Source organism: Streptomyces sp. NPDC058000 (assembly GCF_042886435.1).
Taxonomy (GTDB): Bacteria; Actinomycetota; Actinomycetes; order Streptomycetales; family Streptomycetaceae; genus Streptomyces.
In genome coordinates this window covers 115,344-172,063 of the sequence record NZ_JBHVQS010000006.1, presented here as the reverse complement: position 1 = coordinate 172,063, position 56,720 = coordinate 115,344, and the positions used below count along the sequence as shown (strand labels likewise).

Here is a 56,720-nt window from a genome sequence, read left to right as displayed (position 1 = left end):
GCCACCATCGGCGCGGTCGTCACCACCGGCGCCGACCTCGCCGCCGTGGAGAAGACCACCGGCAGCCGCGACCCGCTGACGGCCACCCTCTACGTCCCGGCCGAGAGCGCCGCCACCCTCCCCGCCGGCGCCGCCGTCGACCTCACCGTCGCCTCCGCACCCACCCAGCGGTTCGGCGTGCTGCGCGGCCACGTCGCGGCCGTGGGCCGAACCACCGAGAGCCGCCAGCGGATCTCCGCGTTCCTCGGTAGCACCCAACTCGGCGAACAGTTCTCCCGCGCCGGCCAGCCGGTCGCCGTCCTGGTCCGGCTGGACACCGCACCCACCGCCTCCGGTTACGCCTGGTCCACCTCCGACGGCCCGCCGTTCGCCCTCGACTCGATGACCCAGGCCACCGCCGCCGTCCACCTGGCCGCGCAGCACCCGATCGATTGGCTGCTCTCGTGACCGCCCCCGACGCCGCCGCGGCGCCCCCGCAGCACCTGCCCCCCGCCGGCCGCGGCCGGCACCGCCCCGAGGGCGCCCCGCCCGCCCGCCGTCGCCGGCCGCCGGCCCCCGCCGCCAAGGCGAAGAAGTCCGTGCGCACCCCCACCGTGCTCCAGATGGAGGCGGTCGAGTGCGGTGCCGCCTCCCTGGCGATGGTGCTCGCCCACTACGGACGGCACGTCCCGCTGGAGGAACTGCGGATCGCCTGCGGCGTCTCCCGCGACGGCTCCCGCGCCAGCAACCTCCTCAAGGCCGCCCGCAGTTACGGCCTGGCGGCCAAGGGCATGCAGATGGAACCGGCCGCCCTCGCCGAGGTCCAGGCACCGGCCATCCTCTTCTGGGAGTTCAACCACTACGTCGTCTACGACGGCGCGGGCCGACGCCTCGGCCGTCGTGGCGTCCACGTCAACGACCCCGACAAGGGCCGCCGTTTCGTGCCCGTGGAGGACTTCGACACCAGCTTCACCGGCGTGGTCCTGGTCTTCGAACCGACCGAGTCGTTCCGCAAGGGCGGTCGCCGGCCCAGCGTGCTCAGCGCCCTGCCGGCCCGGCTGCGCGGCACCACCGGCACCCTGCTGGCCGCCCTGCTCGCCAGCCTGCTGCTGGTCGGCGTCGGCGCCGCGCTGCCCGCGCTCAGCCGCACCTACATCGACATGTTCCTGATCGGCAACCAGACCTCGCTGCTGGGGCCGCTGTTCGCCGCGATGGCCGCGATGGTGGCGCTCACCGTCGTCCTGACCGGCCTCCAGCAGGCCAACCTGCTCCGCGGCCGGATCATCTCCTCCACCCTCAGCAGCGCCCGCTTCCTGCGCCACCTGCTGCGGCTACCGGTCACCTTCTTCGCCCAGCGCGCGCCCGCCGACCTCGTCCAGCGCCTCCAGTCCAACGACGCGGTCGCCGAAACCCTCGCCCGCGACCTGGCCGCGGCCGCCGTGGACGGCGTGGTCGTCGTCCTCTACGCCGTGCTGCTGTGGACCTACGACCCCCAACTCACCGTCATCGGCGTCCTGATCGCCCTGCTCAACGTCGTCGCCATGCGGATCGTGGTCCGGCTGCGCGCCACCCACACCCAGAAGCTGCGCGCCGACACCGCCCGCCTCACCAACACCTCCTACACCGGCCTCCAGCTCATCGAGACCATGAAGGCCACCGGCGGCGAGAACGGCTACTTCCGCCGCTGGGCCGGGCAGCACGCCGCCACCCTGGAGGAGCAGCAGCGGCTCGGCGTCCCCAGCGCCTGGCTGGCGGTCGTCGCCCCCACCCTCGCCACCCTCAACAGCGCACTGATCCTCTGGATCGGCGGGCTGCGCGCCGTCGAAGGCCACCTCTCCATCGGCCTGCTGGTCGCCTTCCAGGCGCTGGTGACCCGCTTCACCGCGCCGGTCACCCGCCTCAACGGCGTCGCCGGCCGGATCCAGGACTTCGCCGCCGATGTCGCCCGCCTCAAGGACGTCGAGAGCTTCCCCGCCGACTCGCACTACTCCCGCCCGGACGCGGACGCCGGCACCCGCCGCCTCAAGGGCCACGTCACCCTCGACGACATCACCTTCGGCTACAGCCCGCTCGACGCCCCGCTGCTGACCGGCTTCTCCCTGGCCGTCGGCCCCGGCCAGCAGGTCGCCCTGGTCGGCGGCTCGGGCAGCGGCAAATCCACCGTCTCCCGACTGATCTCCGGCCTCTACACCCCGTGGGAGGGCGCCATCCGGATCGACGGGCAGCGCCTGGAGGAGATTCCGCGCAGCGCGCTGGCCGCCTCGGTCTCCTTCGTAGACCAGGACGTCTTCCTCTTCGAGGGCACCGTCCGGGACAACGTCGCGCTGTGGGACCCCTCCATCCCGGACGACGCGGTGATCGCCGCCCTCCAGGACGCCGCCCTCTACGACGACGTCATCGCCCGCCGCCCCGACGGCATCCACAGCCGCGTCGAGCAGGACGGCCGTAACTTCTCCGGAGGCCAGCGGCAGCGCCTGGAGATCGCCCGGGCGCTGGTCCGCCGCCCCAGCATCCTCGTCCTCGACGAGGTCACCAGCGCGCTGGACGCCGGGACCGAGGCGGTCATCATGGACAACCTGCGGCGCCGCGGCTGCGCCTGCGTCATCATCGCCCACCGGCTGAGCACCGTCCGCGACAGCGACGAGATCGTGGTCCTCGACCACGGTGCGGTCGTCGAACGCGGCCGGCACGCGGAACTGGTCGCCGCCGGCGGCGCCTACGCCGAGCTGGTCAAGGAGCACTGACGTGGCATCCGTACACCCGTCCCCGGAAGCGGGACCCGGCACGGAGCCGGCCACCGCACCGGTCACCGCACCAGCCACCGCACCGACCGCAGGACCCGGCGCGGCCGACGCGGTCACGCACGCCCTGGGCGGCCTCGGCGCCCCCGTCGACTGCGCCGGACAGCGCAACGTCCCCCTCGAAGGCCCGCACGTCCTGTGGCTGGTCACCGGCGGCACCCTCGACCTGTTCGCGGTCGACGCCACCCAGGAGGGCCACTGGCACTTCCTCGGCCGCCTCGAAGCCGGCACCCTGCTGCTCGGTCCCGTCCAAGGCCCCCAACACACCCTCGTCGGCCGCCCGTCCCAGCACTGCGGACTGCGCCGGATCGCGCTGCGCGAACTGCCCCGCCCCGAACACGGCGGCTACGGCGACCAGGGCGCGCACCCCGATGCCTACGGGTATGCCGATGCCCACGATGCCTACGGCGCACCGGCGGCCACCCCCCTGGAGCACGCCTTCGCGCTCGGCACCGCCCGCGGGCTGGGCGTGCTGTTCGAGGCGCCGCTGGACGGCCGGCCCACCGACGAGGCGGTCGCCGACGACGACGTCCTGTGGATGCCGGTGCCGCCCGGCAGCGTCCAGTACGGCGCCTCCTACAGTGCCGAGGCCGCCGCCGACCTGCTCGTCGACGGGGCGCTGTGGCAGCGGATGGTCAACCAGCAGTTCCGGCTGCTGTCCGCCGTGGACCGCTGGATCGAGCAGCTCGAACGCGCCCACGAGGACCGCACGGCGGCCGGCATCAAGGCCGGCGAAGCCGTCCGGGAACGCGCCGACCAGGCGCTGCTGGCCTCCATCGGCAAGGACCGCTCCGGGCGCGCGGGCGCGGGCCGCGACCGGGCCGGCGACGACCTCACCTTCGCGGTCTGCCAGAAGGTCGCCGAGGTCGCCGGGATCCCGCTCACCGAGCCCCCCAAGGGCGCCGCGGCCGGCGACCGGATCAGCCCGGTCGAACGGATAGCCCTCGCCTCCCGGATCCGCACCCGCGCGGTCCGCCTCGACGGCAGCTGGTGGCGCTCCGACGCCGGTCCCCTGGTGGGACACCGCGCCAAGTCCGGCGCCCCGGTGGCACTGCTGTGGCGGCGCGGCCGGTACGAGGCGGTCAACCCGACCTCCGGGCTGCGGATCCGGATCGGCAAGGACAACGCCGACGAGTTCGTACCTCAGGCGGTGATGTTCTACCGGCCGCTGCCGGACGGCCGGCTCACGCTGTGGCGGCTGATGCGCTTCAGCATCCGCGGCACCCGCACGGACCTGCGCAACCTCGCCCTCAGCGGACTGGTGACGGTCGCCCTCGGCGCCCTCGTCCCGCTCGCCACCGGCCGGGTCCTCGGCGTCTACGTACCGGCCGCCGAGCGGGGCCTGATCGTTCAGGTCGCGGTCGCCGTCATCATCTCCGGCGTCGTCGCGGCCGCCTTCACCCTCCTCCAGAACCTCACCGTGCTGCGCGTCGAGGGCCGGATCGAGAGCATCCTCCAACCCGCCGTCTGGGACCGGCTGCTGCGCCTGCCGACCAAGTTCTTCGCCGCCCGTTCCACCGGCGAACTGGCCAGTGCCGCCATGGGCATCAGCGCCATCCGGCGGGTGCTGGCCGGCGTCGGCCCGATCGCCGTGCAGGCCACCACGGTCGGTGCGGTCAACCTCGTACTGCTGCTCCTCTACAGCGTCCCCCTGGCCCTCGCCGCGGTCGCCATGCTGCTCGTCATCGGCGCGGTGTTCCTCGTCCTGGGACTGTGGGAACTGCGCTGGCAGCGCCGGCTGATCACACTCGGCAACAAGCTCAACAACCAGGCGTTCCAGACCCTGCGCGGGCTGCCCAAGCTGCGGGTCGCCGCGGCGGAGTCCTTCGCGTACGCGGCCTGGGCCCGGGAGTTCGCCCGTTCCCGGGAGCTCCAGCAGAAGGCCGGCCGGGTCAAGAACCTCACCACCGTCCTCAACGCCGTCTACCTCCCGCTCTGCTCCCTCGCGTTCTTCGTGCTGCTGGCCGGCCCGGCCCGCGGCACGCTGTCCGCCGGCGCCTTCCTGACCTTCAACACCTCGGTGACCATGCTGCTCACCTCGGTCACCCAGGTCACCGGCGCGCTCCTCTCGGCCGCCGCGGCGCTGCCGCTGTTCGAGCAGATCAAACCGGTCCTCGACGAGGCCCCGGAGGTCCGCGGCGGCAGCTCCCAGCCCGGTGTGCTCTCCGGTGCCATCGAGGCCCGCAAACTCTCCTTCCGCTACAGCGAGGACGGTCCGCTCGTCCTCGACGACGTCTCCCTCCAGGTGCGGCCCGGCGAGTTCGTGGCGATCGTCGGCCCGAGCGGCTGCGGCAAATCGACCCTGCTCCGCCTGCTCATCGGCTTCGACCGGCCGTCGTCCGGCAGCGTCCTCTACGACGGCCAGGACCTCGGCGCGCTCGACCAGGCGGCCGTCCGCCGCCAGTGCGGGGTGGTCCTCCAGAACGCCCAGCCGCTCACCGGCTCGATCCTCGACTGCATCTGCGGTGCCGAGGCGTTCACCCAGGAAGAGGTCTGGGCGGCGGCCGAGATGGCCGGGCTGGCCGAGGACATCAAGCGGATGCCGATGGGCCTGCACACCATGATCGCCGGCGGTGGCGCCATCTCCGGCGGTCAGCGGCAGCGGCTGATGATCGCCCAGGCGCTGGTCCGCCGCCCCCGCATCCTCTTCTTCGACGAGGCCACCAGCGCCCTGGACAACGAGACCCAGCGGATCGTCATCGACAGCACCCGCGCGCTCAGCGCCAGCCGGGTGGTCATCGCGCACCGCCTCACCACGGTGCTGGACGCCGACCGGGTCCTCGTCATGGCCGACGGCCGGATCGTCGAACAGGGCGCCCCGGCCGAACTCCTCGCCGACACCGGCGGCCGACTGCACGACCTGGTACGCCGGCAGATGGCCTGACCTCGCCCCGTCCACGGGCCGGCGGACCGTCCATTCCCGGAATCCCGGCAATCCGCCGCATATCGTGCGAGGCACCGGAGAGCGGTGGATGGAGGATGCCATGACCAAGGCCAAGCACCTGTTCGATGCGATGCCCCCCGACCGGCGCCGTCGACTGACCGAAGTCGCCCACGAGGTGGCGCTGCCCCGCGCCACCCGCCTCTTCGAGGAGGGCCGCCGGGCCGACCGGTTCTGGATCATCCGCTCCGGTCGGGTCGCGCTCGACCAGCGGGTCCCCGGCCGCCGGGCGGCGATCGTCGAAACCCTCGGCCGGGACGAACTCCTCGGCTGGTCCTGGCTGTTCCCGCCCTACATCTGGCACCTCGGCGCGGAGACCGTCGGCCCCGTAGAGGCCCACGAATTCGACGCCGTCGCCGTCCGCGCCCTGTGCGAGGAGGACCCCCTCCTGGGCCGCGCGGTCTACCGCTACGTCGCCGAAACCGTCGCCGAACGCCTGCACGGCACCCGCACCCGCCTCCTCGACCTCTACGGCCCCCAAGGGAGCGGCGAGGGACCCTGAGCGGCATCCGGCGGTGACCCGCGGGACGACCTGTGCGGATCCCGGGAACCGGATGCGCTGTCCGCCCGACTGGCTGTGCCGGGCCACGAGGGCGGCCCGCGAGCCCGGCCGACCGGCCGGAGCGGCACAGTGGCGGGGGAGAAGGCCCATGCGCCCAGGAAAATGGTGCGGACTCGCGATGCCCGACACCGCCACCGCCACCACGCTCATATCGAACATGGCCAGGAACGAGCGGATCCCGGCGACGGCCACCAGCCCCACCGCTCCTCCGGTGCTCCTGCCAGGTCCCGCGGCATCACCCCGTCCTCACCTCCATATACCGCAGACACACCGCACCGGTCCGGCACGGTGGTGTCCGAGAGGTCGGGCGGAAGGCGGCCCCAGTTCCCGGCGAAGCGGGGAATTTCCCGTGCGCGGGGGCCGCGGCACGTCGAAGTGGGCGGCGGGCAAACCCAGTTAGTCGGCCCGGAACGACGCCGAGTTCCGTCGGGCGGACAGGACAAACCTCACGCCCCGAACGGCCCCCGATCGTCCGTTGACCCCCGTGCCCACCTGCCACGATGACGCGATGACCACCCCCGTGATCTCCGCTTCGCCACCCGACCGCGCCCGGCGCCCCGGGCCTTCGGCTCCCCTCCGCCCGCTCCGGCTGCTGCTGCCGGCCCGCTCGGTCCTCGGCTTCGTCGCGCTCCTGGCGCTGCTGTTCGGCCTCTCGTACGCGGTGGGCGGCGCCGTCGGACCGGTCGCCCCCGGACTGCATCCCGCCGACCGCCCACGCACCGGGAACCCCGATGCGCCCGGCGGCGGAGACTCCGGCGGGATGCCCGGGATGGCGGGCATGAGCGCCCGGGGAGCCGCGCGGGCCGTGCCGGCGACCACGGTCAGCACGGCCGCGGCCCACCCCGCACCCGTCCTCGCGGCGCGGGGAGCACGGCGATGACGCGGCACCACCAGGCGCCCCGTCCCTGCACGGCCGATGGTCCCGCCCCGACGCCGGCCGCCGCCCCGACCCCGGCGGCGGACCCCGGCCGGACCACCACCCTCGCCGTCGGCGGCATGACCTGCGCCGCCTGCGTGGGTCGGGTAGAGCGGAAGCTCGGCCGACTGGACGGCGTCACCGCCTCGGTGAACCTGGCCACCGAACGGGCCCGGATCAGCCACCCCGCGTCGGTCTCCGTCGACGACCTCATCGCCACCGTCGAAGCCGCCGGATTCACCGCCCACCTCCCCGCCACCGCCCCGGTCGCACCCCACCCGGACGACCCCCACCAGCCCACCGCCGGCAACGGTCACGACGAAGGCCCCCACGGTGACGACCCCCACCATGACCGCGGGCGCGGCCACTCCGCCCGCGACGGCCGCGCCGCCACCGAGGACACCGAGGACGCCGGGAGCACCGGGGACGCCGAGGACGCCGACACCCGCGCCGAGCGCCGCCGGCTGCTGCTGACCGCCGCGCTCTCCCTCCCCGTGCTGGCCCTGTCGATGGTGCCCGGCTGGCAGTTCCGCAACTGGCAGTGGCTCTGCTTCGTGCTGGCCGCCCCCGTCGCCGTGTGGGGCGCGGCCCCCTTCCACGCCCGCGCGCTGCGCGGCCTCCGGCACGGCGCCGCGACCATGGACACCCTGGTGTCCCTCGGTGTCGCCGCGTCGTTCGGCTGGTCCACCTACGCACTGTTCTTCGGCGGCGCCGGCACGCCCGGCATGACGATGCCGTTCGGCCTGCTGCCCACGGCCGGCGACGGCACCGCCCACCTCTACCTGGAAGCCGCCGTCGGCGTCCCGCTGTTCGTGCTGGCCGGCCGACGGATGGAGGCCCGGGCCCGGCGCGGCACCGGTGCCGCGCTCCGCTCGCTGGCCGAACTCGCGGCCAAGGAGGTGTCGGTGCCCGAGCCGGACGGCACCGAACGCCGCATCCCCATCGGCCGGTTGCGGGTCGGCGACCGGTTCCTGGTCCGGCCCGGCGAACGGGTCGCCACCGACGGCACCGTCGTCACCGGCAGTTCGGCCCTGGACCTCTCCCTGATCAGTGGCGAGAGCCATCCCGTCGAGGTCGGTCCGGGCGCCGCGGTGGTCGGCGGTGCGGTCAACTCCGGTGGTCTGCTGGAGGTCCGGGCCGGCGCGGTGGGCGGCGACACCCAACTCGCCCGGATCACCCGGCTCGTCGAGGACGCGCAGACCGGCAAGACCCGGTCCCAGCGGCTCGCGGACGCGGTGGCCGCGGTCTTCGTCCCCGCCGTCCTGACCGTCGCGGTCACCGTCCTGGGGTTCTGGCTCGGTGCCGGCGCCGATCCGCAGGCCGCGGTCACCGCCGCGGTCGCCGTGCTCGTCGTAGCCTGCCCGTGCGCCCTGGGCCTGGCGACCCCGACCGCGCTGCTGGCCGCCACCGGCCGCGGCGCCCAGCTAGGGATCCTGGTCAGCGGCCCGCGGGCGCTGGAACGCCTGCGCCGCATCGACACCGTCGTCCTCGACAAGACCGGCACCCTCACCACGGGACGGATGGCCGTCAGCGACTTCACACCGCGTACGGACGGCCGCGACCCGGACGACGTGCTGCGGCTCGCCGCCACCGTGGAGCAGGGTTCCGAGCACCCCGTGGCCCGCGCCCTCCTCGCGTACGCCCGCGACCACCGGCCCGACGCACCGCTCGAACCGGCCGCCGCCGTCCGCGACTTCACCGCCACGCCCGGCTTCGGCGTCCGCGGCGTGACCGAGGGGCGGATGGTGACCGTCGTCCGGCCGCCCGACGACCTCACCGGACTCTCGGCGCCGTTGCCGGACGCGGTCCGCGCCGCCGAATCCGCCGGCCGCACAGCGGTCCTGGTGACCGTCGACGGCACTCCGGAAGCCGTCTTCGCCCTCGGCGACACCCTGCGCCCCGACGGCTACCGGGCCGTGGACCACCTGCGTCGCCTGGGCCTGCGGCCGGTGCTGGCCACCGGGGACCGCGCGGCCACCGCCCGGGCCGTCGCCGGGCAGCTCGCCATCACCGAGGTCCACGCCCAGGCCCGCCCGCACGACAAGGCCGCGCTGGTCACGACCCTTCAGGAACAGGGCGGTCGGGTCGCGGTCGTCGGCGACGGGGTCAACGACGCGGCGGCCCTGGCGCTCGCCGACCTCGGCATCGCCATGGGCAGCGGCACCGACGCGGCGATCGGCGCCGCCGACGTCACCCTCGTCCGCGAGGACCTCCAGGCGATCCCCGATGCGGTCCGGCTGGCCCGCCGCACGCTCGGCACCATCCGCGTCAACCTGCTCTGGGCCTTCGGCTACAACCTCGTCACCGTGCCGCTCGCCGCCGTCGGGCTGCTCAACCCGATGCTCGCGGCGGCCGCCATGTCCGCCAGTTCCCTCCTCGTCGTCGGCAACAGCCTGCGGCTCCGCGCCTGGCAGCCGCCGGCCGCCACCCGCACCGCCCGCCGCCCGGCCACAACACCCGCGACCGCACCAACCCGCCCCACCGCCAGGGCACTTGGGAATCCGCTTGACGCTCCCCTCCCCGAAGGGAGGGATTCTCACGGCTCGCGCCGTGATCCTTTCTGCTTCGTCGCCGACTGCCCGCCCGGAGAACTCCGTTGAGGTCTTACACCAGCTCCACAGACCGACACCGCCCGTCCGGCGGCCAGCAGGTTCTTCGCCGCGTTCACGTCCCGGTCGTGGGTCGTGCCACAGCCGTCACACGCCCAGGTGCGGACGCTGAGCGGCATCTTCTCCTGCAAGGTGCCACAGACGGAGCACAGCTTGGACGAGGGGAAGAAGCGGTCCACCGCGACCACGTTCCGCCCGTACCAGGCGGCCTTGTACTCCAACATGCTCCGGAACTCCGACCACGCGGCATCCGAGATGGCGCGGGCCAGGTTCCGGTTCTTGACCATGTTGCGCACGGTCAGGTCCTCGATCACGATCGTTTGGTTTTCACGAACGAGACGAGTGGTCAGCTTGTGCAGGTGGTCACGGCGACGGTCAGCGATCCGAGCGTGGATCTTGGCGACCTTGCGCCGGGCCTTGACCCGGTTGGCCCCGTCACCCTTGGCCTTCCTCGCCAGACGGCGCTGGGCCAACGCCAGCCGGGCACGGTCGCGGCGCTCGTGCCGGGGATTGGCGATCTTCTCCCCGGTGGACAGGGTCAACAAGTGGTCCAGGCCCACATCCACTCCCACTGCTGCGCCCAGGGCGGGGAGTGGCTTCACGGTGGGGTCGTCGCACAGCATCGAGACGAACCAGCGCCCGGCCGCATCCTGGGACACGGTCACCGTGGACGGGGTTGTCTCCTCGGGAAGCGGACGGGACCACACGACGTCGAGCGGTTCGCTCATCTTCGCCAGCGTCAGCCTGCCGTCACGGAAACGGAAACCGCTGGTGGTGTACTCGGCGGACTTCCGCGACCTCTTCCGCGACTTGAAGCGCGGGTACTTGACCCGCTTGCCGAAGAAGTTCGTGAACGCGGTCTGCAAGTGCCGCAGCGTCTGCTGCAACGGCACCGACGACACATCGTTCAGAAACGCCAGTTCCTCGGTCTTCTTCCACGCGGTCAGCATCGCCGAGGTGGCGTTGTAGTCGACCCGCTCCTGCCGCACCGCCCACGCCTCCGTACGAGCGGCCAGCGCCAGGTTGTAGACCTTGCGGACGCAGCCGAACGTGCGCGACAGCTCGGCTGCCTGCGCATCGGTCGGATAGAAGCGGTACTTGAACGCCCGCTTCACACACGTCGTCGTCACGCTCGCAACCTAGTGAGGCCACGACTTGAGATCAAACCTGCGGGTCAGAGCACTGCGATCCGCCCTGGCGGCGAATCGCAGCCCGTTGCCCTGCTCCGCAGGAGTCCGATTCCTCCCCCGCCTGAAGGCGGGGGCTTCCTCGGAGGTTTCCGATGAACCGCTCACGCCTCCTCGCCGGCGCCGTGCCGCTCCTCACCTGCCTGGCGACCCTCGGCACCCTCACCGCCTGGACCGCCACCGGCAACGCGGGTACCCCGGCCCGGCTCAGCGCCACCGACGGCCGGGTACTGATCCCCGCCGGGAACGACGCCACCGCCGCTTTCTTCACCCTCCGCAACACCGGGACGGCGAACGACGTCCTCACCGCCGTCACCGGCCCGCCCGGTCACCGCACGATGCTCAGCCGCGACGTCGCCATCGGCCGCAACGCCCGGTCCATGGCCATGGCCGAGGGCGCCACCGTCCCCGCCGGCGGCACGTTGACCATGACCCCGACCACCCTCGACATCATGATCAGCCCGCCGCCCCGGCTCGCCCCCGGTGACCGCCTGACCTTCACCCTCCACTTCCGCGACAGCCCGCCGCTGACCGTTGACGCCCGAGCGGTACGCCCCGGCCAGTAGCGGACCGGAGCGCACCGCGCCGTCACCGGGGCCCACGGGCGGACCACCGCCCGCCCGTGGGCCCCGTCGGCCTGCCGCGTCCGGCCGGTCAGGCCAGGGCGGTGGCGAGCCGGCGCGGCTGCCGGTCACCCGGCCCCGGTCTCCGGTGCGGTACGTCGTGCGGGGCCGCGGTCGCCGTCCGGTGCTGACCGACCCCGTCGGCCCGCACCACGGACCCGGCGCCGGTCTCGCCCCCGGTCCCCGCTTCCGCCTCCGCCTCCGCCAGCAGCGCGATCAGCGTCTCCCGGGCGCGGGCCACCCGCGAGCGCACCGTCCCCACCGGACAGCCCATCACCCCGGCCGCCGCCGCGTACGACAGTCCCAACTGCTGCGTCAGCACGAACGCCTCCCGCCGCTGCGCGGACAGCGCCGCCAACAGTTCGGCCAGCGCGATGCCCTCCTCGAAGCCCGGCACCCCGCGCGGCTGGACCCGCTCGGCGGCGGACTGCCAGTCGTCGGTCGCCGACAGCCGCGGCCGGACCGCATGGGTGCGGATCCGGTCCACCACCACCCGCCGGGCGATCGTCAGCAGCCAGGTCCGCGCCGACGACCGGCCCTCGAACCGCGGCAGGCTGCGCAGCGCCCGCACATAGGTGTCCTGCACCAGGTCGTCGGCGGCCTGGGCCTCCCCGCTGAGGTGCGTCACATAGCGCCGCACATCGAGTTGGGTGGCCCGGACGAACTGCTCCACGGCCCGCTCGTCGCCGTCCCGGGCGGCCAGCGCCCAGCCCGTCACCGTCTCGTCGTCACGCATTCCGGAACCGCCCCTCGCCGGTCCGGACCAATTCGGGGAGGATGGGGGCATGCTCTGCTCGCGCATCCGTACGGCACTCTCCGCCCGCCTCGACGGAGAGGCGCTGCCCCCGGGGTTCACCGCCCGCCGTCTCGACGACCACCTCGCGGGCTGTCACGACTGCCGTCAATGGGAGGCCGGCGCACGAGCGCTGACCGCGGCCCTCGGCCACGCCACCGCGTCCCCGGCCGACGGCGACCCGGCGGCCGAAGAGGCGCTGCTCGCCCACCTCCGGCCGGGACGACGGGCGGGCTGAGCGGCCGGGGAGCGCCGGGCGCCCGGCAGGGCTCTCCCACTGACGGGGAACGGACACCGGCAGCGGCGCCACCGGCATCCGGACAGGAATCATCATCTGGAGTCCTCTGGAGTCCTTCGCGTGATCCGGTCACCGCGCGACGGCGCGGACGACCGGTGAAGTCGGAGCCGGGACACCGGGCACGGGGCAACAGCCCCTGCGCCTACCGTCGGTCCGGCTCGGGAATTCGACCGTGCTGTCAGACGACAGCCGGTTCACGCGGGGGACCCCGCAAGGACATCGCATGGGCCAGCAGCAACTGCCGCACCGCGCACCGCGGCTCCTGCCGGGCGGGCCGCGGGACCGGGCCGGAGGCGGGCAGCGCCACCCGCAGTACCAGGAGCAGCGGCGCGAACAGCCAGGCGGACACGCTCCGGACGAGCCGGAACGCCGCCCGCTCCCCGCCCCACAGCCACCACGCGCTGACCAGTGCGACCAGCAGGTGCGCCGCGAGCATGCCGCCGGCGCTGCCGTGCATGCCCATATGCGACATGCCGGACGACGGCTCCATCGAAGCCATGGACCCCACGGACCCCATGGACCCCATGGACCCCATCGAACCAGTCGTGCCCATCTGGCTCATCTGGCCCATCGGTGACAGCGCCCGCGCCGCGTCGATGTCGGCGAGGGACAGTCCCTGGGCGCCGCAGAGCCAGGTGTTCGCCCAGGCGCGGGCGAGGGACGCCCGGTCCGGGCCGGCGCCGGCCACCGTCTGTCCCAGGGAGAACGCGCTGTGCAGGGCGGCTTGGGCGCCGACGGTCAGCAGACCCACCGCCACCGGACCGCGTTCACGTCCGGCCAGGCACCAGGCACCGGCCGCCGTCGCAGCACCGGCCGCGAGCAGCATCCAGCCGGGCACCGCGGCATCCGACATCACCGCGTGCCCGAGTGCAGCCAGGAGCACGCAGACCGCCGCGAACACCGCGGCGCGCAGTCCCCTGAGAACGTGCCCCGCATCCATGACAGGCCCCATCGTCGCACCTCGCCCCCGGAAGGGAACCAGGAGGGGCGGAAGAGGCGCACAACGGGGCACCGGCACCCCTACGGAGCCACGTCCTCCGGCTGCGCGCCGCCAACACCGTGAGCCGCACGGTTTCGCCGGACGCCGCACCGGACCCGCACCCGGCGAGCCCGAACGCCGCCGTGCCCGCCATGCCGGCCGTCCGGGAGAGAAAGACCCGTCGACGCACTGCTGCTGTCACCTCATACCTGCGCTGCGGAAGGTCGGACCAGCCCACCGGGCGCGTTGGCGGCGCCGCCCGTGATGCCGAGCGGAACCGGTGGACGGGTCAACCTCGGCGCCCCGCGCCGCTATCCGGCCAGTGCGCCGCTCAGCAGCCGGCCGGCCCCCGGAACGCGGGCCTCCAGGCCCAGTTCGCCCAGTACGCGGTAGGCGGTCGCGGTCGCCGCCGACAGCACCGGCAACCCGGCCGCGTCCTCGACCGGCTGGATCGCGGCCAGCGACGGCATCTGGACGCACGCCGAGAGCACCAGGGCGTCCGCCCGCCGCAGATCCAGCCGCCGCCAGTGGTCCAGCAGCGCACCGGGATCGAGCCGGGCGACCGCCAGATTGTCCGGAACCTCCAGGCTCAGCGCGTCCACCACCTCCACCCCGGCGTCCTCGATGTACGCGGTGACCAGCGCCGTCAGCTCCTTCACGTACGGCGTGACCACCGCGATCCGGCGGGCACCCAGGGCCGCTATCCCCGCCAGCAGGGCGCCCGCACTGGAGACCACCGGCGCCGCCGCACCCTGTGCGCGCAGCACACCGGCGATCTCCGCCTCGGCCGTGCAGTGATGGCCGGGCCCCTGCGCCATGATGGCGACCAGGCAGGCGGAGGCGACGACATCGGGCCGGGCGTCGGCGAGTTCCGCCGCGGCCCGCTCCGTCTGGGCGTTCATCTCCCGCAGTTGCTCGGGCGTGACGTGCCGCATCCGCATCCGGCTGCTGTGGAAGACGAAGCGGTCCTCGGGGTGCACGGCCTCCCGGTCGCGCAGCATCCGCGGCAGCTCGGTCTCCATGGTCAGGTTCGAACTGGGCACGATCAGGCCGATGTGACGGTCCGTCACGGGGTCCTCCTCAGGACGTACGGCGTACGCGGACGTACGCGGCCATACCGGGATGAGGCACCCGCGCGGTGGGCCGGGTGCCGGTCAGAAGTCCCCGGCCAGGCCCTCCCAGTGGTCGGCCAGGGACGTCAGCAGGTGCATCACGTCGGCGCGCTGCCCGGCGTCGTACGGCGCCAACAGCCGCTCGTCCAACCGCCGGGCCCGGTCGTGAGCGGCGCGCAGCGTGCGCTTGCCCTCCTCGGTCAGGAACAGCAGCTTGCGGCGACCGTCGGCGGTGTCGGTGCGGCGGACTATCAGGCCCCGGCTCTCCAGGCGCCGGGCCACGTCCGCCATCGTGGACGTGTCCAGCGCCACCGCCGTGGCCATCGACCGCTGGTCCCGCCCCGGCGTCGCGTCCACCGCGGTCAGCACCGCGAACTGTGGCCCGGTGAGCGTCGGATCGACCGCGCGCACCCACACGGCCAGATACGCCTGGTAGAGCCGGCGCACCTGATAGCCGGGCGCCGCCGTCAGGGCCTGCGGAATCGCCACCCCGGAATCGGCGGTGCGGGGAGCCGCGGGGGAACCGGGCGCGGAAGATGTGGTCTCGTCAGCCATGGGGCAACTCAATCACGGTGCGCCGGGCCGGTCCCCGCGGATGGTCATCATGTTCACGCCAGCATGGGACGCAGTGCCGCACGCAGCGCGTCCAGCGCGGCCGGCGGGTTGTCCCAGAAGATCATGTGGCCCGCGTCCGGGACCGCCGTCACCGTGGCCGACGGCAGCAGCGCCCGCGCCTCCGCGGCCCCCGCCGCCGTGACCACCGGGCTCTGCGCGCCGTACAACAGCGCCGTGGGGCCGGTGACCTCCGGCCACCAGTCGAAGAAGTCCTCGGTCTCGAAACCGCGGTGGGTGGCGGTGATCGCCCGCCGGTCGCAACTGGACAGCCACCGCGCCCGCAGCTCCTGTTCGCGGCGCGGCCACCGCGGCCACGACCGGGCCACCTCGTCGGCGTCCGTACCGCGTTCGGCCTCCGCCAACTGCCCGAGGAACGCCGCCAGCGCGGTCGGGTACGGACCGCGACCCGGCCCGCTCAGCGGCGGATCGGCCAGTACGCTGCCGCCGAGCGTCACCTTGCCGCGCGCCGCGACCACCGCGGCGATCCGCGCGCCCAGGGAATGCCCGAAAAGCAGCGGCCGGGCCAACCCGAGCCCCTCGATCACCGCCTCGGTGTCCTCGGCGTACGCCTCCAGTCCGTAACCACGCGCGTCGTCACCACCGCCCTCCGGGCCGTCACCGCAGACGTCCGACAGTCCGCGCCCGCGAACGTCGACCACCAACGGCCGTACCAGATCGGTGAGTTCGCGGGCGACGAAGTCCATGGTGACGGCCGGACTGGTGATGCCCGGCAGGACGACCAGCGCGGGTCCGCCACCGCCGTAGTCCAGCACGTGCAGCCGGGTGACCCCCGAGCGCACCCATCGGCTGGTGGCGGGCACGTCGGCCAGGTCCGCGAGCGCGGACTGCCGCACGAACCGGGAGGGCGGGGCGGACCGTGGGGAGTGCGGCATGGGGACACCTTCCTGACGGAGGACGGGAGGGGAGGGCGGGAGGGGAGGCGGCGCAGGGAGGGTGCGGCGGGTTGGTGGGCGGGTCGGTTCAACCGCCCACCAACCCGCCCAGATAGCCGACCGCGTCCTCCAGCGCGATGACATCGCCGTACTTGGCCTGGATGTCGAAGAGGGCCGCATCGTGCGGGCCCACCGCCCGGTCCCCGACGCACTCCCGCGGGACCAGCACCGGGAAGCCGGACTGCACCGCATCGACCGCCGTGGCCCGCACGCAGCCGCTGGTGGTCGCGCCGCACACCACCGCGGTGTTGCAGCCGAGCGCGGTCAGAGTGGCGGCCAACGAGGTGCCGAAGAACGCCGAGGCGCCCTTCTTCACCACCAGCGGGTCGGTCTCCCGCCGCGGCAGCCGCGGATCGACCGCGACCGCCTCGCTGCCCTCCAACAACGCGCCCAGCCCCGGCGCCTTGCGCAGCCAGGAGATGTGGCCACCGGACACCTCGGCGGGCGCATAGGCGATCGCGGTGAACACCACCGGAACGCCGGCGGGCCGGCCCGCCTCGATCAGTCGGGCGGTGGCCCCGACGGCCCCGCTCAGATCGGCACCGGTCGGGAAGCGGTCCTCGGTGAACCCCCGGGTCAGATCGACGACGATGAGCGCGGGCCGCTGTCCGCGGCGCACCGGGGCGCCGAACCCGGCCCGCTCATAGGTACGGTCGGTGGCCGTTCCGTAGTGGCTCATGAGTGCCCCCGCCGCAGCGTCTTGAGCTCCCGCCGCATCCCGGCGAGCCGCCCCAGCAGCCACCCCTCGCACACCCCGACCGCGAACGCCGCGGCCAGCGGCCCGTACTTGACCAGCACCGGCCCGACGGCGGGACCGAACAGCACTGACAGCCCATCAATCTCGCGTGTCACACCGATAGTTGACGGATGTGGTGTCTGTGGAGACGTGGGTGCCGGCGCGGCGTCGCCGTTCCGCTCCGCCTCCAGCAGCCCGCCCAGGTTCCGGGCGAACTGCTCCAGGATGCGCGTCGAGACGGTTCCGATCGCGCCCTTCCCGAACTGGGCCAGCTTGCCGCGGATCACCAGATCCGTGACCAGTTCCAGCCGCGCCCCCTCCGGCGCCTCGGCGACGGTCAGCGTCACCTCCGCCTCCGCGTCACCGTTCCCGTGGGCATCCGCCCCGCGGGCCTGCACCCGTAGCCGCCGGCCTTCGGCGTCGGTCTCCAGGAACCGCACGGTGCCGGCGTACGCGGCCGTGACCGGCCCGACCTTGACCCGGACCCGGCCCTGCCAGGCGTCGCCGTCCCGACCGTCGAGCACCGCGCCCGGCATGCAGGACGCCACCCGTTCCACGTCGTTGACCAGCGCGAACACCGCATCCGGCGGTGCCTTTACCGGCACCGTGTTGCTGAGCTGCATCACTTCTCCTTCCGGGCGTCCGACCTGGCGTCCGACCGGGCGGCCCGCTCGGTGCGGCGGGCCGCGGCGCAGTGCTCGATCGCCTCGACGATGGGCTGATATCCGGTGCACCGGCACAGGTTGGCGGCCACCACCTCGCGGATCTCCTCCTTGTCGGGGTCCGGCCGCTCGGCGAGGAACCCCTCGGCGAGCATCAGGAATCCCGGGGTGCAGAAGCCGCACTGGAGGGCGTGGTGGGCCCGGAACGCGCGGTGGAGATCGCTCAGTTGGCCGGCGGGATCGCGGACCCCGTCCGGCGCGTCCGGCGCTCCCGCCGACAGCGCCTCGACGGTGCGGATCCGCGCCCCCTCCGCCTGGGCCGCGAACATCAGACAGGACCGCACCGGCCGCCCGTCGACCAGGACCGTGCAGGCGCCGCAGATGCCGTGCTCGCAGCCGACATGGGTACCGGTCAGCCGCAGTTCGTGGCGGAGCACGTCCACCAGCGTGCGGCGCGGTTCGGTGATCACCTCGTGCCGCTCCCCGTTCACGTCCAGCACCATCAGCTGGAGTTCCCGCTCCGCCAGCGGCGCGGAGTCCGGAGGAGCGGTGGCGTCCGGTGAAGCGGCGGCGGGTGGCTGCGGGCGGGTCGTCATCGGGCGCTCTCCTCGTAGTGCCGGCGGTGCAGCGCGCGGTGCACCGTCTCGGGGGTGATCGGGGTGTCGTCCACTTCCACGCCGGTGGCGCGCAGGGCGTCGTTGACGGCGTTGAGCACGGCCGCGGGGGCGCCGATCGTGCCGCCCTCGCCCGTGCCCTTGGCGCCGGTCTCGGTGAAGGCGCACGGCGTCTCCAGATGGTGGATCGCCACCTCGGGGATCTCGTGCGCGGTGGGCACCTTGTAGTCCATGAAGCTGGTCGCCGACGGCTCACCCTGGGCGTCGTAGGTGACCTGCTCGAACAGCGCCCCGGCGATGCCCTGGGCGATCCCGCCCCGGCACTGGCCCGCCACCACCTGCGGGTTGATGGCCACTCCGCAGTCCTCGACGCAGACGTAGCGCAGGATCTCCACCCGGCCGGTGTCCTCGTGGAGTTCGACGACGGTGCCGTGGGTGGCGTTGGAGAACGTCCCGTCGTTGAAGACGTCGAAGGTGGCGGTCGCGGTGAGCCCCGGTTCGATGTCCTTGGGCAGCAGATCGACGCGCAGGTAGGCGAGTTCCGCCAGTTCGGGGTAGCCGATCGCGGTGCCTGGGGCGTCCCGGCGCAGCACCTCACCGTGGCCGAGGACGGTCTCCGCCACGGGGACCTCCCAGCGGGCCGCCGCGATGGCGCGCAGCTTCTCGCCGAGCCGCCCGGCGGCCAGCCGGACGGCGCTGCCGCCGACCACGATGGACCGGCTGGCGAAGGTGCCCCAGCCGTAGGCGATCCGGTCGGTGTCGCCCTGGTGGAGCCGCACCTTGTCCAGGTCCAGGCCGAGCCGTTCGGCGACGATCTGCGCCATGGTCGTCTCGTGGCTCTGCCCGTGGCTCATCGTGCCGGTGGTGACGGTCACCGCCCCGCCGGGATCCATCCGCACCTCGGAGAGGTCGAAGCCGGGGACGACCGCCATCTTCCGCTGGGCGAACGCGGCCGAGCCGTAGCCGGTGCGCTCGCTGAAGCAGGAGTAGCCGATGCCCAGGTGCCGGCCCTCGGCCCGGGCCGTGCGCTGCCGCTCGTACCAGCCCTCGGCGCGCAGCGTCCGCTCGCACAGGTCCAGCGACTCCCGGTAGGAACCGGGGTCGTAGGTGATGCCGTTGACCCCGGTGTAGGGGAAGTCGGTGATCAGGTTGCGGCGGCGGATCTCCACCGGGTCGAGGTCCAACTCCCGGGCCGCGCGCTCGAACAGCCGCTCCACGACCATCACGTACTGCGGCCGGCTGACCCCGCGGTACGGCGCGGTCGGTGCCTTGTTGGTGGCGACGGCCCGGCCGCGCACCCGGTAGGCGGGCACCTTGTAGACCCCCGGCATCTCCGCCGCGGCCATCAGCGGTTCGATGCCGGCGGTGAACGGATAGCAGGAGTAGGCGCCCGTGTCGCACACCACGTCCGCGTCCAGCGCCAGGATCCGGCCCGTCGCGTCGAAGGCGGCCCGTACGTCGTAGTGCTGCTCGCGGGCCAGGAAGGACGCCGAGAGCGCGTCCTTGCGGTCCTCGATCCACTTCACCGGGCGGCGCAGCCGGAGCGCGGCCGCCGCCGTCGCGATCTCCTCCCGCCCCACCACGCACTTCAACCCGAAGCCGCCGCCCATATCGGGCACCACCACCCGCACCGCCCGCTCATCCAGCCGCAGGCACCGCGACGCCACCGTCCGTACCTGGTGCGGGACTTGACTACAGGTGTGGAGGACCAACTGCTCCTCCCGGTCGTCCCAGTGCGCCACCGCGCCCCGGGTCTCCAGTGGCAGGGCGTTCTGCCGTCCGGTGCGGGCCTCGACCCGGACGACGCGGTCGGCGGCGGCGAAGACCTCGTCGATGCCGTCGGTGGCGAACAGTTCCACGTCGACCAGCGTGTTCCGCGCGGCCGCGGCGTGCAGCAGCGGCGCGCCGTCGGCCAGCGCCGCCGCCGCACCGGTCACCGGCGGACGGACGGCGTAGCGGACCCGGGCCGCCTCGATCCCGTCCTCGGCGGCGTAGGCGTCCCGGGCGACCACGATCGCCACCGGCTCGCCGACGTAACGCACCCGGTCCCGGGCCAGCACCGGCATCGCCGTGGGCACGAACTCCTCGGGCGAACGCGCCAGTTGGGCGGTGATGTCGCCCATCGCGAGATCGTCCGCGGTGTACGCGGCGACCACGCCCGGCACCGCGCGCACCCCGCTCAGATCGATCCCGGTGAGTTCGCCGTGGGCGACCGTGCTGCGGACGAACTGCGCGTGCAGCATGCCCGGCAGGGCGATGTCGTCGACGAACCGGCCGCGCCCGGTCAGCAGCCGGGGGTCCTCCCGACGCGGTACGGACCGTCCGATCAGCTTTCCCTCGCCCCCCTGTGCACCGTCCTCGACGTGCCTCATCGCGACCCCGCCTCCCTCGGCTCCGTCGTTCCGCTCGCTTCCGCGCACGCCCGCTCGACCAGGGCCCGGATGAGCTGCCGGCGGTAGGCCGCACTGCCGTCCGCATCGTCCGGGGGGTCGGCGGCCGCGGCGGCCGCGGCCGCACAGTCGGCGAACGAGCCGCCGTCGGTTAGTACCGCCTCGGCCTCCGGTACCCGCACCGGCACCGGCGCCACCCCGCCGAGCCCCACCCGGCCACCGCGCACCCGGGCCCCCTCGACGTCGAGGTCCACCACCGCCGACACCAGCGCGAAGTCCCCTTTGCGTACGGCGAATTCGGTGAGCGCGGCGTGCGGAGCGGGCCGCGGGAAGACGACCTCGGTCAGCAACTCGTCGGGTGCCAGGACGCTGGTGTACGGGCCGAGGAAGAACTCCCCGGCCGGGATGCGCCGTGCTCCGCCGGGTCCGGTGGCGACGAGCCGGGCGCCGAGGGTGACCGCGAGCAGACACCATTCGGCGGTCGCGTCGGCGTGCGCGAGGCTGCCGCCGACCGTTCCGCGGGTCCGGATCGGCAGGTGGCCGATCCACCCCATGGCCCGGCGCAGCACCGCGAACCCCGCGCCCAGCACCTCGTCGGCGGCGGTCTCGACGGTGTGATGCGTGGTCAGCGCCCCGATGTGCAGGGCGCCGTCGGGGTCGACGCCGAGGTGGTCGAGTTCGCGCAGGGCGCCGATGTCGACGAGGTGGTCGGGCCGGGCCAGCCGGAAGTTCATCATCGCGACCAGGCTCTGGCCGCCGGCGATGACCTTGGCGTCCTCGCCCAGTTCGGCCAGCAGCTCGGTGGTGCCGTGGACGTCGCGGGCCCGGTGGTAGCGGAAGGGGGCGGGTTTCATGGGGTTCCTGTTCGTGTCGTCCGGCGGGTCCCGGCGGAGTGTGGTCAGGAGGGTTGCCGGCGGGTCGTCGTCAGGGCGGTACCGGACGGGGCGGGCGGGCCCGCCGTGCCGTGGTCGGCGTCCGGTGCGGCCCGGTGGGCGCCCGGGGCGTGGCCGGCTTCCGGTTCGTCGTCCAGTGCCCGCCCCTTGGTCTCCGGTGCCGCCACCGCCATCCAGCCGACCGCCGCCAACACCGCCAGCCCCAGCACCCCGAACGTCAGCGGCAGCCCCAGCACCGGCCACAGCACCGAGCCGAACACCAGCGGCGCGAAACCGGTGAGCACCCGGCTGACCGAGGAGGCCCACCCGAAGCCACTGGCCCGCAGCCGCGTCGGGTACAGCTCGGCGACATAGGCGTACAGCGCCGGGATCGCCAACTGCATCAGGAAGCCGAAGACCGCGAGGGCCGCCACCGACGCCGTGGGCACCTTCATCACCAGCGCGAACACCACCAGCGCCAGCGCGCCCAGCGGCGCCGAGAGCCCGATCAGCCACTTGCGGCCGATCACCTCCACCAGCGCCGTGGACACCAACACCCCGACGATGCCCACCCCGCTCATGACCGTGGTGCCCATGAACGCCGCGGTACCGTCCAGCCCCTGGTCCTTGAGGATCGACGGCAGCCAGCTCAGCGCCGCGTAGTACACCAGCATCACGGCGGCGAACAGCAGCCAGGCGGCCGAGGTGATCCGCGGGCTGAACGCCCAGATCCGACCGAGCTGTTCGGCCACCGCCCGCGGCCCACGGGCCCCCGGTACGGCCACCGGCGCCGGGATCGCGTACGGCTCGGGCGTCGCCCCCGTACGGGCCACCAGCGCGTCGATGACCACCCGGGCCTCCGCCTCCCGGCCCTGCTTGGCGAGGTGCACCGGCGACTCCGGCACGCCCCGGCGCACCCAGAACAGCAGCAGCGCCGGCAGGCTCATCACCGCGAGCATCCAGCGCCAGTTGTCCGCCGCCGGCAGCAGTGCCGTCGAGACCAGCCCGCACAGCGTCACTCCGATCGGCCACCAGGCGTCCAACGCGGTCAGCACCCGCCCCCGGTGCCTGCGCGGCGCGAACTCGCCCACCAGCGCGTAGTCCACCGGGATGCACCCGCCGAGCCCTACCCCGGCCGCGAACCGCAGCGCCAGGAACACCGGGTACGACGGGGCGAGCGCGCCCAGCACCGAGAACAGCGCGAAGATCAACAGGGTGACGCTGAACGCCCGCTTCCGGCCGATCCGGTCCGCCACCGCGCCCCAGGCGACCGCTCCCACGGCCATCCCCACCAGGTTGGCGGTGGCGACCAGCCCGCGATCGGCCGGTGCCAGCCGGAAGTGCTCGCCCAGCAGCGGCATCAGGAAGCCGTTGAGGGCGATGTCATACGCATCGAAGAGGTAGCCGAGGCCACCGATGAGGAAGATCCTGCCTTGGACCCCCCACTTCCAGGGGAGTTCCTGGACGATCTGATCGCCGGTTTTCACGTTCGCTCCAGGTGGGTGTACGGACCGGACGCGGACAGCATGCCCGCACCCGTGCGGACACCGGGGTGGGGACCCGGGGACACCGGGGTGGGGACCCGGCGGGCGCGCGAAGGGGCTCAGCGGGCGAACGGGTAGGAGAACGCGACCTGGTCGGGGTCGTTGAGCGGGGTGCCGCGCCACAGCCAGTCGTAGGACAGGTCCGACTCCCCGTCGAAGCGGCGCAGTCGGGCGTCCCGGGCGCGCTGCTCCGGACCGTCGGGGAAGTGGTAGAAGGTCTTGTTCTGCAAGGACGCCTCCTGCACCATCCCGGCGTGCTTGGCGCGCCGGTCGACGTACCGGCGCAGCGCCTCCGGCACCCCCGGGACGGTCACCGCCCCCAGCTCCTCCGCCAGCACCGCGGCGTCCTCCATCGCCTGCGAGGCCCCCTGCGCCTGGTAGGGGAGCATGGCGTGGCAGGCGTCGCCGAGCAGCGCCACATGCCCGTCCGTCCAGACCGGATCCCGCCGCCGGTGGTACAGCGCGAAGCAACTGACGTTCTCCTTGGCCTTGGAGAGCATCGCGGGTACCCGGTCGTCCCAGTCGGGGAAGGCGTCCACCAGGTCCTGCGGGGAGGCGGCCGCCGTCCACCTCTCGACGACCTCGTCGGTGCACGGCACGCAGGCGACCACGTTCAGGTACTCGCCACCGCGGATCAGATAGTGGACGAGGTGCCGCTCCGGCCCGTACCAGATGGTGCTCTGGAAGCGGTCCATCAGCCAGCGGGTGGCCGGGTCGGCGGCGATCAGTTCGCCCGGGATGAGCGCCCGGTAGGCCATCTCACCGGAGAACAGCAGGGTGTCGGGCGCGCCCATCAGCTCCCGCACCCGCGAGCGGACGCCGTCGGCCCCGATCAGCACGTCGCCGGCGAACCGCCGCCCGTCGTCGGTTGTCACCACCGGCCGCTCGGGCCGGGTGCGGTCCAGTTCGACGACCCGACTCGCGGTGTGGATCGCCACCACCGGGCCGGGACCGGCCGGATCGAGACATGCGTCCATGATCACCCGGTGCAGATCGGCCCGGTGGTAGTGCCAGTACGGGGCGTTGAACCGGTCCTTGCAGGACTGGCCGAGCGGGGTGAGCGCCACCACGCTGCCGTCCTGCCAACGGCGCCGCACCTGGTCGAGCGGTTCGGTGTGGATGGCTTCGAGCTGCCGGCGCAGGCCCAGCCCGAGCAGGATCCGGCTGGCGTTGGGCGCGGTCTGGATGCCGGCGCCGACCTCGCCGAGCTGCGGTGCCTGTTCCAGGACGGTGACCCGCAGACCGCGCTGGCGCAGGGCCAGCGCCGCGGTCAGGCCGCCGAGACCGCCGCCGGTGATGGTGACTTCGTAGGACTGACTGGGCGTCACTCTTCCTCCAAGGCGTTCCTCGCGCACACGACGGGACAGCGGATGCGGCGGCCGGTCAGCCTCCGGCGGTCCGGACGTCGTCGGCGAGTCGGCCGTCGACCACCACGTCCGTCCCGTCGACCGCCACCGAGCAGCCGCGCATCGCGATGTCGAGGTGCGCGTACGACTCGCGCCCCAGCACCGGGTGCGGGCCCGTCGACCACAGGAAGTTGCCGGCGAAGGCCCGGGCGTCCATGCCCATCAGCTGGTCCTTGCCGTACATCGCGGTGGCGAACCAGTCGGCGGTCCGCATCAGCCCCCAGCCCATGTGCGACAGGCTGCGCGCCCAGGTGTCCCGGGAGTCCTCGAAGAACGTGCCGAGCAGGTCGGCCTCGGCGCCGCCGCTGACCTTCTCGATGTGCCCGCCGGCGATCCGGAGCGTCACCGGCTCGCGGACGTACTCCTTGAACGGCAGCAGGATGTCGCCCGGCGCCAGCACGATCTGCCCGTCGGAGATCTCCGGCCAACACAGCACCATGGTGCTCGGCCAGTGGTCCCACCGACCCGGATCGTCGGCGAAGCCGCACTGGAACTCCGGTTTGGAGCCGCTGAGTTGGACGGTCAGATCGGTGCCGGCGGTGGACCGCACCCGCATCTCCGAGGACCGCTTGAGCAGTTCGACACCGCGCAGCACCTCGACCTTGTCCGCCTCCTTGGGGAGGTTGCGGATCAGCACCTCGGGCGCGTCGCAGACGAAGAGGATCCGGGTGCCGGTCCGCAGGATCTCCTGCTGGACCGGGGCGTGGATGAAGCCCTCGCGGGTCAGATCGACCACCAGGTCCGCGGATTTGAGCAGGTCCTGGGCGGTGGTGTCGTTGAGGACCGAGGTCAGGCCGGGGCCGGCGCCGGTGTGCGTACTGGGTATCGGCGCGGGGGTGCCGCCGGGTACGGTCGCCGCGATGACGTGCGCACCGCACGCCTTGGCCGCACCGAACGCGGCCGCGACGTAGTCGCCGCGGCTGTCCGGCTCGGCCAGCACCACGACGTGTTCGTCGCTGCGCAGTCTGCACAGCCGCAGCTGTCGGGTGAAGGCGTCGAGCAGATCGACGGACGAGAGGTCGAACACGAGGACCCTCCAGAGAACGAGTTCGGGGGCTGGGTGGTCGTTGTCGCGCGGGGGAACCGGCCGGGGGAGAGGCGCCTCCCCGCGTCCGGCGGCGTGCTGCCGGCCCGTCGCCATGGGCCTGCGGACATGCTCTGATCTGCGGTGATGCGATGGCGCTCGGCATCCCGGCAGAGATAATCCGAACACGTACTATCTCGGCTTGGCAAGGGGTGCGCGCCGAGTTCGCCCACCCGGATCCCCGATCGACCGTCAGGACCACCGCCCCGCCCGTCCGGCCCGGGCCCGCGCACGCGAAGCGGGGCGCGGCCCCCGGCCACGCCCCGCCAACTACCCCTGGATCCCTACGGTCGGGGCCCGATCACCTGCCCGGACGCGTCCCGCACCGTGATGGCCATCGCCGGACACACCTCGGCCGCGTCCAGCGCCCGCTCGTCCTCCGCGATCTCCTCCTGCGCCGCCCGGGCGTGCGGTCCGTCCAGGACGAACAGGTCCGGCGCGATCGCCGGGCAGGAGCCCGAGGCGATGCACAGCCCCGGATCGATCTCCACCTTCCAGGCCACCGCGGTCACCACCCCACCGGCAGGACCCGTGGACCGCGCACCAGCATCTGGGTCTTCCACTCCACGTCGCCGGCCACGTGCAACCCGGGGAACCGGGTGATCAGGGCGGAGATCGCCTCCTGGAGCTCCAGTCGGGCCAGTGGCGCACCCAGGCAGTGGTGGACGCCGTGCCCGAAGCCGAGGTGCTGGGTGCCGGTCCGCCGGACATCCAGCTTCCCCGGCCCGTCGAACCGCAGCGCATCGCGGTTGGCCGCGCCCATCGCGACCAGCACGGGCTCGCCGGCCCGCACCAGCGTGCCTCCGACATCGATGTCCTCGGTGGCGTACCGCGGCTGGCCCGCACCGCTCCCCAGGGGGACGAAGCGCAGTAATTCCTCCACGGCGCCCCCGATCAGCTCGGGCTGCTCCCGCAGGACGGCCAGCTGGTCGGGGTGGTCCAGCAGTGCCAGTACGAAGTTGGGGATCTGGGTGGCGGTGGTCTCGTGCCCGGCGACCAGGATCCCCACGCACAGATCGACCAGTTCGAGCTCCGAGAGCCGGTCGTTCACATCGCGGGCGTCGATCAGCGCGGTCATCAGGTCGTCCTGCGGATCCTGCCGGTGCTGATCGATCAACTTCCCCATGTACGCGCGGAGTTCCTCGCGATTGGCGTCGAACTCCTCGGCGGTCAGGGAACTCGTCGACAGGGCCGCGTCGCTCCAGGCCCGGAACTGCGGCCGGTCCTCGGTCGGCACCCCGAGCAGCCGGCAGATGACCGCCACCGGGATGGGCAGGGCGTACCGGTCGACGAGGTCCGCCGGCGGCCCGGCCGCCTCCAGCTCGTCGAGCAGCTCCCGGGTCAGCTCCTTGACCTGCGGCCGGAGCTTCTCGACCTGACGGACCGTGAACGCCTTGGCCACCAGGGTGCGCAACCGGGTGTGGTCCGGCGGATCCATGCTCAGGATGCCGCTGTTGCGGCTCCCCTCGGACTGCCGGGGCTCGTCGTGCCGGGCCCCCTCGGCCCGGCTGAACCGCTGGTCGCCGAGGACGAACCGGGCCTCGGCGTACCGCGTGACGAGCCAGGCCGGCTCGCCGTACGCCAGCTGGACCTTGAGCAGACCGGGGCGGTTGCGCACCCGTTCGTACTCTGCCGAAAGATCAAGGCTCTCAGCGATGTTGAAGGGGTAGGAGAGGGGTGCTGTGTCGGCTGTGGTCACGGTGACCTCCCTTGTGTAAGCACCTGCTTACATACCTACCGTAGGACGCGCGCTCGGGGCGGTCAACGATGTATTGCGGCCGTCGTCGTGACCGGCCGCGGCGGCGCACGACGATCATCGGACGGACCGACGGAAAAGGAGTGGCGATGGCGGAGGCAATGGGGCGCGCAGTGGGGGAGACCTCGCGGAGCGGCACCACCGGCGAACACCGCCGGGACGCACAGGGCACCCGGCGGCTGCTGCTCGACGCAGCTTCGGAACTCTTCGCCGAACGCGGCTACGAGCGCGCGACGGTACGCGACATCGCGGCCCGGGCCGGCGTCAACCAGGCCCTGCTGTTCCGCTACTTCGGCTCGAAGAAGGCCCTGTTCGGGGAGGTGATGGCGCGCGGCGGCCACGAACAACTGCGCACCACCCCCGCGGAGCGGCTGTTCGAGGTCGCCCTGCGCGGCATGCTCGCCGAGGGCGGCGGCCCCGGCGCCGACCGGTCGCTGGAGGTCTGCCTCCGCTCCATCGGCGGCAGCGACGAAATCGCCGAGGCGCTACGGGGACTTGGCGATGAGTACGCCGACGTGCTGGCCACCCTCTCCCGGGCCGACGACGGTGCGCTGCGCGGCGATCTGGCGCTGTCCTGGTTGCTGGGCATCGGCCTGATGCGGGTGGTGGTCGGCAAGGAGCCGTTGGCCAGTGCCGATCCGGACATCGTCTGCCAACTGGTGGGGGAGGCCCTGGGCACCTTGCTGGAGAGTCTGCCGAAGACGGAGTGACACCGACCGGGCCGGCGCGGTGCCGCGGTCCGGCCCGTGCTGCGTTCCGGTGACCCTCCGGCGGGTCGCCGCGCGGGGCCGGATGGCCGACTTATTGTCGCGCTTGCAGGAGAATGTTCCTTTTCTGCCCAGCTGAGTAAAGGTGGAACAATGCTTCGTTCGATTCCCCGCGGGCTCGCGGTGGCCGGCCTCGCCGCGGCCGCCCTGGTGGTCCCGACGGCGGGCGCCGCGACCGCGGTCCCCGGCAACGCCCCGGCCCCGCTGTGCTCCGGACACAGCCAGTGCCACCACCACCAGGGTCGCCACGCCCACGGCGGCAGCCACGGGGGCCGACCGGGTCACCGCGTCGCTCACGAGGGCCGACACGGGCACGGCCGCTACGACGACGACTACGGGCGCGGCAGCGACAACCGCCGCTACGACGACGATGACTCCGGCCGGGGCGACGAGGGGTACGGCCGCCGCGACGACGAGGGCCGCCGCAGCGACGAAGGTCGCCGCAAGGACGACGACCGCCGCAAGGACGACTCGCGTCGCGGTGGCAACGAAGAGGAGCGCCGTGCCGACGGCCTGGGCCGGAGCGGCCTCCTCGGCCTCGACTTCCTCGGCATCCTCTAGTAGGCGCCCCGTAGCGTCGCCGCCTCGGTGGGCCCGGGTCCGGTACCCGGGCCCACCGGCATGCGGGCGTAACGCCCCGGGGGCTTACGGGTGGGCGACCGGTCTCAACCCGCCGTGCACCGGCGCCAGTTCGGTCGCGTACGGAGCGGTCGGCGCCGGAATCGTCCGGCGTGCCGGCAGTACGTCAGGGGCCCGGTGCGGCCGCAGTGCGGTGAGCGCGAGTTCGGTCTCCTCCATCAGCGCCCGGTAGGACACCAGCCGCTGCCACTCGGGATCGGCGACCCCGGGCACCGTCGCGGCCCGTTCCGTCCAGATCTTCACCAGCCCCGCGTACACGGGCGTCTGCCGGATGACTTCGGCGTTGATCCGCGGCGGCGCGGGGACGGCCTCCGCGCCGGGGCGGGCGGGCTGGTCCACCGGCGGGCGGGGGACGAAAGCGGTCCGGCCATGGCCGGCAACGGTGACGGATGACGGAGCACTCATGGCCGTAGAAACGATGCGTCTTGTCGATCGGTCACTGCGCACGCCCCCGGTCGGCCCCTCGCGGCCCCTCTCATAACATCCCAAAGTAGTGCGCGCGATGCAGGGAATATCACCTCTTACAGTGATCTCTCGTTGAGAACCGGACCAACACCGGCCAAAAACCGTTGTCGCTGACATGGAACCGAGGGAGTTGTGGGAGCGCCACGCGGTACTCGCACAGGCGTTTTGCATCAGCGATGACGAGGTCCGCCGGACGCAAGGACTCCTCGACGAGGCGGAGGCCCGCCGCTCGCGGACCCTGGCCGCCTTCGCGGTGACTGTGGGCAGCGACGAAGTGGTCGCCGATCTGCTCGGCCTCGACGCCCGCGAGGTGCGCCTGGCCCGCCGTACCGTCGGCAAGGACGACGCCCGTGCGGTGGCCAAGAGCCTGCTCGACGAGTCGGCCCGGGAGCGCCGCGCCGCGCGCCGCCCCGACGCCCCGGAGAAGCCGGAGAGGCCCGCGCCGGCCCGCCCCACCCCGCCGGCCGTCGCCGCAGCGGCAGCCGCTGCGGCCGCGGCCGCGATCGGCAATGGCTGGCCCCGGGCCACCACCGCCGGCAGCGCGACCTCCGTTCCCGCCGCCCCGGCCGCCCCGGCCGCCCCGCCCGACACCGTCCCCCGTGTTCCACCCCGCCCGGCTCCGCCCGCGCCCACCCCCACCCCCACCCCCGCGCCCGGGCCCGTCACTGAGCCGGCCTGGTCACCGGCGCTGGACGCGGTCCTGGTGCACAGCCACCACACCGGCGCCGACCTCAGCGCACTCGCCGCCGAACTGGGCCTGGACGTGGCCATCCTGGCCGCCCGCGCGCACCAACTCGCCGTCGAGTCCCACACCGCCCGGCCCCCCGCCCCGGACCGGATCGGCCGCCACCGCCGGATGGCCGACGTCCAGCCCGCGGCCCCCTCGGACACCGGCCACTTCTCTCACACCGAGGCACCACCGCCCCCGCCCCCGTACGAGCCGCACACCTCCTGGGGGTCACCCGCCCACCCCACCCCCTGGACGGCATCCCAGGATCCCTACGCCGCCTGGGCGCCACAGGAGACCCACAACCCGTGGGCGTCCCCACCGCCACCGGTGCCCCAGGCGCCCGCCTGGGACCCCAGCGCCGTCACCGTCGCCCAGCACGACTGGGACGGCATCCTCAGCCAGTGGGAGGCCGCCACGTCGCCGTACACCAGCCCCGGCCACCAATTCCCCTGACGCCGGGGCACGCACCACCGCGCACGAACGCCCGTTCCCGTCCCCGCGCGGCCATCGCCTAAAGTGGTGCGCGAGCCGTGACTGGCGCTTGGGTGGGGTACCACCGGGGAGCGGCTCGACCTGTTTGGTCAATGCCGTGCGCCTGGGCGATCCCGTACGACGTACGACGCTCAGGAGGCGCCATGTCGCAGACCACGTCCCCCACCGCCCGCCTGATGGACGGCAGCGCGCTCGCCCGCCACATGGTCGAAGAGGCCGCCGAACGCGCCGCGGCGCTCACCGCGCGCACCGGACAGGCCCCCTGCCTGGCCACCGTCCTCGTGGGCGACGCCCCCGCCTCGGTGACCTACGTACGGATGAAGCGCAACCGCTGCGCCAAGGCCGGCATCCGGTCGCGGCACATCGCGCTCCCGGCCGACACCACCACCGCCCAACTCGTCGACACGATCGGTGAGCTGTCGGCCGACCCCGGCGTGCACGGCATCCTGCTCCAGCATCCGGTCGGCCCGCACATCGACGAGCGCGCCGCCTTCGAGGCCATCGCGCCCGAGAAGGACGTCGACGGGGTCACCGCGCACTCCTTCGCCGCGATGAGCCTGGGCATGACGGGCTTCGCCTCCTGCACCCCCGGCGGCATCATGAGCCTCCTGGACCACTACGACGTCGACCTGACCGGAAAGCACGCGGTGGTCGTCGGGCGCAGCGCGATCCTCGGCAAGCCCGTGGGGATGCTGCTGCTGGGCCGCAACGCCACGGTCACCTACTGCCACTCCCGCACCGCCGACCTCACCGCCCACACCCGGGAGGCCGATGTGCTGATCGCCGCGGTGGGCCGTGCCCGGTTCCTGCACGGCGATCAGCTCAAGCCGGGCGCCGTCGTCATCGACGCCGGCTACAACCCCGGCAACGTCGGCGACGTGGACTTCGCGTCGGCGGCCGCGGTCGCGAGCCTGATCACCCCCGTGCCCGGCGGGGTCGGCCCGATGACCATCGCCACCCTCCTCACCCAGACCGTCGAGGCGGCGACCCGGCAGCTGGGGGCGGTGGGCTGACGCCTGGTCAGGCCACCGTGACCGTGACCTTCCAGACCACGACCACGTGCGGGCAGAGGGAGCCGGGCGCGGCGTGACAGGTCCGCCGCGCGGTGAGCGCGGCGGTGCCCCGCCCGGCTGCGGTGAAACGCCCCGTGGCGCTCCCGGTCGGCGTCGTACCGGCCGCCGGCCGGCTGAGCACCGCGGGGTCGCCGGAGGCCGGAGCGCTCCAGGCGAAGGCGGTACCGCGGCCACGCGCACCGGTGAGCCGGACCTCGACCACGTCCCCGGGGTGCACGGTGAGCGCCCGGCCGTCGTCCCCGTTGGTGAGCACGACGCGGTGGGCCGCCGGGGCCGGGTGGTCCCCGAGGGCGGTCGGGCCAGGGGTGGCCGGCGCCGCGGCGCAGACCGTTCCCGCGCCCAGCACCGCACCTGCGACACACACCGCGGCCAGATACCTCATCGCCTTCATGACTCTCCAAAATCCAGGAAAAGACTGCGGGTTGGGTGCCGGTCCCCCTCGCGGCCCGGTCGTCCGCGGCACGGCGCGGTCATGTTCCCAGCCGGGGCGAGACCGCGGTATCAGCAGAAAGGGTGAAAGGGGAGGGGTAGTGGGTGGTTCTGTCCCGGCCGTTGGCCAACTGGCGTCCAGGTCGGCGGACTTGAAGGGGCGGGCGACTCGGGGCGGGGCGGTGCCCCGGGTCGGTACGGATGGTGGGGGCCGGGCGACGGGGCGGGCGGTGGTGCCGGCCCTGGTCGGGGCGTTGCGAAGCCCTGGGTGACGTTTGGCCCGAGGGGTGTGTGCGCAGGTCACGGGCCCGATGGGTAGCATTCCCTGCCGCCGCTGCCGTCGGCTCATGTTCATGTCACACGGGGGTTTGCTCTTACATGTTCGGAATCGTCAGGCCCTGTTCCCATCGCCTGTCCCAAGGGCTCAAGACGGAGTGGATGGCCCACTTGTGCGGCCTCTGCCTCGCGTTGCGCGCCGACCACGGCCAGTTCGCCCGCATCGTCACCAACTACGACGGACTGATCGTGTCCGTGCTGACGGACGCCCAGTCCGGCCGGGCCGAGCTCCGGCGGCGTACCGCCGGCCCCTGCCCGCTGCGCGGGATGCGGACCGCCTCGGTCGCCCGGGGCGAGGGGGCGCGACTGGCCGCGTCGGTCTCCCTGGTCCTCGCCTCGGCGAAGATCCGCGACCACGTCGCCGACGGGAACGGGATGTTGCGCCGCCGCCCGATGGCCGTCGCGGCACGACGGGTCGCCGCGGGCTGGGACCGGGCCGGTGCGCGTACCGGCGCCAGGCTCGGCTTCGACACCGCCGTCCTCGTCGATGCGGTCGACCGGCAGGTGGGCATCGAGCAACTGGCCGGGCCCGGTACGCCGTTGACGGTGATCACCGAACCGACCGAGACGGCGACCGCCGCCGCCTTCGCGCACACCGCGGTACTGGCCGCCCGGCCCGGAAACGCCGCGCCGCTGGCCGAGGCCGGCCGGCTCTTCGGCCGGCTCGCCCACCTCCTCGACGCCGTGGAGGACCGGACGGCGGACGCCGCCGAGGGCGCCTGGAACCCGATCACCGCCACCGGCGCCGGCCTGGCCGAGGCCCGGCGGCTGTGCGATGACGCACTGCGCGGCATCCGGCTCGCGCTGCGCGATGTGGAGTTCACCGACTCCGCCCTGGTCCATGTGCTGCTGGTGCACGAGTTGCGGCGCTCGGTGGACCGCGCGTTCGGGACGTCCTCCTGCTCCCACCAGGGCCCCGGGGCGGCACCCGGTCCCTACGACCCCCAGGGCGGGAACCCCTACGGGAACAACCCCTACGGAAACCCGTACGGGGGCGGGCCCAACGGGGCGCCCCCGTACGGCCAGCCGCCGGCCGGCGGCCCGTACGCCGGCGGCCAGCAGTACCTGAACGCCCCGCAGACCCCGTCCGGCGGCGGATCGGTCCCGCCCGGTGGATCGGGCGGCGGTGGTTACGGTGGCGGAGCCGGCGGCGGTGATGGCCAGCCGCCCCGGTTCTTCTCCCCGGAGCCGAGGAAGCCCCGCGGCTTCTGGGCGGGCTGCGCGCTCGCCGTCGGGCTGTGCTGCACCTGCAAGGTCTGCTGCGCATCGGAGTTCGAGGGGCCGTGGTCCGGCAAGAAGCGGGAGGGCTGCTGCCACAGCTGCGACTCCTGTGACTGCTGCGATTCCTGCAACTGCTGCGATGGCTGCGACTGCTGCTCCGGGTGCTGCGACGGCTGCGATTGTTGCGATGGCTGCTGCTGCGACTGCTGAGGGACGCCTCGGGCCGGAAAAGCGTTGGTGGGGCTTTTCGCGCGGGTGTTAGCGTCGGCCTCGCCGTGTCGCCCGGGCGCGCGGCCAGGACGATACGGACCGAGGGGGAGATGAGTTGATGACTGTCACGGAGCCCACCGCCACATGCGGTGCCCGGACCGTCCCCATCTCCCGGGCCCCGGGTCCGACCTGAGCGTTCCGCCAACCGGCGGCCGCCCGACCGCGTGCGGATCGGGCGGTCCCACTCGGGCCCGCGAACAGGGTACGGATGACCGCTACGCCGGCCACGTGCTGCGCCCGAGCCCCGACGCAACGCCCACCCGCGGAGCCGCACCCCGCTCCGCACCCGAGAACGGAACCACCATGACCACCATCTGGAGCACCCGCTCCGAGACGTCCGACGACGCCGCCGCGATCCGCGCGATCAACCTCGCCGCGTTCCCCACTGCCGACGAGGCCGACCTGGTCGACGCCCTGCGCGCGGACCCCGATGCCTGGATCGACGGCCTCTCCCTGGTCGCCCAGGCACCGGACGGCACCCTCGCCGGGCACGCCCTGCTCACCCGCTGTCACCTCGACGGTCGGCCCGCACTGGCCCTGGCCCCCTGCGCGGTGATGCCGGCGTACCAGCGCCAGGGCGCCGGGACGGCCGCCGTCCGGGCCGCGCTCGACGCCGCCCGGGCGCACGGGGAAAGCCTGGTGGTGGTCCTCGGCCACCCCGCCTACTACCCGCGGTTCGGCTTCGTCCCGGCCTCCCGCTTCGGCATCCGGGCTCCGTTCGACGTCCCCGACGAGGCGCTGATGGCCCTCACCCTGGACGCGTCCCGACCCGTGCCGAGCGGAGTGATCCGGTACGCGGCGGCCTTCGGCGTCTGACGGGCGTCCGGCGGGGCTACCGGCGGATGGGGCCTGCGGGCTTCCGCGCGCATCCCGCCGGGTTTCCGTACGGCGTCGCCCGGCTTCCGGTCGGTCCCGGCCGAGGACCGGTGTGCCCGCCCGCTGGCTGCGGGCGGGCACACCCCGGAGACCGGGCGGGACCGGAGCGCCGCTACGCGTCCCAGGTGACGGGGAGCCGCTGCACACCGTGCATGGTCAGATCGGTGCGCAGTGGCACCTCCTCCGGCGGTACGGCCAGGCGCAGCGTCGGGAAGCGGTTCAGGAGCGCCGGGAAGGCCACCCGCATTTCGATACGGGCCAGTTGCTGGCCCAGGCACTGGTGGATGCCGTGGCCGAAGGCCAGATGACCTGTGGCCTTGCGCTGAAGGTCCAGGCTGTCGGGGTCCGGGAAGCGCTCCGGGTCGCGGTTGGCGGCCTGGAGCGAGACGGTGACCGACTCGCCGGCCTTGATCAACTGCCCGTCCAGCTCGACGTCCTCCAGCGCCGTCCGTACCCCTGTGTGGGCGATGGTGAGATAGCGCATCAGCTCCTCCACCGCCTGGTCGGCGAGGCCCTGGTCCGCGCGCAGGGCGTCGGCCTGCCGCGGGTTGGTCAGCAGGGCGAAGGTGCCGAGCCCGATCATGTTCGAGGTGGTGTCCAGCCCCGCACTCAGGAGGAAGCTGCCTATCCCCGCCAGTTCCTCATCGGTGAGATCGGTGCTGGTCAGGTCGCTGAGCAGATCGTCGGTGGGGCGGGCGCGCTTGGCGAGCACCAGTTCCCCGACGAACTCCTGGAGCGCGGTCATGGCGGCGTACTGCTCCTCTACCGTCCCGTCCGTGCTGGTCATCGCCACGACGTGGTGCTGGAAGCGCTCGCGGTCGGCGTAGGGCACGCCGAGCAGTTCGCAGATCATCAGCGCGGGGATGGGGTGGGCGTACGCCGTGACCAGGTCGACCGGCGGGCCCTGGCGCTCCATGGCGTCCAGGTGCTCGGCGGTGATCTGCTCGACGCGCGAGGTCAGCTCGCGCATCCGGCGGACCGTGAACTTCCCCATGAGCAGCCGGCGGTAGCGGGTGTGGTGGGGCGGGTCGATGCCGGTGAGGTCGCCGACCGGGGCCGGCGGGATCGTCACGTCCGCCATGCCAGGGAACGGCAGGTGCATCAGCTCGTAGCGCGAACTGAAGCGGGGGTCGGCGGCCACCGCGCGGGCTACGGCGTGCCCGGTGGCCAGCCAGCCGAGGTGTCCGTCGGGGTACCGCATCCGGCGCAGCGGCTGCTCCGCCCGGAGTCCGGCCAACTCGGCGGGCGGATCGAAGGGGCATCCCTCGGGGCGGGTGATCGGCATTTCGGTGAGCGGCTCCGGCTCCTGCCGTCCGGTCTCCGCGAACGAGGGGGCCGAGGGCTGCGGAGCCGAGGGCTGCGCAGGGGGCGTGGGTGTCGAGGATTCGTGCGACATGGTGCAAGTCCTCCATCGTGCTGGGTAGTTGGTTGATTGCGCAGAGTGGTCACGGTGTGGCGTGAGGGGCCGTACGGCTCCGGGGCGAAGGGCCGGGAGACGGGACGATGGTCGGCCGTGCCGTGCCGTCCCGGCTCGGCTGCCAGTCGGAAGTGGCGGCCGCGGGCTGCTGGTTGTGCGGTGGGGCGAGCGGGCGGAGCCGCCGGGGTCAGCGCTGGACGTTGCGGCGGAAGGCGGTGCGCGCCCACAGGTAGCCGGCCAGGGCGAGGCCGATGCACCAGGCGACGGCGACTATCGCGCTGTTGCCGATCGGTGTGCCCATCAGCAGGCCCCGCAGGGTCTCGTTGATCGGCGTGAAGGGCTGGTACTCGGCGAACCAGCGGATTCCGGCCGGCATGGACTCCGGCGGGACGAAGGCGCTGCCGAGGAAGGGCAGGAAGGTCAGCGGCATCGGAGCGTTGCTCGCCGATTCGACGGTCTTGGCCACCAGGCCCATCGCGGCCGCCACCCAGGTGAGGCCGAACGCGAGCAGGGCCAGCAGGCCGAACGCGGCGATCCAGTCGAGCGCGGTGGCGTGCGGCCGGAAGCCCACCGCCAGGGCGACCCCGATGACCAGGACGAGGCTGAGCATGGTCTGGATGACACTGCCGACCACATGCCCCGTGAGCACCGAACCGCGGGATATCGCCATGGTGCGGAAGCGGTTGATGATTCCTTCGGTCATATCGGTGCACACGGACACCGCGGTGGCGATCGCGCCCGATGTCGCCGCCATCAGGATGATCCCCGGTGCGACGTAATTGACGTACCCGCCATGGGCGTTGGCCGCGCCCGGGAGGTTGATACCGCTGCCGAGCGCGCCGCCGAAGACGTAGACGAACAGCAACAGCATCAGGATCGGCATGGCGACGACCGAGATCGTCATGGACGGATAGCGCTGTGCGTGCTTGAGGTTGCGCCGCAGCATCGTCATCGAGTCGCGCAGCGCGTACGAGGGGGTGCTCATCGGTCCTGCTCCGTCCGGGCGGTGGGCGACTGGAGTGACTCCGGGGACCGCTGCCCTTGCTGCGGCCGGCCGGTGAGGGTGAGGAAGACGTCGTCGAGGTCGGGGGTGTGCACGGTGAGGGACTCGGCCTCGACCGACGCGGTGTCCAAGGTGTCGAGGACGGCGCGCACGGTGCGGATCCGGCCGTCACCGGGGATCTGGAGGGTGAGCGCGTCACGGTCGGCTGTGGCGGCGCCGAAGAGGGTCGCAGCGGATTCCAGGCCGTGCGGGTCGGCGAACGTCAGGCGGATGTGGCCGCCGGGCATCCGACGCTTGAGCTGGTCCGCGGTGCCCTCGGCGACCAGCTTGCCGTGGTCCAGGAGGGCGATGCGGTCGGCGAGTTGGTCGGCCTCCTCCAGATACTGGGTCGTCAGGAAGATGGTGACGCCGTCGTCGTCGACCAGGCTGCGGATGATCTCCCGCATCGTCCGCCGGCTGCGCGGATCGAGTCCGGTGGTCGGCTCGTCGAGGAAGATGATGCGCGGATTGCCGACCAGCGTCATGGCGAGGTCGAGCTTGCGGCGCATACCGCCCGAGAAGGTGGCGACCGGCTTGCTCGCCGCGTCGGTGAGGTCGAAGCGGTGCAGCAGTTCGGTGATCCGCCGGCGGCCTTCGCGGCGGTCGAGATGGTACAGATCCGCCATCAGGAGAAGGTTCTCCCGGGCGTTGAGGAGGCTGTCCAGCGCCGCGAACTGGCCGGTCACGCCGATCGCGGTGCGTACCGCGTCGGGATCGCGGGAGACGTCGTGGCCGGCTACGCGCACCTGGCCGGCGGAGGCCGGGATGAGGGTGGAGAGGATCTGGACGGTGGTGGTCTTGCCGGCGCCGTTCGGCCCCAGCAGGGCGAAGATCGTGCCCTCGGGGATGGTCAGGTCGATCCCGTCGAGCACCACCTTGTCGCCGTAGGACTTGGCCAGCCCGACGGCCGAGATCGCCGCGGGGTGGGTGGGGGTGGTTGCGGTGGAGTTCGTGGCGGCTGGTGCCGCGGTCATACGCGCCATAACGGCAGGTCCGTTCTTCGGATGGGGATGCGTCTGCGGAGGGACGTGTTGCTGTGGGTGTGCATGTGTCTTCTGCGGTGGCTGGCGGGGCTTGGGTGGTGTCACCAGGAAGTCGGTGCGCGGGCTTCGTCGACGCCGGTGTACGTGGCGGCCGCGCGTGCATGCCGGAGGTTGTCGACGTATGGCGTGAGGTCCATGACGCCATGATGGCACACAAGTGGTGCCATGGCGAGTAGATATGTGCCATGCGTGTGTCGTGGTGGTGTCAATTGTCGTGTCGGTCGGGATGCTGGTCGGCGCTTCAGGTGCGTGTGGGATGGCGTTCGGTGGGCGGCGGATGGGCTGCGGTGACTGGGCTGTGTGTCGTGAGGGTCTCGGTGGTGCCGGTGGCGTCAGAGATGGCGCCGTGTGGCGCCATATGCGGGGTCCTGGTTGGTAGAGGCACGAGAAAGCCGCCGCCTGAGCGATGGCTCAGGCGGCGGCTTGGGTGATTGCCGGGAGGGTGGGTGCGGGGGCGGGTTGGTGGCGCGGACGGTGCTCGGGGAGTCCGGGGAGTCCGGGGCGGGCCCGGAGGTGGGGCTCAGGACGCGAGCGCGTCCGGCGTGCGGTGCTGCCCGTGGGTGCCGGCCGGTGCCGGGGAGTCGTCGGCCAGCGCGGGGTAGTCGGTGTACCCGGTCTCCCTGCCCACGTACATCAGGTACTTGTCGCGCACCGGATTGAAGGGTGCACCCAGGCGCAGCCGTTCGACCAGGTCGGGGTTGGCGAGGAAGGGGCGGCCGAGCGCCACCAGGTCGGCGCCCGCCGCCAGCAGTCGTTCGCCCTCGTGCCGGCCGCCGTCGGCGGGGATCTGATCCCTCGGCAGGACCGGATTGGCGATCAGGGTGCCGGCCCAACTCCGCCGGATCCGCTGGAAGAGCGGCTGGTCCGGGTCGGCGAAGACGATGTGCAGGTAGGCCAGGCCGGCCTCGGCCAGTGCGTCGAGCAGCGCCGGGTAGAGCTCCTCGGTGTCGCCCTCCTCGATGCCGTTCACGGTGAGTCCGGGCGAGATGCGCAGGCCGGTCCGCTCCGCGCCGACCGCCTCGACGACGGCCCGCACGACCTCCACCACGAAGCGGATGCGGCCGGCCACCGAGCCGCCGTAGGCGTCCGTGCGGCGATTGGTGCCCCCCGCGAGGAACTGGTGGAGGAGGTAACCGTTCGCCGCGTGCACCTCGACCCCGGCGAAGCCCGCGGCGAGGGCGTTGCGGGCGGCGGCGGCGAAGTCGGCGACCGTGGCCCGGATCTCGTCGAGGGTCATCTCCCGCGGGACGACCGGGGTTTGATGGCCGTTGGGGGTGAAGATCGTGCCCGGCAGGGCGATCGGTGACGGCGCGACGGGTGTCAGTCCGCTGGTGTCCGGGTGGCCGATCCGGCCGCCGTGCTGAAGCTGGAGGAACATCCGGCCGCCCGCGGCGTGCACGGCGTCGGTGACCTGCCGCCATCCTTCGACGTGTGCGGGGGCGTGGATCGCGGTGATGTCGGGGTAGGTCTGCCCGACCGCGTTCGGGGTGGACGCCTCGGCGATGATCAGGCCGGCGGTGGCGCGCTGCGCGTAGTAGGTGGCCATGATCGACTGTGGGACGCCGTCGGACCCGGCGCGGTTGCGGGTCATCGGTGCCATCACCAGACGGTTGGGCAGGTGGAGGGCGCCGAGGCGGGCGGGTTCGAGGAGGGGGGAGGCGGCGTGGGGGGTGCTGGGGGAGTGGGTGCCGCTGGTGGGGGCGGGCGAGGTGGCGAGGGTGAGGGCTTCGGCGTTCGCTTCGGTGTTCGTCATGTCGGTACGCTAGAACTTGACATTGGTGTCAGATTCAAGTCCGGGCGTCAACTGCCGTGCAACGGCCCCGGGTTGGCGCAGTCCAGAGCGTGGACGGGGAGAGGTATGCGGATCGGTGAACTGGCGCAGCGTACCGGCGTGAGTGAGCGCTCGCTGCGCTACTACGAGAAGCAGGGGTTGCTGGCCGCCGAGCGTACCCCCGGCGGCCACCGGGACTACCCGGTGGCCGCGGTGGATCGGGTGATCCGCATTCAGGAGCTCTTCGCCGCCGGACTGTGCAGCGGCAAGATCGCACAACTGCTGCCCTGTATGCGGGACACGGACGGCGGCCCCTCCGAGATCGCCACCCCGTGGCTCGTCGCCGACCTCACCAGGGAGCGCGACCGCATCGACCGCCTGATCAAGGATCTGATGCGCTCCCGGGACGTCCTGGACGACGTGATCGACACCGCGGCGGGACGGTCGGCGGCCGTCGGACGGTGACGGGCGCCGCCCGTCCCACAGGGCGCCGCTCCGTAGACCGCTCCGCCCCCCAGGCGTTACCCCCGATGCTCCCCCGTCGCTACCCCTCGGGCGCTACCCCTCCGGGTAGAACACGAACAGCGTGCACCCCGTCCTCGTCTGCGGGATGTGCCAGGACCCGGCGGGGGCGTGGATGAACGAGCCGGCCGGGTAGTCCCGTTCGCCGTCGTTGAAGACGCCCGAGACCACGAACACCTCCTCGGGGCCCGGCTCGTGTACGTCGATGCCGTCCCAGCAGGTGTTCGGGTCCAGCTCCACGACCTGGGCCGTGGCGCCGTTCTCCCCGCTCCACAGCGGACGCAGCCGGATCCCGGGAAACAGCTCGCGCACCGGTGCCTCCGCCGTGGAGGCCCATACGTAGCCGGCCATTTCGTTACCTGTGTTCTCTTTCGTTGCCATGGGGACAGCCTCGCGGAGCGGCGCTGACCAGCCGAGTGTCAGAAATGACATCCTGCGGTACTTTCCTGTCATGTCTGTCGTCCATCGTGTGGTCGCACTCGTCCACCCGCCGCAAGCGACCTTCGAACTCGGCTGTGCGGCCGAGGTGTTCGGCGTCGAGCGGCGCGGGGTCCCGGTCCGGTACGCCTTCGGGGTGTGCACGGAACGGCCGGGTCCGGTGTCCACCCTCGCGGGGTACGACATGCTCGTGCCGGACGGGCTGGCCGCGCTGGACCGTGCGGACACCGTCGTCATCCCCGGGTGGCTGCCTCCCGGGGAGCCGCCCGCACCCGCCGTCATCCGCGCCCTGCGCCGGGCGCACGACCGCGGCACGCGGCTGGTCAGCATCTGCTCCGGTGCCTTCGCGCTGGCGCACGCCGGACTGCTGGACGGACGGCGGGCGACCACCCACTGGGCCCGCGCCGGCCAACTGGCCGAGCTGTTCCCGGCCGTCCAGGTGGACCCGGACGTGCTGTACGTGGACCACGGCGACGTCGCCACCAGCGCGGGCTCCGGGGCCGGCATCGACCTCTGCCTGCACCTGGTCCGCGCCGACCACGGGGCCGGCTACGCCGCACAGGTCGCCCGGAGCATGGTCATGCCACCGCACCGGGAAGGCGGCCAACTCCAGTACACGGCGCCACCGCACCCCGTCCAGATGGACGGCTCGCTGGCGCCCCTCCTGGAGTGGATGACCGCACGGCTCGACGCACCGCTCCCGATCGAGGAACTGGCCGCGCACGAGGGCGTATCGGCGCGTACGCTCGCCCGCCGGTTCGCCGACCAGCTCGGTGCGAGTCCCGGACAGTGGTTGCTCGCCCAGCGCATCGCCGCGTCCCGGGAACTACTGGAGTCCACCGACCTCCCCTTGGACGCCGTCGCCCGCCGTGTCGGCCTCTCCTCGGCCACCAACCTGCGCAGACGCTTCCTCCGCGCACTGGGGACGACACCGGGGGCCTATCGCCGGGCGTTTCGCACGGGGGCGTGACGGCACCGACCGGCTGGCTCCGCGGGAGGGGGCGGTCGGAGGGCCACATAAGCACTCGCGGGAGGGATCGTCGGAGGACCATCCGGGCACCCGCGCGAGGCCGGTGCCCGCACGGCGGGGCCCGTCCGGCCACCGAACGGGTGCGGACACCCGGCGTCAGTGCGCACGTCCGGCTTCCGTGTGGACGAGCACCATCCGGAACCGGGCCGTCCCGGCGAGCATCTTCGCGTACGCCTCATTGGCGTCGTCCAGCGGCATCGTCTCGATCATCGGGCGGATCCCCTGGAGCGCGCAGAATTCCAAGGTGTCCTGGACGTCCTGTGCGGTGCCGGACGGGTGACCGCGGACGACCCGGGCGCGCATCAGGAGCTGGGTCGGGTTGATCGTCAGCGGTTCGGTGTCCGCGCCGATGACCACCAGCTCGCCGCGGTGCGTCAGACCGTCCACGGTCGCGGAGATGGCGGCGGAGTTGGCGGCGGTGGCCAGGACCACCCGGGCGCCGCCGAGGGACTGGAGCGCGTCGGCGACGGGCGTTCCGGCGGTGCTGTCGATGTAGTGGTGCGCGCCGAGCTGCTTGGCGAAGTCCGCCTTGTCGGCGCCGCGGGCGATCGCGACCGTCTCGAAACCCATCGCGGTGGCGAACCGCACGCCCAGGTGCCCCAGGCCACCGAGGCCCAGTACGGCGACCAGATCGCCCGGCCGGGCCGAGCTGCGCCGCAGCCCGTTGTAGGTGGTGACCCCGGCGCAGGCCATCGGCGCCGCGTCGGCCGCCGCCAGGCCGACGGGGATCCGCGCCAGCGCATCGGCCGGGGCGATCACCGTTTCGCCGAACCCGCCGTCGTACGCCCAGCCGGGCACCTTCAGCTGCTCGCAGACGATGAAGTCGCCCTGCCGGCAGGGGGTGCAGTGGTGGCAGCTGCCACCGAACCAGCCCACCGCGACCCGCTCGCCGACCTTCCAGCGGCTGTCCGTGTGCTCGCCGACCTCCGCGATGCGCCCGGCGATCTCATGGCCGGTGACCAGGGGGAACCGGACGCCCGGCAGTGCGCCGCTGACGAACATGGCGTCGCTGTGACAGATCCCGCAGGCGTCCACGGCGATCCGGACGTGCCCCGGGCCGGGCCGCGGCACCTCACGTTCGACGATCTCGAAGGGCGCGCCGACGGCGCCGACCTGCGCGACTCGGTAGCTGCTCATCTGGACCTCTCCCACCTGCACAAGCCGGTGCGGCGGCGCCACGTGCCGGCTCCCGCACGCCGTGGACCCTGCCGCTGCCGCGTGCCCACGGCAGCGTCGTACCGGCCGTTCCTCGCGTCGGGTTCCTGCCCCGGCTTCCCTACGTGCTTACGTGTACGTGTCTCCCGTGTGCGTGCTCCCGCATGCGTGCGGCTCGGCCACCTGCCGGCGCCGTCAGGTGCTGGTGCAACGGCCTCCTCCACCAGCACACCAGCTCCGGGCCGATCACGCGCGCCGAGCGGGCGACGGCGGTCCGTGGCGGACCCCGCACACCGGGTGCGTCCCGGCCGGACCGCCCGGACCGGGGAACTCAGGACAGCAGCAACGGCAGGTCCCAGCCCGTGGGGGCGCCGCCCGTCGCATAGGCGTCCAAGGCCAGGGCGACGCCCGCCGAGCCGTCCAGATAGCCGGAGACATCGGAGGCGAACGGCACCCGCGTCATGGTGAAGCGGTAGCCGAACGGCACATCGGGCCGGAAGGCGTCGAGGAGACGGGACGCCACCTCGTCGCGCCGGATCGCGAGCCGGTCGGTGAGCGCGCGGTGCGGATGCTGGTCGGCGGGCCGGGACGCGGGCGCCTCGTGGCCGGCCGTGAAGTCCTCGGCCAGCCGGCCCAGTTGGTGCAGTGCGCCGGCCCAGCCGTGGCAGAGCGCGTGGTCGGTGATGCCCCACTGCTCCAGGGGGAGCGTCAGCAGCCGTTCGACCGAAGCCGCGGCCAGTGCGGTCCAGTCCGGTCTGCCCAGTGCGCGTCCCGCCAGTTGGAGGGCGCGGGAGACGCCCGGTGCGCCGTAGCACCAGGAGGGCCAGCCGGCCGGTTCGTCGTACGCCTCGGGGCCGGCCAGCCACTGGGCGAGGCTGAGATGGCCCGGCCAGTACACCCCGTGCGCGTCCCGTACGGCCCACCGCGTCAGCAGGGCGGCCGCGGATTCGATGGCGTCCCGCTGGCCCGGTAGGCGGACGCCCTGCTGCCAGGCGAGGGAGAGCAGCGCCAGCGGCCCCGCCACGCCGTGCGACAGGCCGAGGTTGAGGTGCCCACCGGGGAGCGCGGCCTCGGCGCCGATCCGCGGGGCGTCGAGGGCCCACCAGCGCGGCACCCGGTGGCCCTGGGGGTGTACGACGTCGCCGAGCGCCAGCCGCGTCAAGTAGCCGAGAACATCGGCCAGTTCGTCGGAGCAGGTGTCGGCGCGGGCGAGGAGGTAGCGACCGACGCCGGTCATCCCGCGGACCACCTCGTAGTGCCCGATGGTGGCCAGGGGGCCGTCGGGGACGTCGGGCAGTGCGGTGCGGACCAGGTCGCGTTGGTACGCGTCGAGCCGTTGCAGTGCGGAGACGTAGCCGCCGGTGGCACGGTGGGCGACGAGGACCGCGCAGGACAGCGCCCCGGGGCCCTTGAAGATCCCGCTGGGAACGGTGTCGCCGTTGGCCGCGGCCCGGGTCGCGACGGCGAGATAGCGGTGCGCGCGGGCGGTGCGGTCGGTCGCCGGCCCGGTGCCGCCGCTGAACGCGAGGGAGAGGCCGGGGCTGCCGCTGCCGAGGGTCAGTTCCGCCCAGATGCCCTCGGGCCGGGCGTCGTCGGCCGCTTCGGCGGGGATCCGGGTCGCGGCCATGGTGGCGGCCGGGTCGGCGAGCCGGTCGAGGAGCTCCGCCGAGACGGCTCCGGCGCGGTCCCGCAGGGCGGTGCGTGCGCGGGGCGCGGTCGGGTCGGTGGTGGTCATCGGGCCGCCCCCGCTCCGACGGCGTCACCGTCCGGAGCCGGGTCCCGGCTGGCGGTGCCGTCCGGTGGTCCACCACCGGGTCCGACCCCGTGCGCCCGGCGGCCGAGCAGCGTCCGGACCGTACCCCGGAGCACCGCGTAGCCGCGGGCCTCCGCCGCCCGGTCGATGCCGAACAGCCGGTTGTGCCGCATGTGCAGCAGGGACAGGACGGCCTCGTCGCGATCCGCTTCCGGGGCGGCGCGCAGCAGGTCCCCGTACGCACGCGGCTCCGGCGACTCGGTCCACAGTTCCGCCAGTGCGGGCATCCCGAGCGCCCGCGCGGCGTGCCGGACGGTGTCCCCGGCGGTCTCCCCGGGCCGGATCAGCCGATCGGCCAGCGCACGGTGCCGCTGGTAGACCTCGTGATCGGGCCCCTTGGTGAACATGCGGTCCACCCAGGCGCACCAGTCCCAGTCGCCGAGCGAGTCCAGCAGGACCGCATGGCCGGCCGCGGCCAGCACCTCGTCGGGTACCGCTGCCGCCCCGGCCCGCCGCGCCCGCAGCTGGAGCAGGGCGGACCGACTGTCCGTGCCGAAGAGCCGCTCGGCCGCCTCCTGGGCCGCCGGGCCGCCGTACCGGTCGGTCTCGGGCCGGTACGCGTCCAGGGTCATGGTGCGCACCGCCCCGGACCCGATCAGCTCCCGCACGTGCCGGGCGACGGCGGGCAGCACCCGGCCGGTCAGCTCCGCGGGCGTGCCGTGGAAGCGCAGCCGCAGATGCGGTTCCGGGTCCCGGTAGCGGAGGAAGAACCAGCGGTCGTTATCGGCTTCGACCTCGGCCAGGAGCGCGGGCAGCCGGTCCGCCAGGAGCGCGTCATGGGTCGCCGGGTCGGCGTAGAGCTTGACGAACAGCCAGTCCTCGCCGGGGAGGTGGACGCGGGTGGGGGCGGGGCGGAGCGGCGCGGCGATCGGTGGCGCACCCGCGTCCGTCGCGCCGCGCACCGGAGGAGACGCTTCCGATACGGCGGCGGGGAGTGGTGCGGCGGGCGGTCCGCTCCTTCCCGTCCGGGCTGTGCGCGCCAGCGGCACCACGATCTCGGTGCTGTGACCGGAGTTCCAGCCGAGTCCGCGGCCGTCGGCGGTGAGGTCCTCGTACAGGACGAACCGCGGCTCCACGGCGGTCAGTTCGGCCCGGAGCAGTGCCCGGTCCCACGGTTCGCGCAGGTCGATGGGGAACATCTGGTCGTTGCGGGCGATCTGGAGCCGGTCCGGCACCCGGTTGCGGCGACGCCAGGCGTGCAGGCCGTCGTCCCAGGCGGCGGCGCCCGGCGTACGGGCCGCGTCCCGCAGCGGGCGGCCGGCGAGCCAGCGGCGGGGGGAGGTCAGCACCCGGCCGTAGCGGACCCGCGGCAGGTACGGCAGCACGTCCAGGCCCGCCCAGTCCCAGCCCGACCAGACCCGTGGACGGGCCGCTGCCAGGTCCGCCAGGAAGCGGGCCACCGGGGGTGCCTGGGAATCGAGTGCAAGCATGTGCGGGATCACCGGCGCGATCTGACGGCCCGTCGGGCCGTGCAGCAGGCGCAGGCCGTCGTCCCCGGCCGCGACCAGCAGGGCGCGCCAGTCCAGGCAGTGCGGGTCGCCGCGGTCGTCGGCGACCCCGATGGGGATGCGGTACGGGAGCAGCGGCGGTACCTGCACGATGTTCAGCGACCGCGGGTCCCGCGGCGCCAGTTCCACCTGTGCGCGCAGGACGTCGTCGGGCTCTTCGTCCCGCCCGCCGACCAGTTGGGACAGTGGGTCGGTGAGACCGGCGGCGGCGGCGAAGCGGCCCGCCGTCGCGCCGGCCGTCCACGATCCGATGTGCGGGCTGCCCAGGAGCAGGAAGTCACCGCGGTCGAGGGCGGCCGGGCTGTCGGCCAGCACCTGGAAGCACAGTTCGAGGGTGCGGGGCGGCCGGCCGCCCGGCGTGTGCCCGGCGGCGGCCGCCAACCGCGCCACGTCGTCGTCGGTCAGCTCGATGTCGCCGCCGTCCAGGACCGCCTGGTGGACGAGTTCGGCGACGGCGGTACGGCGCGCACGGTCGGCGTCGCCGCCACCGGGCCCCTGGGATACGGGCGCCGCCGCGCCGCCCTCGTGGTACTCCGGCGGCAGCCCCAGCCCCCTGTGCGGATCGACCAGGTCGGCGAGGGGGACCGCGCAGGCGGTTCCGTACCGCTCGATGAAGCGGTCGCGGTAGTCCCGCATATACGCCAACGTCCCCCACTCCGGGGTCATCGCCCAGATCGCCGCGGCGTACCGGCGGACCTCTTCGCCGATCGCTTCCGGCAGCACGAAGTCGCCGGTCAGCCGCAGGTCGACCTGGACCGGCGGTCGCCCCGTGCCGTCCGCGGCCGGGGTACCGGGTGCGTGCCGTCCGGGGCGACGGGCCTCGGCGTCCCGAGCCCCGACCGCCGTGTCCCCGCTCAGGCTCCGGCTCTCGCTCCGGCTCCCGCTCTCGCTCCCGTCGGTGTCGAGGCGGCGGACGCCCGCCAGCAGCGCGTGCCACGCCCGACCGCCCTCGCCCGGCGGTTCCGCCGCGTAGGCGGCCGCTGCCGCGCGGACCGCCCGCAGCCCCTCGGAGCCACCGGGCACGACCCCCGCCAGCGCGGACTCGATCCGGTCGAGGAGCGCGTCATCGATCCGGTACGGGGTCAGGGAGGTGAGGAGGAGGCCGTGTTGCACCAGTCCGGCGAGCAGGGTGTCGATCCGCTCCGGGGCGATGGCGGGGAACCGCGCGGCCAACCGGTCGAGCAGTGCGGCGTAGGCCACCGGCCGGGCCGCCGCCTCCCGGACCATGCCCACCAGCGCGTTGTCCCGCGCCGACGTCTCCCGTTCGCCGGAGTGCAGGAGCAGCCGCCCGTCCCGGCGGACGCACAGGTCGTTGAGCACGACGTCGACCCGGCGCCGGACCTCGGGGACCGCCAGCCAGTCCAGGACGCGGCGGTGCAGCCAGCCGCCGTCGAGCCGGGCCGCAACCTCGCCCGGACCGGTGAGTTCCGCCTTGGCCGCGGCGCCGAAGCGGGCGCGGCCGACGCCGGCGAACAGGCCGAAGGGGGTGGGCCGGCCGCCCGCCCGCCGCGCGTACCGGGTGAGGGTCCGCGCCGCGCTGAGCGTCCGCTTCCGGCCGAGGCCCGCCGCGCCGTCCGCGGTGTCCAGCCGGTCCAGGCTGTGCGCGAGGCTGCCGCTGGCCACCTCGACGGCCTGGCGAAGCAGGGGATCGCCGGCCAACTGCCGCACCCCGGTGACCGGGTCGTCGGGGTCGATGCGGCCGGCGTCCGGCCCCCGCGGCGTACTGGCCATCCGCACCAGCACCGGCTCTCGGATCTCGAACACATCCAGATCTGGTCGCACCTGGTTCGTCCCCCACGTCGCCGGCGGCACAGCATTCACTGCGGTGGTACGGGAGAGCGGGGCGGACAGGGCCCGCCCCGCTCCGGAGCTCACCCCGAGGTCAGCAGCAGGTCGGACAACGGGTGCCGATCGCATAGCTGCTCGGCGAGGTGTAGGTGCCCTGGCCGAACTCCTGGGCCTGGTCCGAGACATCGGAGATACGCAGATCCAGGTCGAGGTCGGCCTCGTCGAACTCCTGAAGAACGATCTCGGTACGCATGTTCCCTCCAAAAGGTTTGTCGAGCCACACAACCGGTCGAATACACCCGAGCACCTCATGGGGCTCGGTAGGCCCACCTTTCACCCTGGTAACACGGGACCGGGAGGCGAAAACCGGACGAACACGTACGCCGGATCGGCCGGTCCCGGGCCCTGCGGCACCGCCTCGCCTGCCCTGGTCCGGCGCCCGCTCCTCCCGTAGGACGCGGCCCACAGGCGGTCATCCGTCCTGTCCGGAACTGTCCGAAAGTCGCGGCAACTACTCGGACGTCCTAGGAGTTTGGGTGCCTTGGACGCCTGATCGCGCACACGTCATCCGGTCCCCGCCAACGCCAGGAGGACGTCGGATCCGCCGCGGAAGAGCCAGCGCACCGTCCACGCCGAGCCCGCGGCCGCGGTGCGCGTTGCGGACGCCGGTCGTGGGGTGGTCGTCAACTGCTCGGCGTTGTGTAGTCGGAAGCTACGGACGGGGCTTCTCGGTGTGGTCGGTCAAGGCAGGATCTCGACGTACCCGTCGGTTCCGTGCACGCGGATCCGCTGCCCGTCCCGGATCAGCCGGGTGGCGTTCTCCACGCCCACGACGGCCGGCAAGCCGTACTCCCGGGCGATCACCGCGCCATGGGTCATCAGGCCGCCCACCTCCGTCACCAGGCCCGCGATTCCGACGAACAGCGGCGACCAGCTGGGGTCCGTGAAGGTCGTGACCAGGATGTCGCCCGCTTCGAGATCGGCCTCCGCCATATCAAGGATGACGCGGGCCCTTCCCTCGATGGTCCCGGCGGAAACGGCTAGGCCGACCAGGGCGCCGGCCGGCACGTCGTCGCGCCGGTACGCCCCGGTGACGGCCTCACCATCCGAGGTGAGCACCCGGGGCGGTGTGAGCGCGTGGTACGACCGGAACGCGTCCTTGCGCTGCTGGATGAGCCGGTCATCCACCTGGTTCGAGCGCACGACGTCGTGGAACTCCTGGAACGTGAGGTAGAAGACGTCCTCCTTCTCACGCACCACGTCGGCCCGCACGAGGCGCTCGGCCTCCTCCAGCAAGGCCCGCTTGTAGACGAAGTAGCGGCTGACGATGCCGTACTTCGGGTACTCCCGGTACCCGATGAAGGTTCGGACCCGGTCGATCATCCGCTTGGCCTCGTCGGCTTTTCGGTCCCCGTCCGGCAGGGCCCGCAAGCGTGACAGCACGTCCTGTTCCTTCTTCTGCGCCTTCTGCCGCCCTTGCTCGAAGCGCCGCTCGGCGGCACCCGGCTCGAAGTTCCTGACGTTGTCGAGGATCACGGACACGAGCGTGCCGGGGCGCTCGCGCCAACGCGGCCTCGTGATGTCGATCTCGCCGACGCAGCGCATGCCGTACCGGTCGAGGTAAGCCTCTATGGCGTCGCGCGCTTCGGTCCCGCCCGCGAGCTTCGCCAGCTCGTCCAGGAAGGCCGCGCCCTCGACGTCCTCGACGCTCTGGAGGAACGCCACCACCTCCGACTGCGGGCGGATCACGTCCGCGACGTCGAGCAGCGCCAGTCCCATCTCCGACGTGACGTTGTCGGGGGCGGACAGCGTGAGCGTGTCAGCCGCGTTCTTCTCGCCCAGCCACTCCTGAAGCTTGTCGTTGAGCCACCACGTGGCCTCCATCCCCGCCATGATCGCCTGAAGGTTCAGCGGATCGCTGAGGACTCGCTTGTGCTCCTCGAAGGCCCCCAGCAGGAAGTCGAACAGCGCCGGTCCGGTCTTCGTCCGGATGTCCCGCTCCAGGGCGGCGATGGACACCCGGCTGCGCTCGATCAGCTCGGTGACGATGGCCGGATCGGTCTCGATCGGGGCGGGCGCACCGCTGGCCGGCGGCCCGCCGGACTGTGGCCTGCCGGGAGGGGCGTCCGGGAGCGACGGGACGAAATCGTCGCGGCCGAGGACGGTCTCCAGAGCGTCCCTGATCAGCGGATCGCCTCTCCCCAGAACGTCCAGGAGGCCGGCGCGGCTCGCGGGCGAGGCCAGGCGCCGGGTGACGTCGACGAACAGCCTTCCGCCGGCCTCGTGCATCGGCACCATGGCCGTCAGCTGCCACATGGAGAGCCCCAGGGGCTTCATGGGGTCGGTCATCATCTGCCCGTGACCAACGGAGACGTAGACGTGGTTCTCCTGGTCGCCGGTCTCGGGGACGGGGAACAGCGTCGTGATCGGCCGGCTCTGAACGATCTGGAAGCCCTCATCGACCAGGCACCACTCGATGTCCTGCGGGCGGCCGAAGTGCGCTTCGATCCGCCGCCCGAGCTGTACGAGCCGCACGACCTGCGCATCCGTCAGCGCCGGCTGCTCCTGCCGCGCCGCGTCGATCGCCACTTCCTGCGTACCGCCGGCCGGCACGGCGTGCACGGCACGCTGTTTGGCGGCGATCGCCTTGGCGACGACTTCGCCGTCTCGCACCGTGAAGACGTCCGGGTTCACCAGGCCGGAGACCAGGGCCTCGCCGAGGCCGAAGCCGGCGTCCACGGTGGCGACCTTCCGGTTGCCCGTGACGGGGTCGGCCGTGAACAGGATGCCGGCCGCATGCGGGAAGACCATCTGCTGCACGACCACGGCCATGTGGACCGTACGGTGGTCGATGCCGTTCCGCTGGCGGTAGGTCACGGCCCGCTCGGTGAACAGCGAGGCCCAGCACCGGCTGACGTGCTGGAGGATCGCCGTCGGCCCCACGACGTTCAGATATGTGTCCTGCTGGCCGGCGAAGGAGGCCGTCGGCAGGTCCTCTGCCGTCGCGCTGGATCGGACGGCGTAGGCGGCCTGCTCGCCGAGCCGGGCGAGCGCGCGGGTGATCGCCGCCGCGAGATCGCCCGGGATGGCAATCCCTTCGATGGTCCGACGAATCTGCGCGCTGAGCGTGCGGATCGCCTCCCGGTCGTCCCCCTCGCCGTCAGAGCGGGTCAAGCGCGACAACTGATCCAGCTGATCGTCGATCGACGGCGCTTCCGCGATGATCCGCCGGAAGGCGTCCGTCGTCACGCAAAAGCCCCCCGGCACGCGGATGCCTTCGATCCGCGACAGTCCGCCCAGGTGCGCGGCCTTGCCGCCGACGACCGCGACCTGCGTCTCGTCAACCTCTTGAAGATCCAACACGTACTGCTCGATCACTGCGATACCTCCGAGGCAGCCGTGCTCCGTTGCGCTGCGGTGGCCGATCGAATCACCGGCGCCTCCAACTCCGTCGAACCTCTTGTCGAGCACGTCCTCATCCCTGGTGGCCTTCCCTCTGCCGAGTCGGCCGGCCGCTCCGCCCAGTCTGGCGGCGCGCACCCCCGCACCTCCGCGCCGCGCACCCGCAACCGCGCTGCCGGTCCCACCACTGGTTCGACGTCACCGCGTCCCCCATACGTCGACAACAACACACGTACGCCGTGCCCCCATTTCCGTAGGTTGTGGCATCGGCCGACGATTCTGCGCCACCACCCGGGTCTTGCCGCAAGCCCCCCAGTGCGCTATACGTTGAGAGTGGCAAGGAGAGAGTTCTCCTTGCCTTTGCCTTTTGCCGTCCAAGGGAACTGAAAAGCTTCTCGCGAAATGGCGGCACGACGCGTACGGGTACGCGTCGTCGGCCCGGGCGGATGTCCCATTGGCCTATGGATGCAGCCGCGGAACCAGACGTTCTTTCTGCTGGGAGCGGACGAGTGCGGCGGCCTCGGCCACGGTCATGCCGGTCGGCGGGATGAGTTCCCGATCGCCGTCCTTGCCCAGGTGCCACGGCAACATCACATCGAGGATGTCCTGACGTCCCAACAGGACCGGGGAGTTCGGCGGTGTCGAGGTGTTCCCGCGCGGTTTTCAAGGCGATGCATGTGGGGGAAGGTGAATGCCGGTGCCAGGATGCGGGCGAATATCTCCAACAGTGGTCAATATCTAGGGAGTTCACCATGGGCCGGCATTTTCAGCTCCATCCGCAAATTGGCAAATTCCGCGTCGAATGTGGAGAATTGCTCATATGTGGGCCGTGTGACGGGGAAAGTTAGCGGACACTTGGCCGGAGTTCGCGGGATTTGCTCCCCGTTTATCCTCCCGGTGACCGCTCGTCGCACCGCAGTGGCGCAACCCGCCGCCCCCGCACAGTCGCACCCGTTAACCTGGCCGCCGCGTGTGGACCGGCCCGGCCGGGCGGGAGGGCCGACCGGACCGTCCGCCGCACGGTCCGGCACGTACCCGAGAAGGACACGCTCACCATGCCACTCAAGCGCCCGCACCAGCACCGCGACGCCAGCCGCAACCTCGCCGTCAACCCGGTCTTCAGCCGGCAACCGGTCCACGTCCCCCGGTACGAACTGCCGGCCGACGGCATGGACCCCGACACCGCGTACCAGATCGTCCACGACGAACTCATGCTGGACGGCAACGCCCGGCTCAACCTCGCCACCTTCGTCAGCACCTGGGCCGAACCGCAGGCACAGCGCCTGATGGCCGAGTGCGCCGAGAAGAACATGATCGACAAGGACGAGTACCCGCAGACCGCCGAGATCGAGGCGCGCTGCGTGCACATGCTCGCCGACCTGTGGCACGCCCCCGACTCCCATGCCGCGGTGGGCTGTTCGACCACCGGGTCCAGCGAGGCCGCGATGCTCGCCGGACTGGCGCTCAAGCGCCGCTGGCAGCACCGCCGGCGCGCCGAGGGCAAGTCCACCGAGCGCCCCAACATGGTGATGGGCATCAACGTCCAGATCTGCTGGGAGAAGTTCGCCAACTACTTCGAAGTCGAGCCGCGCTACGTCCCCATGGAGGGCGACCGCTTCATCCTCTCCCCGGAGCAGGCCGTCGAACTCTGCGACGAGAACACCATCGGCGTCGTCGCCGTCCTCGGCTCGACCTTCGACGGCGCCTACGAGCCCGTCGCCGAGATCTCCGCGGCCCTCGACGACCTTCAGGAGCGCACCGGCATCGACGTCCCGCTGCACGTCGACGGCGCCTCCGGCGCGATGATCGCCCCCTTCCTCGACCCCGAACTCGCCTGGGACTTCCGGCTCCCGCGGGTCGCCTCCATCAACACCTCCGGCCACAAGTACGGCCTGGTGATGCCCGGCGTCGGCTGGGCCCTGTGGCGGGACGCCGACGCGCTCCCCGACGACCTGGTCTTCCACGTCAACTACCTGGGCGGCGACATGCCGACCTTCGCGCTGAACTTCTCCCGGCCCGGCGCCCAAGTCATCGCCCAGTACTACAACTTCCTGCGCCTGGGCTTCGACGGCTACCGCGCTGTCCAGCAGACCAGCCGGGACGTCGCCACCCGGGTCGCCGCCGAGATCGCCGAGATGGGCCCCTTCACCCTGCTCACCGACGGCAGCCAACTCCCCGTCTTCGCCTTCCGGATCAGCGACGACGTCACCAACTTCACCGTCTTCGACGTCTCCGCCGCCCTCCGCGAACGCGGCTGGCAGGTCCCCGCCTACACCTTCCCCGCCAACCGCACCGACCTGGCCGCCCTCCGCGTCGTCATCCGCAACGGCTTCGGTCACGACCTCGGCGACCTGTTCCTCGAAGACCTGCGCCGCGTCCTGCCGCGCCTCCAGGCCCAGCAGCGCCCGCACCGCGACGCCGGCGACGCCGGCGGTTTCGCCCACGGCGCCGAGACCAAGCAGGCCGGCCGCCCGGCCATCCCGGAGCAGATGGCCCGCGACTGACCGCGGCCGCTCCCGCCCCCGGCCCGCCGCCACGGGCCGGGCCGGCGGGCCGGCGCCAACAGGGGGAACACCGTCCGCGAGAGCGTCGGCTCGGGGCTACTGACAAACCGGCCCGACTCGGTCACGCTGGAAGTGAGGGGGCACGCTCCGGCCAGATCCGGCCACTATGGCGGAAGGAGCTGACGGCCATGTCGTCGATCGCCGCGGACTACCAGCCGGTACGGGTCGAGGCGGAGCTGGACGAACCGCTGTCCCGCTGGCTCTGGGCGGTGAAGTGGCTGCTCCTCGTCCCGCACCACATCATGCTGACCGCGCTGGGCATCGGCTTCCTGCTGGCCACCGCGCTGGCGTTCCCGGTGATCTTCTTCACCGGGCGCTACCCCCGGCTGCTGTTCGGCTTCACCAGCGGCGTGCTGCGCTGGGCCTGGCGGGTGTCCTACTACTCCTACGGGGCGCTGGCCACTGACCGCTACCCGCCCTTCACCCTCCGCGATGTGCCCGACTACCCCGCCCGCCTGTACATCGACCGCCCGGAGCACCTGCCCCGCGGCCCCGGGCTGCTCCTGTCGAGGCTGCGCGCCCTCCCGGAGCTCCTGCTACTGGTGCTCGTCGGCCTGGTCTTCCGCCTGGTGTGGTGGATCGGCGGACTGTCGGCCATCCTGGCGCTGGTCGCCCTGACGATCCTGATCTTGAGCTCGCCCGCCGCCGGGCTGCTCCGGACCGGCCGCTACCCCCGGAGCCAGTTCCGCGGCCTCCTTGCCCTCAACCGCTGGGTGCTCCAGATCCTGGCCTACCTCTTCTTCCTGACCGACGCGCTCCCGCCGCTCAGGCCGGAGCGCACCGGTCGCCGCACCGGCCGCCTGTGGAACCGCTTCCACCACCGGCACACCCCGGTGGTCAGCGCGCGCTGAACCGCCCGGCCACGCACGGATCCTCGTTGCGGTAGCCGAGGCGGGTGTAGAGCCGCTCGGCGGGGGCGTTGTCGGCGAGCTGCCACAGGGTGCAGAACCCGTACCGGCGGACGGCGTACCGGGTCAGCCACGAGGTCAACGCCGCACCCAGCCCCTGGCCGCGCTGGGCCGCGTCGGTGGCGACCGACGCCATCAGCGGGGCGCCGTTGTCCCGCAGCGTGCTCAGCGCACCGCAGGCCACCAGCTGCCCGTCCGCGCCGCGGAGCCCGGCCCACAGGCTGACGTCCGCGGAGCCGGGCCCGGTCGAGTGCGCCGGGCTGTGCTCGGTGAGGAAGGCGAGCAGCTCGTCGTGGTGTGTCTCGTCCAGCGCGACCACCCGCTCCTCCGCCGGATGGGCCGGCGGCTCGGCGAGCGTCCACCGGAACACCCAGGCGATCCGCTCGGCCACCGCCAGATGGCGGCCGAGCAGCGCATCGGTACCCCGCGGACCGGTGAACTCCTGCACCGTGTCCGGGAGTTGATGTGCGGCACGGAGGACGAGGCCGGCCGCCGCGGTCGGCTCGCCGACGCTCCAGACATGGCCGCGCGGCTCGTCGAGCCAGGCCACCGCGCCGTCGCCGGACCAACTGATCCGGCCGTCCGGTCGCGGCCGTGCGGCGCCGAAACGCAGCAGCGCGGAGCCGGCCTGCCGCTCCAGGCCCTGGGTGAACAGATCCGCGGTCCGGGGGAGAAGAGTCGTCGCCTGCATCGCTCTCCGGGGAAGAAATCGCTCTGGGGGAGGGGAGGAAAAACGGGCAGGATCCGTGCAGGGCACGGCCGGAACCGTCGTTCAGGGATGGGGCCTATCGGGAATTCCGGCGGCCACCGCAGCACAGGACGAAACGCCCGGCCGGCCGGAAAACCCACTCTCGCACACCGCCCCCGGCCCGGGGCAAATCTGCCCCCGCGAGCAGCTACCGACCGCACCTACCCCTGCGGCAACCAGGCCGTTTGCACCAGTCGTGCCTCCCGCTTACGGCTGATGAACCGCGCCCGGCCCGGCGGCAGCTGCGCCGGGCGGTGCGGGCCGACCAGCATGCCCTCCGCCGGGTCGCCGGAGAACAGCAGGGCCTGCGCACCCAGCTCCAGGACGCGCTGCGTCACCGGCTCGAAGACCGCCCGGCTGGCGCCCGCGGTGCGGCGCGCCAGGATCAGGCGCAGCCCCAGGTCACGGGCGAACGGCAGGTACTCCAGCAGTGGCTGGAGCGGATTGCCGCTGCTGGTCGCCACCAGGTCGTAGTCGTCGACGAGCACGAACGCGTCCGGTGCGTCGTACCAGCTGCGGTTGCGCAACTGCTCCGGTGTGACGTCCGGCCCCGGCATCCGGCGTCCCAGCGACTCGGCGATCCCGGTGACCGCCTCCTTCAGCCGCGAGGCCGTGGTGCAGTAGTCGGCGACATGGCCGTCGGGCAGGTCGCCCAGCAGTCCCCGGCGGTAGTCGCTGACCACCATCAGGGCCTGCTTGTCCGGATAGTGCGCGGCGATCTGCCGGACCAGGAGCCGCAGCAGCGACGACTTGCCGGACTCGCCCTCGCCGTAGACCACCAGCAGCGGATCGGTCTCGAAATCGATGCGGACCGGCGCGAGGGCTGTCTCGTCGATGCCGA

At 72.9% G+C, this 56,720-nt stretch carries 49 protein-coding genes and 1 riboswitch (2 of these 50 cut by a window edge); of the genes, 18 read left to right on the top strand and 31 right to left on the bottom strand.

Translation table 11 applies throughout. The annotated features are described in order from the left end of the window. From ACFVT2_RS09390 to ACFVT2_RS09365, 6 genes are all read left to right on the top strand, one after another. On the top strand, positions 1–447 hold the 3' portion of the coding sequence (locus ACFVT2_RS09390; protein ID WP_390014220.1) for an HlyD family efflux transporter periplasmic adaptor subunit. It extends 360 nt beyond the left edge of the window; only the last 447 of its 807 coding nucleotides appear in the window; its start codon lies off the left edge, out of view; the stop codon is at positions 445–447. Beyond that, the gene (locus ACFVT2_RS09385; RefSeq protein WP_390014217.1) at positions 444–2,723 is read left to right on the top strand and encodes an NHLP family bacteriocin export ABC transporter peptidase/permease/ATPase subunit; all 2,280 of its coding nucleotides are present in this window, start codon (positions 444–446) and stop codon (positions 2,721–2,723) included. The genes ACFVT2_RS09390 and ACFVT2_RS09385 overlap by 4 nt, the downstream gene beginning before the upstream one ends. Position 2,724: 1 nt before the next feature. Then, entirely contained in the window at positions 2,725–5,664 is a 2,940-nt protein-coding gene (locus ACFVT2_RS09380) for an NHLP bacteriocin export ABC transporter permease/ATPase subunit (RefSeq protein WP_390014214.1), read from the top strand. A 100-nt stretch (positions 5,665–5,764) separates the two neighbouring features. Next, on the top strand, positions 5,765–6,223 hold the full coding sequence (locus tag ACFVT2_RS09375) for a cyclic nucleotide-binding domain-containing protein (protein ID WP_390014212.1): 459 nt from the start codon (positions 5,765–5,767) through the stop codon (positions 6,221–6,223). A 568-nt stretch (positions 6,224–6,791) separates the two neighbouring features. Continuing rightward, the gene (locus tag ACFVT2_RS09370; RefSeq protein WP_390014209.1) at positions 6,792–7,163 is read left to right on the top strand and encodes a hypothetical protein; all 372 of its coding nucleotides are present in this window, start codon (positions 6,792–6,794) and stop codon (positions 7,161–7,163) included. Between the two features lie 116 nt (positions 7,164–7,279). Then, entirely contained in the window at positions 7,280–9,799 is a 2,520-nt protein-coding gene (locus tag ACFVT2_RS09365) for a heavy metal translocating P-type ATPase (protein WP_390014487.1), read from the top strand. On the opposite strand, the gene ACFVT2_RS09360 is transcribed toward ACFVT2_RS09365, so the two are convergent. Beyond that, positions 9,736–10,938 carry an RNA-guided endonuclease InsQ/TnpB family protein gene (locus ACFVT2_RS09360; protein WP_390014206.1) on the bottom strand — a complete coding sequence of 401 codons (1,203 nt, stop codon included), beginning with the start codon at positions 10,936–10,938 and terminating at the stop codon, positions 9,736–9,738. The two genes, ACFVT2_RS09365 and ACFVT2_RS09360, sit on opposite strands and share 64 nt — an antisense overlap. Before the next feature lie 152 nt (positions 10,939–11,090). Between ACFVT2_RS09360 and ACFVT2_RS09355 the strand changes: the two genes are divergently transcribed. Beyond that, positions 11,091–11,561 carry a copper chaperone PCu(A)C gene (locus ACFVT2_RS09355; protein WP_390014203.1) on the top strand — a complete coding sequence of 157 codons (471 nt, stop codon included), beginning with the start codon at positions 11,091–11,093 and terminating at the stop codon, positions 11,559–11,561. Between the two features lie 88 nt (positions 11,562–11,649). Here ACFVT2_RS09355 and ACFVT2_RS09350 read toward each other — a convergent pair whose 3' ends face one another. Continuing rightward, positions 11,650–12,354, bottom strand: coding sequence for a sigma-70 family RNA polymerase sigma factor (locus tag ACFVT2_RS09350; RefSeq protein ID WP_390014200.1), 705 nt, complete (start codon positions 12,352–12,354; stop codon positions 11,650–11,652). 49 nt (positions 12,355–12,403) lie between these two features. Here ACFVT2_RS09350 and ACFVT2_RS09345 point away from each other — a divergent pair, with 49 nt between their 5' ends. Further along, positions 12,404–12,649: a zf-HC2 domain-containing protein gene (locus ACFVT2_RS09345; protein WP_390014198.1), complete on the top strand. Its 246-nt coding sequence runs from the start codon at positions 12,404–12,406 to the stop codon at positions 12,647–12,649. Positions 12,650–12,887: 238 nt separating this feature from the next. Here ACFVT2_RS09345 and ACFVT2_RS09340 read toward each other — a convergent pair whose 3' ends face one another. From ACFVT2_RS09340 to ACFVT2_RS09275, 14 genes are all read right to left on the bottom strand, one after another. Then, positions 12,888–13,649 carry a PE-PGRS family protein gene (locus ACFVT2_RS09340; protein WP_390014196.1) on the bottom strand — a complete coding sequence of 254 codons (762 nt, stop codon included), beginning with the start codon at positions 13,647–13,649 and terminating at the stop codon, positions 12,888–12,890. Positions 13,650–13,999: 350 nt separating this feature from the next. Further along, entirely contained in the window at positions 14,000–14,758 is a 759-nt protein-coding gene (locus ACFVT2_RS09335) for an Asp/Glu racemase (protein WP_390014193.1), read from the bottom strand. An 84-nt stretch (positions 14,759–14,842) separates the two neighbouring features. Continuing rightward, on the bottom strand, positions 14,843–15,355 hold the full coding sequence (locus ACFVT2_RS09330; RefSeq protein WP_390014191.1) for a MarR family winged helix-turn-helix transcriptional regulator: 513 nt from the start codon (positions 15,353–15,355) through the stop codon (positions 14,843–14,845). Between the two features lie 53 nt (positions 15,356–15,408). Then, a complete protein-coding gene (locus tag ACFVT2_RS09325; protein WP_390014188.1) occupies positions 15,409–16,308 on the bottom strand; it encodes an alpha/beta fold hydrolase in 900 nt (299 codons plus the stop codon). Between the two features lie 88 nt (positions 16,309–16,396). Beyond that, positions 16,397–17,047, bottom strand: coding sequence for an isochorismatase family protein (locus tag ACFVT2_RS09320; RefSeq protein WP_390014186.1), 651 nt, complete (start codon positions 17,045–17,047; stop codon positions 16,397–16,399). Next, positions 17,044–17,727 (bottom strand): SRPBCC family protein, encoded by a 684-nt coding sequence (locus tag ACFVT2_RS09315; protein WP_390014183.1) that lies wholly within the window; start codon positions 17,725–17,727, stop codon positions 17,044–17,046. The genes ACFVT2_RS09320 and ACFVT2_RS09315 overlap by 4 nt, the downstream gene beginning before the upstream one ends. Continuing rightward, positions 17,727–18,362 carry a (2Fe-2S)-binding protein gene (locus tag ACFVT2_RS09310; RefSeq protein WP_390014181.1) on the bottom strand — a complete coding sequence of 212 codons (636 nt, stop codon included), beginning with the start codon at positions 18,360–18,362 and terminating at the stop codon, positions 17,727–17,729. Before ACFVT2_RS09310 ends, ACFVT2_RS09315 begins: the two co-directional genes overlap by 1 nt. Next, positions 18,359–20,752, bottom strand: a complete 2,394-nt coding sequence (locus ACFVT2_RS09305) for a xanthine dehydrogenase family protein molybdopterin-binding subunit (RefSeq protein WP_390014179.1) — start codon at positions 20,750–20,752, stop codon at positions 18,359–18,361. Before ACFVT2_RS09305 ends, ACFVT2_RS09310 begins: the two co-directional genes overlap by 4 nt. Continuing rightward, entirely contained in the window at positions 20,749–21,624 is an 876-nt protein-coding gene (locus tag ACFVT2_RS09300; RefSeq protein WP_390014177.1) for an FAD binding domain-containing protein, read from the bottom strand. Before ACFVT2_RS09300 ends, ACFVT2_RS09305 begins: the two co-directional genes overlap by 4 nt. A gap of 44 nt (positions 21,625–21,668) precedes the next feature. Continuing rightward, positions 21,669–23,129, bottom strand: a complete 1,461-nt coding sequence (locus ACFVT2_RS09295; protein WP_390014175.1) for an MFS transporter — start codon at positions 23,127–23,129, stop codon at positions 21,669–21,671. 116 nt (positions 23,130–23,245) lie between these two features. Continuing rightward, positions 23,246–24,514: an FAD-dependent monooxygenase gene (locus ACFVT2_RS09290; RefSeq protein ID WP_390014173.1), complete on the bottom strand. Its 1,269-nt coding sequence runs from the start codon at positions 24,512–24,514 to the stop codon at positions 23,246–23,248. Between the two features lie 55 nt (positions 24,515–24,569). Next, on the bottom strand, positions 24,570–25,619 hold the full coding sequence (locus ACFVT2_RS09285; RefSeq protein WP_390014170.1) for a hypothetical protein: 1,050 nt from the start codon (positions 25,617–25,619) through the stop codon (positions 24,570–24,572). A gap of 341 nt (positions 25,620–25,960) precedes the next feature. Continuing rightward, a complete protein-coding gene (locus tag ACFVT2_RS09280; protein WP_390014167.1) occupies positions 25,961–26,179 on the bottom strand; it encodes a ferredoxin in 219 nt (72 codons plus the stop codon). Between the two features lie 5 nt (positions 26,180–26,184). Further along, complete coding sequence (locus ACFVT2_RS09275; RefSeq protein WP_390014165.1) at positions 26,185–27,375, bottom strand: cytochrome P450; 1,191 nt, start codon at positions 27,373–27,375, stop codon at positions 26,185–26,187. Between the two features lie 146 nt (positions 27,376–27,521). Here ACFVT2_RS09275 and ACFVT2_RS09270 point away from each other — a divergent pair, with 146 nt between their 5' ends. Both ACFVT2_RS09270 and ACFVT2_RS09265 read left to right on the top strand, forming a co-directional pair. Further along, complete coding sequence (locus tag ACFVT2_RS09270; RefSeq protein ID WP_390014162.1) at positions 27,522–28,142, top strand: TetR family transcriptional regulator; 621 nt, start codon at positions 27,522–27,524, stop codon at positions 28,140–28,142. Between the two features lie 150 nt (positions 28,143–28,292). Further along, entirely contained in the window at positions 28,293–28,760 is a 468-nt protein-coding gene (locus ACFVT2_RS09265) for a hypothetical protein (protein WP_390014160.1), read from the top strand. An 84-nt stretch (positions 28,761–28,844) separates the two neighbouring features. Here the strand turns inward: ACFVT2_RS09265 and ACFVT2_RS09260 are convergent, their stop codons facing one another. Beyond that, positions 28,845–29,243: a hypothetical protein gene (locus ACFVT2_RS09260; protein WP_390014157.1), complete on the bottom strand. Its 399-nt coding sequence runs from the start codon at positions 29,241–29,243 to the stop codon at positions 28,845–28,847. A 175-nt stretch (positions 29,244–29,418) separates the two neighbouring features. Between ACFVT2_RS09260 and ACFVT2_RS09255 the strand changes: the two genes are divergently transcribed. Together ACFVT2_RS09255 and ACFVT2_RS09250 are read left to right on the top strand one after the other, a co-directional pair. After that, complete coding sequence (locus ACFVT2_RS09255) at positions 29,419–30,486, top strand: hypothetical protein (protein WP_390014155.1); 1,068 nt, start codon at positions 29,419–29,421, stop codon at positions 30,484–30,486. A 67-nt stretch (positions 30,487–30,553) separates the two neighbouring features. Then, positions 30,554–30,641, top strand: a riboswitch (ZMP/ZTP riboswitch). Positions 30,642–30,668: 27 nt separating this feature from the next. Then, positions 30,669–31,538, top strand: a complete 870-nt coding sequence (locus tag ACFVT2_RS09250; RefSeq protein ID WP_390014152.1) for a bifunctional 5,10-methylenetetrahydrofolate dehydrogenase/5,10-methenyltetrahydrofolate cyclohydrolase — start codon at positions 30,669–30,671, stop codon at positions 31,536–31,538. A 7-nt stretch (positions 31,539–31,545) separates the two neighbouring features. Here ACFVT2_RS09250 and ACFVT2_RS09245 read toward each other — a convergent pair whose 3' ends face one another. Next, positions 31,546–31,989 (bottom strand): hypothetical protein, encoded by a 444-nt coding sequence (locus ACFVT2_RS09245; RefSeq protein WP_390014150.1) that lies wholly within the window; start codon positions 31,987–31,989, stop codon positions 31,546–31,548. A gap of 416 nt (positions 31,990–32,405) precedes the next feature. On the opposite strand from ACFVT2_RS09245, the gene ACFVT2_RS09240 reads away from it, so the two are divergent. Beyond that, positions 32,406–33,794: a DUF5685 family protein gene (locus tag ACFVT2_RS09240; RefSeq protein WP_390014147.1), complete on the top strand. Its 1,389-nt coding sequence runs from the start codon at positions 32,406–32,408 to the stop codon at positions 33,792–33,794. Positions 33,795–34,157: 363 nt separating this feature from the next. Next, positions 34,158–34,670, top strand: coding sequence for a GNAT family N-acetyltransferase (locus tag ACFVT2_RS09235; RefSeq protein WP_390014144.1), 513 nt, complete (start codon positions 34,158–34,160; stop codon positions 34,668–34,670). Between the two features lie 172 nt (positions 34,671–34,842). Here the strand turns inward: ACFVT2_RS09235 and ACFVT2_RS09230 are convergent, their stop codons facing one another. The 4 genes from ACFVT2_RS09230 to ACFVT2_RS09215 form a co-directional block, all read right to left on the bottom strand. After that, positions 34,843–36,015, bottom strand: a complete 1,173-nt coding sequence (locus tag ACFVT2_RS09230; RefSeq protein WP_390014484.1) for a cytochrome P450 — start codon at positions 36,013–36,015, stop codon at positions 34,843–34,845. Between the two features lie 319 nt (positions 36,016–36,334). Continuing rightward, on the bottom strand, positions 36,335–37,132 hold the full coding sequence (locus ACFVT2_RS09225) for an ABC transporter permease (RefSeq protein WP_390014141.1): 798 nt from the start codon (positions 37,130–37,132) through the stop codon (positions 36,335–36,337). Then, entirely contained in the window at positions 37,129–38,163 is a 1,035-nt protein-coding gene (locus ACFVT2_RS09220; protein ID WP_390014139.1) for an ATP-binding cassette domain-containing protein, read from the bottom strand. The genes ACFVT2_RS09225 and ACFVT2_RS09220 overlap by 4 nt, the downstream gene beginning before the upstream one ends. Positions 38,164–38,752: 589 nt before the next feature. Then, positions 38,753–39,823, bottom strand: coding sequence for an alkene reductase (locus tag ACFVT2_RS09215; RefSeq protein WP_390014481.1), 1,071 nt, complete (start codon positions 39,821–39,823; stop codon positions 38,753–38,755). A 267-nt stretch (positions 39,824–40,090) separates the two neighbouring features. Here ACFVT2_RS09215 and ACFVT2_RS09210 point away from each other — a divergent pair, with 267 nt between their 5' ends. Continuing rightward, a complete protein-coding gene (locus ACFVT2_RS09210) occupies positions 40,091–40,468 on the top strand; it encodes a MerR family transcriptional regulator (RefSeq protein ID WP_390014136.1) in 378 nt (125 codons plus the stop codon). Between the two features lie 93 nt (positions 40,469–40,561). On the opposite strand, the gene ACFVT2_RS09205 is transcribed toward ACFVT2_RS09210, so the two are convergent. Beyond that, positions 40,562–40,906 carry a cupin domain-containing protein gene (locus tag ACFVT2_RS09205; protein ID WP_390014134.1) on the bottom strand — a complete coding sequence of 115 codons (345 nt, stop codon included), beginning with the start codon at positions 40,904–40,906 and terminating at the stop codon, positions 40,562–40,564. A gap of 70 nt (positions 40,907–40,976) precedes the next feature. Here ACFVT2_RS09205 and ACFVT2_RS09200 point away from each other — a divergent pair, with 70 nt between their 5' ends. Next, on the top strand, positions 40,977–41,933 hold the full coding sequence (locus tag ACFVT2_RS09200) for a helix-turn-helix domain-containing protein (protein ID WP_390014131.1): 957 nt from the start codon (positions 40,977–40,979) through the stop codon (positions 41,931–41,933). Between the two features lie 156 nt (positions 41,934–42,089). Here the strand turns inward: ACFVT2_RS09200 and ACFVT2_RS09195 are convergent, their stop codons facing one another. From ACFVT2_RS09195 to ACFVT2_RS09170, 6 genes are all read right to left on the bottom strand, one after another. Beyond that, entirely contained in the window at positions 42,090–43,130 is a 1,041-nt protein-coding gene (locus tag ACFVT2_RS09195) for an alcohol dehydrogenase catalytic domain-containing protein (protein ID WP_390014128.1), read from the bottom strand. 349 nt (positions 43,131–43,479) lie between these two features. After that, positions 43,480–44,883 (bottom strand): lanthionine synthetase C family protein, encoded by a 1,404-nt coding sequence (locus ACFVT2_RS09190; protein ID WP_390014125.1) that lies wholly within the window; start codon positions 44,881–44,883, stop codon positions 43,480–43,482. Next, entirely contained in the window at positions 44,880–48,200 is a 3,321-nt protein-coding gene (locus ACFVT2_RS09185) for a lantibiotic dehydratase (RefSeq protein ID WP_390014478.1), read from the bottom strand. The genes ACFVT2_RS09190 and ACFVT2_RS09185 overlap by 4 nt, the downstream gene beginning before the upstream one ends. Positions 48,201–48,351: 151 nt before the next feature. After that, on the bottom strand, positions 48,352–48,510 hold the full coding sequence (lanA, locus tag ACFVT2_RS09180; RefSeq protein ID WP_390014123.1) for an SCO0268 family class II lanthipeptide: 159 nt from the start codon (positions 48,508–48,510) through the stop codon (positions 48,352–48,354). 488 nt (positions 48,511–48,998) lie between these two features. Continuing rightward, positions 48,999–51,635: a rifamycin-inactivating phosphotransferase gene (gene rph / locus ACFVT2_RS09175; protein WP_390014475.1), complete on the bottom strand. Its 2,637-nt coding sequence runs from the start codon at positions 51,633–51,635 to the stop codon at positions 48,999–49,001. 483 nt (positions 51,636–52,118) lie between these two features. Next, on the bottom strand, positions 52,119–52,277 hold the full coding sequence (locus ACFVT2_RS09170) for a DUF6309 family protein (protein ID WP_390014120.1): 159 nt from the start codon (positions 52,275–52,277) through the stop codon (positions 52,119–52,121). A gap of 437 nt (positions 52,278–52,714) precedes the next feature. On the opposite strand from ACFVT2_RS09170, the gene ACFVT2_RS09165 reads away from it, so the two are divergent. Both ACFVT2_RS09165 and ACFVT2_RS09160 read left to right on the top strand, forming a co-directional pair. Continuing rightward, on the top strand, positions 52,715–54,163 hold the full coding sequence (locus ACFVT2_RS09165) for a glutamate decarboxylase (RefSeq protein ID WP_390014118.1): 1,449 nt from the start codon (positions 52,715–52,717) through the stop codon (positions 54,161–54,163). Positions 54,164–54,351: 188 nt separating this feature from the next. Next, positions 54,352–55,074, top strand: coding sequence for a DUF4389 domain-containing protein (locus ACFVT2_RS09160; protein ID WP_390014115.1), 723 nt, complete (start codon positions 54,352–54,354; stop codon positions 55,072–55,074). Here the strand turns inward: ACFVT2_RS09160 and ACFVT2_RS09155 are convergent. Both ACFVT2_RS09155 and eccCb read right to left on the bottom strand, forming a co-directional pair. Continuing rightward, positions 55,061–55,822 carry a GNAT family N-acetyltransferase gene (locus ACFVT2_RS09155; RefSeq protein WP_390014113.1) on the bottom strand — a complete coding sequence of 254 codons (762 nt, stop codon included), beginning with the start codon at positions 55,820–55,822 and terminating at the stop codon, positions 55,061–55,063. The two genes, ACFVT2_RS09160 and ACFVT2_RS09155, sit on opposite strands and share 14 nt — an antisense overlap. Before the next feature lie 218 nt (positions 55,823–56,040). Further along, on the bottom strand, positions 56,041–56,720 hold the final stretch of the coding sequence (gene eccCb, locus ACFVT2_RS09150) for a type VII secretion protein EccCb (RefSeq protein WP_390014111.1). The gene runs 3,682 nt beyond the window's last position; 680 of the gene's 4,362 nt are visible here — the last part of the coding sequence; the start codon falls outside the window, past its right edge — the gene reads right to left on this strand; the stop codon is at positions 56,041–56,043.

Bases quoted from the DNA above. Each gene is read 5' to 3' on its own strand.
- ACFVT2_RS09225 (WP_390014141.1), bottom strand. From the start codon at position 37,132: ATGAGCACCCCCTCGTACGCGCTGCGCGACTCGATGACGATGCTGCGG.
- ACFVT2_RS09365 (WP_390014487.1), top strand. From the start codon at position 7,280: ATGACCTGCGCCGCCTGCGTGGGTCGGGTAGAGCGGAAGCTCGGCCGA.
- ACFVT2_RS09250 (WP_390014152.1), top strand. From the start codon at position 30,669: ATGTCGCAGACCACGTCCCCCACCGCCCGCCTGATGGACGGCAGCGCG.
- ACFVT2_RS09375 (WP_390014212.1), top strand. From the start codon at position 5,765: ATGACCAAGGCCAAGCACCTGTTCGATGCGATGCCCCCCGACCGGCGC.
- ACFVT2_RS09190 (WP_390014125.1), bottom strand. From the start codon at position 44,883: ATGACCACCACCGACCCGACCGCGCCCCGCGCACGCACCGCCCTGCGG.
- ACFVT2_RS09165 (WP_390014118.1), top strand. From the start codon at position 52,715: ATGCCACTCAAGCGCCCGCACCAGCACCGCGACGCCAGCCGCAACCTC.
- ACFVT2_RS09235 (WP_390014144.1), top strand. From the start codon at position 34,158: ATGACCACCATCTGGAGCACCCGCTCCGAGACGTCCGACGACGCCGCC.
- ACFVT2_RS09310 (WP_390014181.1), bottom strand. From the start codon at position 18,362: ATGACGACCCGCCCGCAGCCACCCGCCGCCGCTTCACCGGACGCCACC.
- lanA (WP_390014123.1), bottom strand. From the start codon at position 48,510: ATGCGTACCGAGATCGTTCTTCAGGAGTTCGACGAGGCCGACCTCGAC.
- ACFVT2_RS09270 (WP_390014162.1), top strand. From the start codon at position 27,522: ATGGCGGAGGCAATGGGGCGCGCAGTGGGGGAGACCTCGCGGAGCGGC.
- ACFVT2_RS09305 (WP_390014179.1), bottom strand. From the start codon at position 20,752: ATGAGGCACGTCGAGGACGGTGCACAGGGGGGCGAGGGAAAGCTGATC.
- ACFVT2_RS09230 (WP_390014484.1), bottom strand. From the start codon at position 36,015: ATGCCGATCACCCGCCCCGAGGGATGCCCCTTCGATCCGCCCGCCGAG.
- ACFVT2_RS09205 (WP_390014134.1), bottom strand. From the start codon at position 40,906: ATGGCAACGAAAGAGAACACAGGTAACGAAATGGCCGGCTACGTATGG.
- ACFVT2_RS09185 (WP_390014478.1), bottom strand. From the start codon at position 48,200: ATGGCCAGTACGCCGCGGGGGCCGGACGCCGGCCGCATCGACCCCGAC.
- ACFVT2_RS09330 (WP_390014191.1), bottom strand. From the start codon at position 15,355: ATGGCTGACGAGACCACATCTTCCGCGCCCGGTTCCCCCGCGGCTCCC.
- ACFVT2_RS09215 (WP_390014481.1), bottom strand. From the start codon at position 39,823: ATGACCCGCAACCGCGCCGGGTCCGACGGCGTCCCACAGTCGATCATG.
- ACFVT2_RS09155 (WP_390014113.1), bottom strand. From the start codon at position 55,822: ATGCAGGCGACGACTCTTCTCCCCCGGACCGCGGATCTGTTCACCCAG.
- ACFVT2_RS09325 (WP_390014188.1), bottom strand. From the start codon at position 16,308: ATGCCGCACTCCCCACGGTCCGCCCCGCCCTCCCGGTTCGTGCGGCAG.
- ACFVT2_RS09350 (WP_390014200.1), bottom strand. From the start codon at position 12,354: ATGCGTGACGACGAGACGGTGACGGGCTGGGCGCTGGCCGCCCGGGAC.
- ACFVT2_RS09200 (WP_390014131.1), top strand. From the start codon at position 40,977: ATGTCTGTCGTCCATCGTGTGGTCGCACTCGTCCACCCGCCGCAAGCG.
- ACFVT2_RS09245 (WP_390014150.1), bottom strand. From the start codon at position 31,989: ATGAAGGCGATGAGGTATCTGGCCGCGGTGTGTGTCGCAGGTGCGGTG.
- ACFVT2_RS09315 (WP_390014183.1), bottom strand. From the start codon at position 17,727: ATGCAGCTCAGCAACACGGTGCCGGTAAAGGCACCGCCGGATGCGGTG.
- ACFVT2_RS09300 (WP_390014177.1), bottom strand. From the start codon at position 21,624: ATGAAACCCGCCCCCTTCCGCTACCACCGGGCCCGCGACGTCCACGGC.
- ACFVT2_RS09345 (WP_390014198.1), top strand. From the start codon at position 12,404: ATGCTCTGCTCGCGCATCCGTACGGCACTCTCCGCCCGCCTCGACGGA.
- ACFVT2_RS09340 (WP_390014196.1), bottom strand. From the start codon at position 13,649: ATGGATGCGGGGCACGTTCTCAGGGGACTGCGCGCCGCGGTGTTCGCG.
- ACFVT2_RS09260 (WP_390014157.1), bottom strand. From the start codon at position 29,243: ATGAGTGCTCCGTCATCCGTCACCGTTGCCGGCCATGGCCGGACCGCT.
- ACFVT2_RS09220 (WP_390014139.1), bottom strand. From the start codon at position 38,163: ATGACCGCGGCACCAGCCGCCACGAACTCCACCGCAACCACCCCCACC.
- ACFVT2_RS09210 (WP_390014136.1), top strand. From the start codon at position 40,091: ATGCGGATCGGTGAACTGGCGCAGCGTACCGGCGTGAGTGAGCGCTCG.
- ACFVT2_RS09265 (WP_390014160.1), top strand. From the start codon at position 28,293: ATGCTTCGTTCGATTCCCCGCGGGCTCGCGGTGGCCGGCCTCGCCGCG.
- ACFVT2_RS09355 (WP_390014203.1), top strand. From the start codon at position 11,091: ATGAACCGCTCACGCCTCCTCGCCGGCGCCGTGCCGCTCCTCACCTGC.
- ACFVT2_RS09370 (WP_390014209.1), top strand. From the start codon at position 6,792: ATGACCACCCCCGTGATCTCCGCTTCGCCACCCGACCGCGCCCGGCGC.
- ACFVT2_RS09195 (WP_390014128.1), bottom strand. From the start codon at position 43,130: ATGAGCAGCTACCGAGTCGCGCAGGTCGGCGCCGTCGGCGCGCCCTTC.
- ACFVT2_RS09255 (WP_390014155.1), top strand. From the start codon at position 29,419: ATGGAACCGAGGGAGTTGTGGGAGCGCCACGCGGTACTCGCACAGGCG.
- ACFVT2_RS09160 (WP_390014115.1), top strand. From the start codon at position 54,352: ATGTCGTCGATCGCCGCGGACTACCAGCCGGTACGGGTCGAGGCGGAG.
- ACFVT2_RS09240 (WP_390014147.1), top strand. From the start codon at position 32,406: ATGTTCGGAATCGTCAGGCCCTGTTCCCATCGCCTGTCCCAAGGGCTC.
- ACFVT2_RS09320 (WP_390014186.1), bottom strand. From the start codon at position 17,047: ATGAGCCACTACGGAACGGCCACCGACCGTACCTATGAGCGGGCCGGG.